This window comes from Salinibacterium sp. 10G20-15 (assembly GCF_057365065.1).
Window position 1 is genome coordinate 2,457,802 of sequence record NZ_CP195118.1, and the last position, 56,467, is coordinate 2,514,268.

Annotated in this window: 55 protein-coding genes and 1 tRNA gene (1 of these 56 cut by a window edge); 36 read left to right on the forward strand and 20 right to left on the reverse strand. The window is 60.5% G+C overall.

Going from position 1 to position 56,467, the window contains the following annotated elements; all coding sequences use genetic code 11:
* Positions 1–83: 83 nt before the first annotated feature.
* Both ACR3YK_RS11895 and ACR3YK_RS11900 read left to right on the forward strand, forming a co-directional pair.
* Positions 84–995, forward strand: coding sequence for an alpha/beta fold hydrolase (locus ACR3YK_RS11895; protein ID WP_486175064.1), 912 nt, complete (start codon positions 84–86; stop codon positions 993–995).
* Positions 992–2,077: a glycosyltransferase family 4 protein gene (locus ACR3YK_RS11900; protein ID WP_486175065.1), complete on the forward strand. Its 1,086-nt coding sequence runs from the start codon at positions 992–994 to the stop codon at positions 2,075–2,077. Before ACR3YK_RS11895 ends, ACR3YK_RS11900 begins: the two co-directional genes overlap by 4 nt.
* A 9-nt stretch (positions 2,078–2,086) precedes the next feature.
* Here ACR3YK_RS11900 and ACR3YK_RS11905 read toward each other — a convergent pair whose 3' ends face one another.
* Positions 2,087–2,719, reverse strand: coding sequence for a histidine phosphatase family protein (locus tag ACR3YK_RS11905; RefSeq protein WP_486175066.1), 633 nt, complete (start codon positions 2,717–2,719; stop codon positions 2,087–2,089).
* Between the two features lie 55 nt (positions 2,720–2,774).
* Positions 2,775–3,605 carry a Sir2 family NAD-dependent protein deacetylase gene (locus tag ACR3YK_RS11910; RefSeq protein WP_486175067.1) on the reverse strand — a complete coding sequence of 277 codons (831 nt, stop codon included), beginning with the start codon at positions 3,603–3,605 and terminating at the stop codon, positions 2,775–2,777.
* Positions 3,606–3,687: 82 nt separating this feature from the next.
* Between ACR3YK_RS11910 and ACR3YK_RS11915 the strand changes: the two genes are divergently transcribed.
* The 3 genes from ACR3YK_RS11915 (at position 3,688) to ACR3YK_RS11925 (ending at position 6,970) form a co-directional block, all read left to right on the forward strand.
* Positions 3,688–4,491 (forward strand): TrmH family RNA methyltransferase, encoded by an 804-nt coding sequence (locus tag ACR3YK_RS11915; protein WP_486175068.1) that lies wholly within the window; start codon positions 3,688–3,690, stop codon positions 4,489–4,491.
* Between the two features lie 34 nt (positions 4,492–4,525).
* Positions 4,526–5,752, forward strand: a complete 1,227-nt coding sequence (locus tag ACR3YK_RS11920) for a D-alanyl-D-alanine carboxypeptidase family protein (RefSeq protein WP_486175069.1) — start codon at positions 4,526–4,528, stop codon at positions 5,750–5,752.
* Positions 5,753–5,863: 111 nt separating this feature from the next.
* Positions 5,864–6,970, forward strand: coding sequence for a fatty acid desaturase family protein (locus tag ACR3YK_RS11925; RefSeq protein WP_486175070.1), 1,107 nt, complete (start codon positions 5,864–5,866; stop codon positions 6,968–6,970).
* A 124-nt stretch (positions 6,971–7,094) separates the two neighbouring features.
* On the opposite strand, the gene ACR3YK_RS11930 is transcribed toward ACR3YK_RS11925, so the two are convergent.
* Positions 7,095–7,856 carry an SGNH/GDSL hydrolase family protein gene (locus tag ACR3YK_RS11930; RefSeq protein WP_486175071.1) on the reverse strand — a complete coding sequence of 254 codons (762 nt, stop codon included), beginning with the start codon at positions 7,854–7,856 and terminating at the stop codon, positions 7,095–7,097.
* Positions 7,857–8,010: 154 nt separating this feature from the next.
* On the opposite strand from ACR3YK_RS11930, the gene ACR3YK_RS11935 reads away from it, so the two are divergent.
* The 3 genes from ACR3YK_RS11935 (at position 8,011) to ACR3YK_RS11945 (ending at position 11,526) form a co-directional block, all read left to right on the forward strand.
* Positions 8,011–8,274 carry a GlsB/YeaQ/YmgE family stress response membrane protein gene (locus tag ACR3YK_RS11935; protein ID WP_100389007.1) on the forward strand — a complete coding sequence of 88 codons (264 nt, stop codon included), beginning with the start codon at positions 8,011–8,013 and terminating at the stop codon, positions 8,272–8,274.
* 141 nt (positions 8,275–8,415) lie between these two features.
* A complete protein-coding gene (gene dinB, locus ACR3YK_RS11940; protein WP_486175072.1) occupies positions 8,416–9,663 on the forward strand; it encodes a DNA polymerase IV in 1,248 nt (415 codons plus the stop codon).
* 93 nt (positions 9,664–9,756) lie between these two features.
* Complete coding sequence (locus tag ACR3YK_RS11945) at positions 9,757–11,526, forward strand: DEAD/DEAH box helicase (protein ID WP_486175073.1); 1,770 nt, start codon at positions 9,757–9,759, stop codon at positions 11,524–11,526.
* A gap of 199 nt (positions 11,527–11,725) precedes the next feature.
* Here ACR3YK_RS11945 and ACR3YK_RS11950 read toward each other — a convergent pair whose 3' ends face one another.
* The 4 genes from ACR3YK_RS11950 to ACR3YK_RS11965 all read right to left on the reverse strand — a co-directional run bounded on the left by ACR3YK_RS11950 (position 11,726) and on the right by ACR3YK_RS11965 (position 17,964).
* On the reverse strand, positions 11,726–11,929 hold the full coding sequence (locus ACR3YK_RS11950; protein WP_100389010.1) for a cold-shock protein: 204 nt from the start codon (positions 11,927–11,929) through the stop codon (positions 11,726–11,728).
* Between the two features lie 155 nt (positions 11,930–12,084).
* Positions 12,085–15,528, reverse strand: coding sequence for an error-prone DNA polymerase (locus tag ACR3YK_RS11955; RefSeq protein ID WP_486175074.1), 3,444 nt, complete (start codon positions 15,526–15,528; stop codon positions 12,085–12,087).
* Complete coding sequence (locus ACR3YK_RS11960; RefSeq protein ID WP_486175075.1) at positions 15,528–17,114, reverse strand: DNA polymerase Y family protein; 1,587 nt, start codon at positions 17,112–17,114, stop codon at positions 15,528–15,530. Before ACR3YK_RS11960 ends, ACR3YK_RS11955 begins: the two co-directional genes overlap by 1 nt.
* 82 nt (positions 17,115–17,196) lie before the next feature.
* Complete coding sequence (locus ACR3YK_RS11965; protein ID WP_486175076.1) at positions 17,197–17,964, reverse strand: hypothetical protein; 768 nt, start codon at positions 17,962–17,964, stop codon at positions 17,197–17,199.
* 78 nt (positions 17,965–18,042) lie between these two features.
* Between ACR3YK_RS11965 and ACR3YK_RS11970 the strand changes: the two genes are divergently transcribed.
* From ACR3YK_RS11970 to ACR3YK_RS11980, 3 genes are all read left to right on the forward strand, one after another.
* Positions 18,043–19,062 carry an ATP-binding cassette domain-containing protein gene (locus ACR3YK_RS11970; protein WP_486175077.1) on the forward strand — a complete coding sequence of 340 codons (1,020 nt, stop codon included), beginning with the start codon at positions 18,043–18,045 and terminating at the stop codon, positions 19,060–19,062.
* Entirely contained in the window at positions 19,059–19,904 is an 846-nt protein-coding gene (locus ACR3YK_RS11975; RefSeq protein WP_486175078.1) for an ABC transporter permease, read from the forward strand. The genes ACR3YK_RS11970 and ACR3YK_RS11975 overlap by 4 nt, the downstream gene beginning before the upstream one ends.
* Positions 19,905–20,143: 239 nt before the next feature.
* Positions 20,144–20,836: a GDSL-type esterase/lipase family protein gene (locus tag ACR3YK_RS11980; RefSeq protein ID WP_486175079.1), complete on the forward strand. Its 693-nt coding sequence runs from the start codon at positions 20,144–20,146 to the stop codon at positions 20,834–20,836.
* Positions 20,837–20,876: 40 nt separating this feature from the next.
* On the opposite strand, the gene ACR3YK_RS11985 is transcribed toward ACR3YK_RS11980, so the two are convergent.
* The gene (locus tag ACR3YK_RS11985) at positions 20,877–21,587 is read right to left on the reverse strand and encodes a LysR family transcriptional regulator substrate-binding protein (protein WP_486175080.1); all 711 of its coding nucleotides are present in this window, start codon (positions 21,585–21,587) and stop codon (positions 20,877–20,879) included.
* 37 nt (positions 21,588–21,624) lie between these two features.
* On the opposite strand from ACR3YK_RS11985, the gene ACR3YK_RS11990 reads away from it, so the two are divergent.
* The 5 genes from ACR3YK_RS11990 to ACR3YK_RS12010 all read left to right on the forward strand — a co-directional run bounded on the left by ACR3YK_RS11990 (position 21,625) and on the right by ACR3YK_RS12010 (position 26,793).
* Complete coding sequence (locus ACR3YK_RS11990; RefSeq protein ID WP_486176414.1) at positions 21,625–21,987, forward strand: DUF5997 family protein; 363 nt, start codon at positions 21,625–21,627, stop codon at positions 21,985–21,987.
* Between the two features lie 374 nt (positions 21,988–22,361).
* Entirely contained in the window at positions 22,362–23,273 is a 912-nt protein-coding gene (locus tag ACR3YK_RS11995) for a GAF domain-containing protein (RefSeq protein ID WP_486175081.1), read from the forward strand.
* Between the two features lie 51 nt (positions 23,274–23,324).
* Positions 23,325–24,074, forward strand: coding sequence for a DarT ssDNA thymidine ADP-ribosyltransferase family protein (locus ACR3YK_RS12000; RefSeq protein WP_486175082.1), 750 nt, complete (start codon positions 23,325–23,327; stop codon positions 24,072–24,074).
* Between the two features lie 21 nt (positions 24,075–24,095).
* Positions 24,096–25,415 (forward strand): GNAT family N-acetyltransferase, encoded by a 1,320-nt coding sequence (locus ACR3YK_RS12005; protein ID WP_486175083.1) that lies wholly within the window; start codon positions 24,096–24,098, stop codon positions 25,413–25,415.
* A 79-nt stretch (positions 25,416–25,494) separates the two neighbouring features.
* Positions 25,495–26,793 carry a M18 family aminopeptidase gene (locus ACR3YK_RS12010; protein WP_486175084.1) on the forward strand — a complete coding sequence of 433 codons (1,299 nt, stop codon included), beginning with the start codon at positions 25,495–25,497 and terminating at the stop codon, positions 26,791–26,793.
* Positions 26,794–26,872: 79 nt separating this feature from the next.
* Here ACR3YK_RS12010 and ACR3YK_RS12015 read toward each other — a convergent pair whose 3' ends face one another.
* Positions 26,873–27,394, reverse strand: coding sequence for an RNase H family protein (locus tag ACR3YK_RS12015; protein ID WP_100389021.1), 522 nt, complete (start codon positions 27,392–27,394; stop codon positions 26,873–26,875).
* A 124-nt stretch (positions 27,395–27,518) separates the two neighbouring features.
* On the opposite strand from ACR3YK_RS12015, the gene ACR3YK_RS12020 reads away from it, so the two are divergent.
* Both ACR3YK_RS12020 and ACR3YK_RS12025 read left to right on the forward strand, forming a co-directional pair.
* Positions 27,519–28,292, forward strand: a complete 774-nt coding sequence (locus ACR3YK_RS12020) for an ABC transporter ATP-binding protein (protein ID WP_100389022.1) — start codon at positions 27,519–27,521, stop codon at positions 28,290–28,292.
* Entirely contained in the window at positions 28,274–29,845 is a 1,572-nt protein-coding gene (locus tag ACR3YK_RS12025; RefSeq protein ID WP_486175085.1) for a transporter, read from the forward strand. The genes ACR3YK_RS12020 and ACR3YK_RS12025 overlap by 19 nt, the downstream gene beginning before the upstream one ends.
* Positions 29,846–29,910: 65 nt before the next feature.
* Here ACR3YK_RS12025 and ACR3YK_RS12030 read toward each other — a convergent pair whose 3' ends face one another.
* Positions 29,911–30,195: a GNAT family N-acetyltransferase gene (locus ACR3YK_RS12030; protein WP_100389023.1), complete on the reverse strand. Its 285-nt coding sequence runs from the start codon at positions 30,193–30,195 to the stop codon at positions 29,911–29,913.
* A gap of 11 nt (positions 30,196–30,206) precedes the next feature.
* Entirely contained in the window at positions 30,207–30,692 is a 486-nt protein-coding gene (locus ACR3YK_RS12035) for a glutathione peroxidase (protein ID WP_100389024.1), read from the reverse strand.
* A 121-nt stretch (positions 30,693–30,813) separates the two neighbouring features.
* Here ACR3YK_RS12035 and ACR3YK_RS12040 point away from each other — a divergent pair, with 121 nt between their 5' ends.
* The 3 genes from ACR3YK_RS12040 (at position 30,814) to ACR3YK_RS12050 (ending at position 33,879) form a co-directional block, all read left to right on the forward strand.
* Complete coding sequence (locus ACR3YK_RS12040; protein ID WP_341619969.1) at positions 30,814–31,752, forward strand: J domain-containing protein; 939 nt, start codon at positions 30,814–30,816, stop codon at positions 31,750–31,752.
* 91 nt (positions 31,753–31,843) lie between these two features.
* On the forward strand, positions 31,844–33,121 hold the full coding sequence (locus tag ACR3YK_RS12045) for an APC family permease (protein WP_486175086.1): 1,278 nt from the start codon (positions 31,844–31,846) through the stop codon (positions 33,119–33,121).
* Between the two features lie 38 nt (positions 33,122–33,159).
* The gene (locus ACR3YK_RS12050; RefSeq protein WP_486176415.1) at positions 33,160–33,879 is read left to right on the forward strand and encodes an endonuclease/exonuclease/phosphatase family protein; all 720 of its coding nucleotides are present in this window, start codon (positions 33,160–33,162) and stop codon (positions 33,877–33,879) included.
* Between the two features lie 65 nt (positions 33,880–33,944).
* Here ACR3YK_RS12050 and ACR3YK_RS12055 read toward each other — a convergent pair whose 3' ends face one another.
* From ACR3YK_RS12055 to ACR3YK_RS12070, 4 genes are all read right to left on the reverse strand, one after another.
* Positions 33,945–35,462, reverse strand: coding sequence for a SulP family inorganic anion transporter (locus tag ACR3YK_RS12055; RefSeq protein ID WP_486175087.1), 1,518 nt, complete (start codon positions 35,460–35,462; stop codon positions 33,945–33,947).
* Positions 35,463–35,729: 267 nt separating this feature from the next.
* On the reverse strand, positions 35,730–37,430 hold the full coding sequence (locus tag ACR3YK_RS12060; RefSeq protein WP_486175088.1) for an ABC1 kinase family protein: 1,701 nt from the start codon (positions 37,428–37,430) through the stop codon (positions 35,730–35,732).
* A 36-nt stretch (positions 37,431–37,466) separates the two neighbouring features.
* A complete protein-coding gene (locus ACR3YK_RS12065; protein WP_100389028.1) occupies positions 37,467–38,033 on the reverse strand; it encodes a PadR family transcriptional regulator in 567 nt (188 codons plus the stop codon).
* Positions 38,034–38,265: 232 nt separating this feature from the next.
* A tRNA-Leu gene (locus ACR3YK_RS12070) sits at positions 38,266–38,349 on the reverse strand.
* Between the two features lie 152 nt (positions 38,350–38,501).
* On the opposite strand from ACR3YK_RS12070, the gene ACR3YK_RS12075 reads away from it, so the two are divergent.
* Entirely contained in the window at positions 38,502–39,833 is a 1,332-nt protein-coding gene (locus ACR3YK_RS12075; RefSeq protein ID WP_486175089.1) for a M20/M25/M40 family metallo-hydrolase, read from the forward strand.
* A gap of 24 nt (positions 39,834–39,857) precedes the next feature.
* Entirely contained in the window at positions 39,858–40,709 is an 852-nt protein-coding gene (locus ACR3YK_RS12080) for an undecaprenyl-diphosphate phosphatase (protein WP_486175090.1), read from the forward strand.
* 59 nt (positions 40,710–40,768) lie between these two features.
* On the opposite strand, the gene ACR3YK_RS12085 is transcribed toward ACR3YK_RS12080, so the two are convergent.
* Positions 40,769–41,704, reverse strand: coding sequence for a proteasome assembly chaperone family protein (locus ACR3YK_RS12085; protein WP_486175091.1), 936 nt, complete (start codon positions 41,702–41,704; stop codon positions 40,769–40,771).
* A 64-nt stretch (positions 41,705–41,768) separates the two neighbouring features.
* Between ACR3YK_RS12085 and ACR3YK_RS12090 the strand changes: the two genes are divergently transcribed.
* The 12 genes from ACR3YK_RS12090 (at position 41,769) to ACR3YK_RS12145 (ending at position 53,032) form a co-directional block, all read left to right on the forward strand.
* On the forward strand, positions 41,769–42,440 hold the full coding sequence (locus ACR3YK_RS12090; RefSeq protein WP_486175092.1) for an HAD family hydrolase: 672 nt from the start codon (positions 41,769–41,771) through the stop codon (positions 42,438–42,440).
* Positions 42,437–43,423: a tRNA (adenine-N1)-methyltransferase gene (locus ACR3YK_RS12095; protein ID WP_486175093.1), complete on the forward strand. Its 987-nt coding sequence runs from the start codon at positions 42,437–42,439 to the stop codon at positions 43,421–43,423. The genes ACR3YK_RS12090 and ACR3YK_RS12095 overlap by 4 nt, the downstream gene beginning before the upstream one ends.
* A gap of 10 nt (positions 43,424–43,433) precedes the next feature.
* The gene (locus ACR3YK_RS12100; RefSeq protein ID WP_486175094.1) at positions 43,434–44,435 is read left to right on the forward strand and encodes an FKBP-type peptidyl-prolyl cis-trans isomerase; all 1,002 of its coding nucleotides are present in this window, start codon (positions 43,434–43,436) and stop codon (positions 44,433–44,435) included.
* Positions 44,436–44,483: 48 nt separating this feature from the next.
* Complete coding sequence (locus ACR3YK_RS12105) at positions 44,484–45,467, forward strand: helix-turn-helix transcriptional regulator (RefSeq protein WP_486175095.1); 984 nt, start codon at positions 44,484–44,486, stop codon at positions 45,465–45,467.
* Positions 45,460–46,443, forward strand: a complete 984-nt coding sequence (locus ACR3YK_RS12110) for a helix-turn-helix transcriptional regulator (RefSeq protein ID WP_486175096.1) — start codon at positions 45,460–45,462, stop codon at positions 46,441–46,443. Before ACR3YK_RS12105 ends, ACR3YK_RS12110 begins: the two co-directional genes overlap by 8 nt.
* Before the next feature lie 8 nt (positions 46,444–46,451).
* Positions 46,452–46,799: a hypothetical protein gene (locus tag ACR3YK_RS12115; protein WP_486175097.1), complete on the forward strand. Its 348-nt coding sequence runs from the start codon at positions 46,452–46,454 to the stop codon at positions 46,797–46,799.
* Positions 46,800–47,171: a hypothetical protein gene (locus ACR3YK_RS12120; RefSeq protein WP_486175098.1), complete on the forward strand. Its 372-nt coding sequence runs from the start codon at positions 46,800–46,802 to the stop codon at positions 47,169–47,171.
* A gap of 79 nt (positions 47,172–47,250) precedes the next feature.
* Positions 47,251–47,469 (forward strand): Sec-independent protein translocase subunit TatA, encoded by a 219-nt coding sequence (gene tatA / locus ACR3YK_RS12125; RefSeq protein WP_486175099.1) that lies wholly within the window; start codon positions 47,251–47,253, stop codon positions 47,467–47,469.
* Between the two features lie 50 nt (positions 47,470–47,519).
* Positions 47,520–48,278 carry a twin-arginine translocase subunit TatC gene (gene tatC, locus ACR3YK_RS12130; RefSeq protein WP_486175100.1) on the forward strand — a complete coding sequence of 253 codons (759 nt, stop codon included), beginning with the start codon at positions 47,520–47,522 and terminating at the stop codon, positions 48,276–48,278.
* A gap of 25 nt (positions 48,279–48,303) precedes the next feature.
* Positions 48,304–50,736, forward strand: a complete 2,433-nt coding sequence (locus ACR3YK_RS12135; protein WP_486175101.1) for a DEAD/DEAH box helicase — start codon at positions 48,304–48,306, stop codon at positions 50,734–50,736.
* A gap of 12 nt (positions 50,737–50,748) precedes the next feature.
* A complete protein-coding gene (lnt, locus tag ACR3YK_RS12140) occupies positions 50,749–52,314 on the forward strand; it encodes an apolipoprotein N-acyltransferase (protein ID WP_486176416.1) in 1,566 nt (521 codons plus the stop codon).
* Positions 52,307–53,032 carry a polyprenol monophosphomannose synthase gene (locus tag ACR3YK_RS12145; RefSeq protein ID WP_486175102.1) on the forward strand — a complete coding sequence of 242 codons (726 nt, stop codon included), beginning with the start codon at positions 52,307–52,309 and terminating at the stop codon, positions 53,030–53,032. The genes lnt and ACR3YK_RS12145 overlap by 8 nt, the downstream gene beginning before the upstream one ends.
* Here ACR3YK_RS12145 and ACR3YK_RS12150 read toward each other — a convergent pair.
* The 4 genes from ACR3YK_RS12150 to ACR3YK_RS12165 form a co-directional block, all read right to left on the reverse strand.
* Positions 53,029–53,394 carry an RNA polymerase-binding protein RbpA gene (locus ACR3YK_RS12150; protein ID WP_486175103.1) on the reverse strand — a complete coding sequence of 122 codons (366 nt, stop codon included), beginning with the start codon at positions 53,392–53,394 and terminating at the stop codon, positions 53,029–53,031. The two genes, ACR3YK_RS12145 and ACR3YK_RS12150, sit on opposite strands and share 4 nt — an antisense overlap.
* A gap of 142 nt (positions 53,395–53,536) precedes the next feature.
* Positions 53,537–54,319 (reverse strand): glycerophosphodiester phosphodiesterase family protein, encoded by a 783-nt coding sequence (locus ACR3YK_RS12155; RefSeq protein WP_486175104.1) that lies wholly within the window; start codon positions 54,317–54,319, stop codon positions 53,537–53,539.
* Positions 54,294–55,208: an SPFH domain-containing protein gene (locus ACR3YK_RS12160; protein WP_486175105.1), complete on the reverse strand. Its 915-nt coding sequence runs from the start codon at positions 55,206–55,208 to the stop codon at positions 54,294–54,296. Before ACR3YK_RS12160 ends, ACR3YK_RS12155 begins: the two co-directional genes overlap by 26 nt.
* Before the next feature lie 20 nt (positions 55,209–55,228).
* On the reverse strand, positions 55,229–55,729 hold the full coding sequence (locus ACR3YK_RS12165) for an NfeD family protein (RefSeq protein ID WP_486175106.1): 501 nt from the start codon (positions 55,727–55,729) through the stop codon (positions 55,229–55,231).
* 101 nt (positions 55,730–55,830) lie between these two features.
* Here ACR3YK_RS12165 and ACR3YK_RS12170 point away from each other — a divergent pair, with 101 nt between their 5' ends.
* Positions 55,831–56,467, forward strand: partial view of an SDR family oxidoreductase gene (locus ACR3YK_RS12170; RefSeq protein WP_486175107.1) — the 5' portion only. 140 nt of this gene lie beyond the right edge of the window; the window shows 637 of its 777 coding nt (coding positions 1–637); it begins with the start codon at positions 55,831–55,833; its stop codon lies off the right edge, out of view.

A 56,467-nucleotide genomic window follows, 5' to 3' on the forward strand; every position in this document is an offset into this window, starting at 1 on the left:
AAGCCTTCGTCAAGTGCAGCCTGGCAGCACCCCGGCTGTTGTCAATGCCGCCAACTGTCGCCTCACTACATAGACTTGTCTGAATGAAACCCGCATCGCCGTATGGAGCACTGCTCGACGCCACACCGGCGAAGCACTCCGAGATGACCGTGCTGGGATCATCCACCCACTACTGGGAATACGGCCCCGCAGATGCCGACACCGTGCTGGTGCTGGTCCACGGGTTTCGGGGCGACCACCACGGTCTTGAGGCTGTCTGCGCCCACCTTCGCGGCATCCGCATCGTTAGCCCTGACCTTCCGGGTTTTGGCGAATCTGAACCGCTCACTAGGCACGTTCATGACATCGAGGGCTACGCGCTGTGGCTCGACGCGTTCGTCGGACAACTCGGTCTCAGCGGTCGCGCGAACATTCTGGGGCACTCTTTTGGGTCAATCGTCGTGTCTGCTGCACTGGCACGCGGGCTCACCACGCCCCAACTCATTTTGGTGAATCCCATTGCTGCGCCAGCGCTCTCGGGGCCCAATGGTGTGCTCAGCAAGATCACGCTGTGGTTTTATCAGGCTGCTCGCGCCCTCCCTCTCGCCATCGGTGCACCACTGCTCAGCAACTGGCTGGTAGTCCGCGTGATGAGTCTCGCCATGGTCAAGACTCACAACCCTGAGTTGCGCCGCTGGGTGCACCAACAGCACCATGCTCACTTCAGCAGCTACGCCAACCGCGACAGCCTGCTCGAAGCCTTCGAAGCCTCGATCGGTTCGGATGTCAGCATGTTTGCCGAGAGCATCACGGTGCCCACACTCCTGATTGGCGCGCGCAATGACCCGATCAGTCCCGTTCCCGCCCAAGAGCGACTGCACACACTTTTCGCCGACTCTCAGCTCGAAATTTTCGACAACGTCGGTCATCTCATCCACTATGAACGGCCGCGCGAAGCTGCCGAACTCATCGTCTCGTTCCTCGGCGCAGGAACAGTTGCGGAGCCCCACTCATGAAGATCGTTTTTGACTGCCGATACACGCGCATTGGCCGCCACGACGGGATCAGCCGCTACGGCTCACGCCTCGTCGAGGAGATCAGCAAGGTTCACCCGGTGACAATGCTTATCTCCGACAAGCGCCAGCTTGAGCTGCTGCCCGATCTGCCGTGGGAGATGGCATCGTCTCCCACCGGCATCCTCGAACCTTTCGTGGCGCTTCAGGTGAACAAACTCAAGCCGGATGTGGTTTTCACGCCGATGCAAACGATGGGGCCATTCGGTCGCAAGTATGCGCTCGTCACCACAGTGCACGATCTCATTTACTACAAGCACCCCACCCCACCCCACAATCTGCCCGCGGCGGTGCGCGTCATGTGGCGCCTCTACCACTTGAGCTGGGCGTTTCAACGCGCCCTCTTGAACACGGCAGATGGACACGTCTCCGACTCCCACACCACGCGCAATCAGATGCTCGAGCACAAGCTCACTCGCAATCCGATTTCGGTTGTGACGCTGGGCACGGATAGCCCGGGGGAGTACACCCCTCGCAGCGCTCCGACCACACGCGAGCTCGTCTACATGGGCTCGTACATGCCGTACAAGAATGTCGGTCTGATCGCTCGTGCGCTCCACGACCTGCCGGGTTATACCCTGCACTTGATGAGCCGGATCGACGACCGTAATAAAGCAGAGCTCACCGCCCTCGCACCCGCCGACAGCCTCGTATTCCACAACGGGGCGAGCGACGAGGTCTACGCCGAAACGCTGTCACGCGCCACCGCGTTGGTGACGGCATCTCGCGACGAAGGTTTTGGCCTGCCGCAGGTTGAGGCGATGGTTCTCGGAACTCCCGTACTGGTCAGCGACACAGAAATCTTCCGCGAAATCTCTGGCCCAGCCGGGGGATTCTTCAGCCCGGATGACCCTTCCGAACTCGTACGCGAAGTGAAAGCTCTCGAAGATCCCGCAACGTGGCAGGAACGTTCCGCTGCAGCACGAGAGCGCTCAACCGAGTTCACCTGGGAGAAAGGCGCTGCAACCCTCTACACAGCGCTAGAAGATGCAGTTACCGCTCGTCGCGCGAAGAAGAAGCGCTAGCGAGTTGAACTACTCAAGGGTACTTTCGCGCCGAGCGAGAGCGTTCTGAGCAGCAAAGTCTTCGCCGCCCTGGCGTTCCGACTCGTCTTCAATCGGGTCGTCAAAGTCCACCAACGTCAGAGATCCGTCGTCGTGACGGAAACTGTGCACTGAGCCGTTGGCGATCCGACCATGAGGGTGATCGGGAGCGACCGCGGCAAGAACGGCGGCAATGACGCCTCCGTGGGCAACCACGATGATCGACTCACCGGGGTGCTCTTCGGCGAGCGTCACGAGCGCGGGAAGAACTCTCTCGACAACAGACTCTCGCGATTCTCGACCCGGGACTTCGATATCCGCCGAATAAATGGCATCGATCTCCTCGGCGGTGCGCCCCTCCGCAACGCCGTAATTGCGTTCAACCACGGCGGGGATGGGCTGGGGTGCTGACAGCCCCACCTCAGCGGCGATGATCTCGGCAGTTTCCATGGCGCGCGATAAGGGGCTGGCGAAAATGCCGTCCCATCGGCGGCGAGCGAGGAGAGCACCGGTGGTTCGAGCTTGAGCACGACCTGTGTCGTTGAGCGGAATGTCGGTACTGCCCTGAATGCGACGTTGAAGATTCCAGTCGGTTTCACCGTGCCGCACGAGATAGATGAACACAACGCTCCATTCGAAAGTCAGGACTCAGCGCGGGCGAGCTGAGATGCGCCGGTTACTACGCGGCTAGCCGTTCCACGAGTTCGCCAAGAACCGCAGAAGCGCCACCGTCAATCTTAACGTCGGCTCGACGATCGGCCTTTGTCGTTCCGCGGTTGATGATCACGAGCGGAATCTTCTTGCGCATCGCGCGTTCGACCAAGCGGATACCGGAATTCACCACGAGAGAGGACCCGGCGACGATCATGGCCTCTGATTGGTCCACGAGCGCGGCACCAAGTTGGAACTTTCGCGTCGGCACGAACTCGCCAAAGAACACGACATCCGGCTTCAACAGCCCACCGCACACCGTGCAATCGGGAACGATGAAGTCATCGACGTTATGCACGTCGGCATCACCGTCGGGGTTAAGAGTGAGGGAGTCGGACTCTTCGAGCCAAGGATTCAGTTCGGAGATCCGTGCGGCTAGGGGAGTACGTGCAAAGTACTGACCGCAACGCAAGCATCGAGCTCGGTCAATGCTGCCATGGACGTCGACAACGCGCTTGGAGCCTGCCCGCAAATGCAGTCCGTCGACATTTTGGGTGACGATGCCGTTGCTGAGGCCCAAGCGCTCGAATGCGGCAAGCGCCTCATGGCCGTCGTTGGGCGTGGAGGCCGCGAAACGCTTCCAGCCGAGGTGACTGCCCGCCCAATATCGTTGACGGAATTCCGGCGAGCTCTGAAACTGCTGGAAGGTCATCGGATTGCGCACTGCGGCGCCTTCACCGCGATAATCGGGTATGCCCGAATCGGTGCTGATGCCAGCGCCAGTGAGTACGCTAATCAGCTTGCCCTGAAGAAACTCGGCAGCACGATCAATATCGTCGCTGAGCGGGAGTGTATTCACACTTCAAGCGTAAGCACTTCGAGCACGATAAGCGCCATGAGAGATTCACCTGATGGCGAAACCGCACAGTTGGGAACATACCGTGAACGTCATCCTAGTCACCGATCTCTCCGATCCTCGCCTCAGCGACTTCGCTAACCTCACGGACGTCGCGCTTCGTCGTCGCACCGAACCCGCCGGTGGTCTCTACATCGCCGAGTCGTCGAAGGTGATCGCTCGTGCGCTGCGTGCCGGCCATCAGCCGCGTGCGATCTTAGTTTTGGAGCAGTGGCTCGACGACGTCGCTGAACTGCTGGGAGACTCCGATACGCCGGTCTACGTGGGTGAATCAGACTTGCTCGAGCAGTTGACCGGCTTCAACCTGCACCGGGGTGCTTTGGCATCCATGCATCGCCCTGTTCTGCCCACGGTTGCCGATCTGGTCAAGGATGCCCGACGCGTCGTCATTCTCGAAGACATCGTTGACCACACCAACGTCGGTGCGATCTTTCGCTCGGCGGCTGCTCTGGGCGCCGACGCAGTGCTGATCACACCCCGCTGCGCAGACCCCCTGTACCGCCGCAGCGTTCGCGTGAGCATGGGCACGGTGCTGCAGGTGCCCTGGACACGCATCCCGAACTGGCCCGAAGACGCCGCCGAGCTCAAGGCTGCAGGGTTCCATCTCGCCGCGCTCGCCCTCAACGATGACTCGGTTGACCTCGATACTTTTGCCGCGACAGCAGCCGAGCGAGTAGCTCTCATTCTCGGCACAGAAGGCGACGGTCTCTCGCGCAGCACTATCGAAACTGCCGACACCGTCGTGAAGATTCCGATGATGCACGGAGTCGATTCGCTCAACGTTGCCGCGGCAAGTGCGGTGGGGATGTACACACTTCGGGTGCGCTAGGTTTCGACAGCCCCACACCTGTTAGCGTTATCCGGTGCCGCTGACTCAACGCCAAATCTTTCGACGTCGTCGAATCGTCGTTTTCTCCGCTGTAGCCGTTGCATTCTCGTTGACGTTCTATTTACCCCTGACGTTGCTAGCCCCTCTCGATGCAATCTCCGCGAACGTGGTTCCGGTAGCTGATCCCGAAGTAGCAGCACCTGAAATTACTCTTCCGGGATACGGCGCTTCGGCAATCGGGGCTCTCGGCCGCCCTGGCGTCTTAGCTCAAGCCGGTACCGCAGACGCTGTGCCGATTGCGTCTATCACGAAGATCATTACGTCGCTGGTCGTTCTCGATGCCAAACCACTCGCTCCGGATGAAGCGGGACCGACCATTACCTTTGATCAAACGGACGTCAACTACTATTACGACCAGCTCGCCCAGTACGGATCAGTCACCCCCGTCTATAACGGCCAACAGCTCTCGCAACGCGACGTCTTGACGGTCGTCTTGCTCCCGTCGGCCAATAACTACGCCCAATCCCTAGCCCGCTGGGCTTTCGGCTCCGAAGAAGCATTCGTTGCCGCAGCAGCGGCGTGGCTAGACAGCAAGGGCCTGGCAGACACAACGCTCACTGAAGCATCGGGCATCCAAGAAACCAATCGCAGCACGGCAGCTGATCTGACCGAGATCGCGCGGTTGGCCATCGAGAATCCCGTCATCGCACAGATCGTGTCGAGCTCGACTGCAGAGATCCCCGGTATCGGTACGGTCAGCAACAGCAACAAGCTCCTCGGCATCGACGGCGTAGATGGAATTAAGACGGGAACCCTTGACGAGGGTTGGTCGTGCCTTCTCTTCTCGGCTGATGTTTCCGTTGGTGACACCGTGATTACGCTGGTTGGCGCCGTCGTGGGCGGGCCAGACCATCCCACGATTAACGCCGCGATCCAGGAACTCATTGCGGATGCGACCGCCGGTTACTCCGAAGTGACGCTCGCCAGCGTTGACGAAGAGTTCGCCGAATATGACACGCCGTGGGGCGACGAAGCATCCGCCATCTCGGAGTCCACCGTCAAGGCAGTCGTGTGGGGCGAAGACGAGATTTCGATGAGCGTGAATGTGCCGGCTGTGCGCACCGCAGATGCCGGGGAGAGCGCAGGAACCGTGGAATTCCGGGTCGGAGACGAGGCGTTTAGCGTGCCGCTGGTTTTGAGCGGCGAGATTGACGATCCAGGGCCATGGTGGAGACTGACAAATCCGGCCGCAATGTTTTAGTTACCGAATAGACACGGCGCTCACAGGCTGCCGGGATATGGTGGAGTGTATCTGGAGCACCTGCTCGCTTGTCACATGACTGGGAAGTCATTCGAAAATATCTGAGGTCACGTGAGTAGTTCTCTCTCAGCCGATCCCGTACGTGTAATTAAAACTGGTCCCCGCGGCGTCGGTAGCCAGATGAGCGATTTCGCCGCTCTCTTGCGCACAGTGCGCGAGGCCGGCCTGCTGCGTCGCAGCAAACGCTTTTACATCACCACTTTTGCCGTCCTCACCCTCGCCATGGCTGGCGCCTGGGTCGGCTTCGCGATGCTCGCCGGCACGTGGTACGTCCTCCTCATCGCCGCAGCGATGGGAATCATCTTCACGCAATACGCTTTCTTGACCCACGAGTTGGCTCATCGCCAGGTCTTCCAGTCGAGCAAGCTCAACGACACGCTCGGCCGGTTGATGTCCGACCTCGTGGTCGGCATCAGCTACGCGTGGTGGATGAACAAGCATTCGCGTCACCACGCGAACCCCAACACTGTCGACAAAGATCCTGACATTGAGACTGACTTCATCATTTTCCAGAAGGAAAAGGCAGTCGGCCTCAAGGGACTCACTAAGTTCATGGCGAACCGCCAGGGCTACCTGTTCTTCCCTGCACTCCTGCTTGAGGGCTTCAACCTGCATTCGCACGCCTTCCAAGAAGTTTTCAACTTCAAGAAGAAGGTCGACAAGCGTTGGCTTGAGATCACGCTGTTGCTTGTTCGCAACATCGGTTACCTCGCGATCGTGTTCAGCTTCCTGCCCCTCGGAATGGCTTTCGCCTTCCTCGGCGTGCAAATGGGAATCTTCGGTCTCTACATGGGCGCATCATTCGCGCCCAACCACAAGGGAATGCCGATCCTGCCCAAGGGCTCCAAGGTCGACTTCCTGCGCCGTCAGGTACTCACGAGCCGCAACATCCGTAGCGGTCACTTCATGAACCACTTCATGGGCGGCCTCAACTACCAGATCGAGCATCACTTGTTCCCGACTATGCCGCGACCGCACCTGCGCCGCGCGCAAGAGATCGTCAAAGAATACTGCAAGACCAAGGACATCAAGTACACCGAGGTCGGTCTCTTTACGTCCTATGGCATCGTTATTCGCCACCTCAACGAGGTGGGTCTGGGCGCCGATGGCGATCCGTTCGACTGCCCTGCAGCCGGACGCACCGGCTATAGCGGCTAACTGCCGCTCGAGTTCACAGAAAAGGTCCTCACCACCAGGTGAGGGCCTTTTTTGCGTTCACACGGCGCACGGCAACTTCTAACGAGGTAGCAGGAGCCGGAGGACAGCACTGAGCTCGAACACACTAGAAGCCCGGGCGTTTAGGAGTGATGTTGTCGCCCGACGACTGATGGCGAACGCGACGCAGCACCCACGGCACGAGGTGCTCGCGAGCCCAACCGATATCGTCAACCCTCGCCTGACGCCACCGTCGCGGAGGAAGCGGCTCGGGCTGAAAAGGTTCGAGATCATTGTCGACATTAAGAGCATCCAGCACCATCCGGGCAACTGTGTGGTGCCCCACTGCGGAGAAGTGCAAACGATCGGGGGCCCACATGCGCGGATCGCTCAGCTCGCGCAGCGACCACATGTCCGCCACGATGGCGTCATGGCGCTGAGCGATGGCGCGAACGTTCTCGTTGTAAATGGCTACCTTGCCGCGCATGCGGTTCAAAATCGGGGTCATCCCGATATCGGGACCGGTAAAAAGTAGGACCGTGGCGCCATCACTGCGTAGCTGACGCACAAGGTCGTCGACACGGCCAGCAACCTCGTCGGGATCTGAACCGGGGCGGATGATGTCGTTGCCCCCCGCAGAAACGCTGATGAGGTCAGGCTTCAAGTCGAGCGCGGGCTGCAGTTGCTCAGTCGTGATCTGGTTGAGTAGGCGACCACGAATAGCCAAGTTGGCGTACGCGAAGTCCGCTTTACGCGAGCCAAGCACCTCGGCCACACGATCTGCCCAGCCTCGATTACCCCCGGGGGAATTGGGCTCGGGATCGCCGATTCCTTCTGTAAAGGAGTCGCCAATTGCGACATATCTACTCCACGGATGTTCCTCTTGCATACTTCTAGCCTGCCCCAAAATTACACTGTGCGCGACCCGAATGCTTCCTGTGAGCCCGCTGAATTACTTTGACCCTCGTACTGGGCACATGGTTGAGTCTTCGTTGTTGGTTCTCACACCGGGAACCACTTAACCACCGTTTGGAGAACACACAATGGGAATCATCGGTTGGATCGTACTGGGACTGATCGCCGGAGCAATCGCCAAGGCAATTCTGCCCGGACGCCAAGGCGGCGGTTGGCTCGCAACACTCCTGCTCGGTGTAGTAGGTGCTCTCGTCGGAGGATTCGTGGGAGGTGCCATTTTCGGTGTCGAGCTCGAAACATTCTTCTCGATCGAAACTTGGCTCGTCGCAATCGGCGGCTCGGTACTCGTGCTCTTCCTCTACGGACTGATCACGCGCGGCTCACGTCGCTAAACACTCTTAGCTAGACAGCTTCACAACTATGGCGGTGCACTTCGGTGCACCGCCCTAGTTGCGTTCGCACAACGACACCACGGGCGGGCGCTGAGTCGAGGGCGAAGCACCAACGTCAGCGGCACCTGAGACAATATGCACATGGGTAAGCAAGACGGTCGAACGCGGCACGTAACCGCGGTGGGCGTCGACGACAGCACTGCCACGATCCTCCACGTCGACATGGATGCGTTCTTCGCATCCGTGGAGCTTTTGGATCATCCGGAGCTCGTGGGCAAGCCCGTGATCGTCGGACACAACTCAGTTCGGTCCGTGGTCACGGCGGCAACATACGAGGCCCGCAAGTTCGGCGTGAACTCGGCGATGCCCATGGCGCTGGCACTGCGCCGTTGCCCTCACGCCATCGTGCTCGAGCCACACTTTGAGCGCTACCAGCACTTTTCGTCGGTCGTGTTCGATATCTGCGACCAACTCACCCCCAAAGTCGAGCGACTTGGAATCGATGAAGCCTTTTTGGATGTTGCGGGAGCTCGCGCGATCTATGGTTCGCCGATCGAGGTGGCCACTTTGCTACGCAAGCGCGTCTTCGAGGAAACTGGTCTGGTGTGCTCGGTCGGAGCCGCTGGTTCGAAGTATGTGGCAAAAGTGGCATCCGGGCTCTCTAAGCCCGATGGACTTCTGGTCATCCCTGCCGACAAGACCGTCGAATTTCTTCACCCCCTTCCTATCTCCGCGTTGTGGGGCGTTGGCGGCAAGACGGCCGAGGCCCTCCAGCAGCGCGGATTCACAACCATTGCCCATGTCGCCCACGCAGATCGCGAAACGCTCACTCGCGCCGTCGGCGAGGCGGGAGCAGTCAAGCTGCACAACCTCGCCTGGGGCAACGACCCGCGCCCGGTAGTCGAACGAGCCGCCGAGAAGAGTATCGGGCACGAGACCACGTTTGAATACAACGTGCTCGATACCGATGAGATTCGTCGAGAATTACTTCGACTTTCTGGCAAGGTCGCCGCTCGATTGCGGGCCGGGCGCGTCGAGGCGCGCACCGTCGTGCTCAAACTCCGTTTCGAAGACTTCAGCACGATCACTCGGTCGCGCAAGCTTCCCGACCCCACCGACCTCGGCCGCACGCTGTACGAGACCGTGCGCGACATCTACGCCGACTTCGCTCGCGAGGGTCGACCGGTGCGCCTCGTCGGCGTGCGCGGTGAGCAACTCGTCGAGCCCGGAGGCGGGCAGCTGAGCTTGTGGGACACGACCGACGGCTGGCGGGATGCCGAAGAAGCCATGGAGGCGGCATCCGCTCGGTTCGGTACCGGCGCTATCGGCCCAGCCCGCCTGCTCGGCACGCAACGCTCCGAGCGTCCTCGGCTTGGCCAACGCGACTAGCTCTCTTCCTCAACAGCTTGGAATTTGCAGCAGGCCAAAAAACGCAGCCGACACGAACGCGGTTGTCAGAAGTGAACGGTAAAGTCTTATCAAGTGAGTACTCCATCGCCAGCCCCCACCGTGGGCACCTTCGCGGCGGAACATCTCTCACCGTCGTACCCTGAACGCGCCGCCCGCGGCACCGCATCCAAATTGCGGGCCTGGCAAGCAGAAGCGCTTGACCTGTACTTCGAGAAAGAGCCCCGCGACTTTCTCGCCGCCGCAACACCGGGCGCAGGCAAGACCACTTTCGCGTTGCGCTTGGCCGTTGAACTCATCGCCCGTCGCGAGATCGACCGCGTCACCGTTGTTGCGCCGACTGATCACCTCAAACGCCAGTGGGCAGATGCTGCCAATCGCGTTGGTCTGCGCCTGAACCCGTCGTTCTCCAATGGCGATGCGTGGGGCGGCCGTCGTTTTCACGGCGTCGCCGTCACCTACGCACAGGTGGCAATGAAGGCATCGTTCCACCAGGAGATCACTGACTCCGCCCGCACCCTTGTCATCCTCGACGAGGTGCACCACGGTGGTGACGCTCTCAGCTGGGGCGACGCGATCCACACAGCCTTCGGTCGCGCCACGCGCCGACTCTCGCTTACCGGAACACCCTTCCGCAGTGACACTGCCCCCATTCCCTTCGTCACCTACGCGCCCAATCATGAGGGCATCCGCACCTCGGTTACCGACTACAGCTATGGCTACGGTCGCGCGCTCGAAGACGGCGTTGTTCGCCCCGTGATCTTTATGGCGTACGCCGGCAAGATGAAGTGGCGTACGCGCATGGGCGACGAGATGGAAGCGCGCCTCGGCGAAGGCGACACCAAAGACGTCACTGCGCAGGCCTGGCGCACAGCACTCGACCCCAAAGGCGAATGGATGCCAGCCGTACTGCGGGCGGCCGACCGTCGCCTCAGCGAGATCCGCCACTCTGTTCCGGATGCCGGAGGGCTCGTGATCGCGACAGACCAGCTCGCGGCGCGCGCCTACGCCAAACTCATCAAGGACATCACGGGGGAGTCCGCGACGATCGTTCTCTCTGACGAGAAGGAGTCGTCGTCGCGCATCGAGACCTTCGCCGAGGGCGATAGTCGCTGGATGGTCGCTGTGCGCATGGTGTCAGAGGGCGTCGACGTTCCTCGACTGGCGGTTGGCGTCTACGCGACGTCGGCATCCACCCCGCTCTATTTCGCCCAGGCGGTAGGACGCTTTGTGCGTACCCGACGCCGAGGCGAAACTGCGTCGATCTTCTTACCGAGTGTTCCGAACCTGATGAACCTGGCAGGAAAGCTCGAAAAGGAGCGCGACCATGCGCTCGACCGCAAAGAAACGGGCGACGAACTGCTCGACGACAGCCTGCTCGATGCGGAGAACCGCGAAGAGAAGACGAGCGACGAACTTGCGGACGAGTTCACGTGGGAAGCGCTGGAGTCAGAGGCGAACTTTGACCGGGTGCTATTCGACGGCGCCGAGTTCGGCTTTGCCGCCGAGCCGGGTAGCGACGAAGAGCTCGACTTCATTGGTCTTCCCGGCATTCTGGAGCCCGAGCAAGTGCGTGAGCTGCTCATGCAGCGCCAGAAGCGTCAGTCAAAGCGCGCTGAGAGCCGGCCGAAGGCTGAACAACCCGCTCCGCTGTATCGCACGCTCAAAGAGCAGCGAACCCTGCTGAACAACCTCGTGGGCCGCAGAGCGAAGCTTTCTAACGAACCGCACGGATTGATCCACGCCGAGCTTCGACGCGTCTGTGGCGGCCCTGCGGTCGCCCAGGCTACCGTGACGCAACTGCAGGCGCGCATCGACTACCTGCGTAAAGGTTTTCACTCCTAAGGCCGCTCTCGAACGTTCCCACAGCAGAATACGCACGTCGTGAATCAAGCCGTGGGGCGGCGCACGGCTAAACCTCGCCCGGTGCGGTCTGTGCGTGCGAGCTCTGTGCGTGCGAGCACGCACTCCGAGAATGCCGTCGTTAACAAGAAAACGCCCCCGGTATCGGACCGGGGGCGTTCTCGTTACTGAACTATCAAGATCAGAGGGGGCGGATGTTCTCCGCCTGGGGACCCTTGGGTCCCTGTGTGATGTCAAACTCAACCTTTTGGTTCTCGTCGAGCGACTTGTAGCCATTTGTTGCGATGGCCGAGTAGTGGGCGAACACGTCAGGACTTCCGTCCTCGGGGGCGATGAATCCAAAGCCCTTTTCTGCGTTGAACCACTTGACGGTACCTAGTGCCATTTAAAACTCCTCCAGGAGCGTTCTTCAGGCCCCGACAGTCGAGGCCGCATTCATGCCTTTGTCTAGAACATGAACGATTGCCTAAGGCTATAGCAGGAAAGCCCTGCATGTGTCATGTATTTCGAAAAAGTCACATAACGGTAATGAATTGGTCACTAATGAAAGTCACGAGAGTGAGTGCGGGGGAGTCCTGACAGTGGTTCACAACGGTCAGCAATCACATTGATCACGCCGTCAGCTGACCTTTCCAGTACCCCGCGGACGATAAGAGCGGCACTATCTCGAGCGACGCGCCGATAGCGCCCCCACACTCCGACGCTGCAGATCACATTGATCAGGCCCGTCTCATCCTCGATATTCATAAAAGTGATTCCGCTGGCAGTGGCGGGGCGTTGACGGTGGGTCACTACGCCCCCAATTTCAATGCGACGCCCCGATTCTGCAGTCAGGAGATCGCTCGCGCTCAGTACACCACGGCGCGCCAGAGCGGGCCTGATGTGGGCAACGGGGTGACTGGCGGGCGAAATTCCGGTCGACCAGAGATCAGCCATGAGGTCATCGACCGCGGTAGCCATCGAGAAGAGAGGCGGTTGTACCGCCACCATGCTGTGTGGCAAAAACTCTTCACGGTCTTGGGCTGCCGAGCCGGCATTCCACATCGCTTCGCGTCTCGTGAGTTCGAGACTTTCGAATGCTCCCGCTGCCGCCAATGCTTCCAATTGTTTCGTTGTGAGACCCACCCGGCGCACCACATCGTTCATCGAAGTAAATTCGCCGGCCTCGCGCGCCGCCACAATTTTCTCTGCGACCGGCGTGCCGATGCCCTTGACCTCGTCAAAACCGAGCCGTACGGCAAAAGATCCATCACGGCGGTGGTCGTCGGTGTCAAAGGGTGCAGAACGATCGAACGGGCCCACGGGAGGTTGCTCCGCAGCCAGGCACTGATCGCTGCCCGTTGCCCCCCTGCGACCTTCGTGTGGTTCGAGAGAAGCGAAAACCCCCGAGAGCTGGATGTCGGGACCATGCACGACCACACCATGGCGTCGAGCATCCGCCACCAATGACTGGGGCGAATAAAAGCCCATCGGTTGCGCCCGCAATAGCGCCGCCAGAAAAGCTGCCGGGTAGTGCAGTCGCACCCAGGCGCTGGCATAAACCAGCAGCCCAAAGCTCAGCGCGTGACTTTCGGCAAAACCGAAACCGGCAAACGCTTGGATGCTTTCGTAAATGCGGTCGGCATCCGCCCCGGTAATGCCATTGCTGGCCATTCCGGCATAGAGCTTGGTCCGGAGCTTGTCTATTCGCTCGATACCGCGCTTAGAACCCATCGCGCGCCGCAGCAGGTCGGCGTCATCGGCCGAACACCCGCCCACTGCCACAGCGATCTGCATGAGTTGCTCTTGAAAGATGGGCACCCCGAGGGTGCGCTCGAGCGGCTCCACAAGGTTGGGATGCAGATAAGTAATCGGTTCTGCGCCCATCTTGCGGCGAACATAGGGGTGCACGGCACCACCCTGGATCGGGCCGGGGCGCACAAGCGCGATCTCCACGACAAGGTGATAGAACTCGCGCGGCTGGAGGCGGGGCAACAGCCCCATTTGGGCACGGCTCTCGACCTGAAAGACACCGATGGCATCCGCTCGACAGAGTTGGTCGTAGACGCCCTGCTCTTCGGCCGGGATCGTGGCGAGATCCCAGCGTTCACCGAGAGCCTCATCGACCAAATCAAAGCTGTACTGCATGGCCGAGAGGATGCCAAGGCCGAGCAGATCGAACTTGACCAACCCCATCCAAGCGCAATCATCTTTATCCCACTGCACCACCGTGCGCTTCTCTTTGCGCGCGTGCTCGATCGGCACCACTTCGCCGACCGGACGCTGGGTCAACACCATGCCGCCCGAATGGATGCCCAAGTGCCGGGGAAACTTCATGACCTGCTGGGCAAGCTCCAACACCGAATCGGGGATGTCGTGGTCGATTCCCGAGACATCAGAGCCCCAGCGTTCCATTTGCTTCGACCACGCATCCTGCTGCCCGGGGCTATGACCGAGTGCTTTCGCCATATCCCGCACGGCGAAACGAGGACGGTACTGAATCACATTGGCCACTTGAGCGGCGTTCTCGCGCCCGTAGCGCTCAAAGACATACTGAATGACTTCTTCGCGGCGCTCGGAATCGAAGTCGACGTCGATGTCTGGCTCTTCTTCGCGCATCGCCGAAATGAAACGCTCGAAGGGGAGTTTGTAGCGAATGGGATCAACCGCAGTGATCTTGAGGAGGTAACAGACCACAGAACTCGCGGCTGAGCCGCGCCCCTGGCACAAGATTCCTCGCCCCCGAGCAAAGGCCACAATGTCGTGCACGATCAAGAAGTAGCCGGCAAAACTCTTTTCCTCGATCACATCGAGCTCACGCTGAATGCGGGCCCGATTCTCGTCAGACAGTTCAATGGAACGATCTTTCACTCCCGCCCATGTCAGTTCACGTAACCAACTCGCCGGAGTATGGCCCTCAGGAACCTCCTGATCGGGCAGGGCAGGTTTTGCCTGCCGCAACTCGAAAGCGGCCTCTTGTGCAATCTGCACCGTCTCGGCTACCACCCCGGGATAGTGAGCGAACCGCGCAGCCATCTCAGCCCCTGATCGCAAGTGCGCGGTTCCTGCTGCGGGGAGCCAGCCATCCATCTCGTCGAGACTGCGCCGGGCTCGCACCGCCGAAATCGCAGAGTGCAAGTGGTGTTGGCGGGGAGTGGCGTAGTGAGCGTTCGAGGTAGCGACAACCCGCAATCCACGCTCTGCAGCTAAGCCATAGAGGGCATCGTTGTATGCCGAATCGAGTGGATAGCCGTGATCGAAGAGCTCGACAACTATCGAGTCGTGCCCGAACAGCGTGCAGAGGGTGTCGAGCTCTCCTCCGGCTGCGAGCAGTGATTCCGCGGTGGGAGCGTTCGTGCCATCGGGGCCCGCTAGCGCTCGACGTACTGCTCCTTTGCGGCATCCGGTAAGAATGAACCAGTGGCCTGATGCCAACTCGGCCAACTCATCGAGGTCGTACCACGGCCGCCCCTTTTCTCCACCGGCAAGCTGGGCACGAGTAATCGCCAAAGCGAGACGGTGATAGCCCTCTTCTTTGCGCGCCAACACAAGAAGGTGGTCGCCCTCGGGATCGGCGATGCCGTTCTGCGGACCGCTAAGCCCCAGCGATAGCTCGGCCCCAAACATCGTTCGCAATCCCAGTTCGGCTGCCGCTTCTGCCATGCGCACGATGCCGTACAGCCCATCGTGGTCGGTAAGAGCAAGCGCGCTCAGCCCCAAGCGGGCCGCCTCTTCGGCAAGTTTTTCGGGCATGCTCGCGCCATCAAGAAAACTGAAACTGGAATGCGCGTGCAGTTCGGCATAGGGCACGACGTCGCCGGCGTTCGCGGGTGCCACGGTGGCGTCAGTCGGTGGTTCCACCGGCGCGATGTAAGGCGCTCGTTTGCTCGACACGAGAGACTGGGCACGCCCATCACCAGCTTCACCGATCGGCGTGACCGTGCCGAAGCCCGACAGCGTGCGCTCCAGCTTCTTCCACGAGATAGGCGGATTACTCCAGGCCATTAGTCATACCTCGCTTCAGCCCACCAGCCGCCGTTATCGAGTACGAGAAGCCAGGCACAGCCGGTGTCATCAACAGCTTGGAACCGCCAGGAGGGACCTGACGACCCCGCCTCCCACCAGCGTTCAGCAAGAGGCCACGGCCCCGCCCATGCTGTGAGACTGCGCGATCGCGAATCGCTTGTCGAGAACCGGGCGGGTGGCGCCAGAATCTGGCCCCGCTCATCCACAGCCACGGCAGTTCCGTCCGCCGCAAAAACATGAACGGCGTGACGACTGGAAAAAACCGTTCCTGGCAGGGGATCGGGCAATGCGCCAGGCCACGGTCGTTCGGGAGATCGCTCGGCAACGCTGCGGTCGCCCCACGCCGTGAGTCGCTGGCGGGAGCTGAGGGTGCGCCCGCCCTCAATCGACGGCACAAGAACACCTCCGTGGCCGAGCATGCTCTGCACTCGAGAAAGACCATGGTGAATGCGGGGCTCGAGCCCGGAACCCCACAGTCCGGTCTCGTGGTGACCAATCTCATCCACGGTTTCGGGAACAATGCGTACTCGACTTATGCCTGAACTGAGCCCTGCCTCGATGAGGTTAGAGCCTTGTACTTGCCACCGCACTCGATCAACAACATCGCTGGCACTGAAGGAACGGGGATGCAGCCACACCCGTTCGGCTACCTCGCCCGATTCGGAATCGAGTTCGACCCGGATCGCCGTCGCTACCAACTGGGCCCGCATCAGGGCATCAATAAAGTCGTCGGCACGGCTACGAACCGCAAATGCCACCTGATCGACGCGGTCGAGCGCTGGCTCAAAATCAAGAACGACATCAAGGTCGAGTGGGGGAGTGCGGGCCACAAACGCCTGCGGGTCGCGGCCGCTGGCAAGAGCGTGCAAGCGCGCTCCCGGCTCACCGAAACGAATGCGAACGTCGGTGTGATCGAGGCGTGCAAATTCGCCGAGCGTTGAAATCCCCAGCTTCGTCAACAGCGAAACGATCTGGGGCTCCTCAAGTACCGCCAAGGGAAGTGGAGCCAAGAACGCAGCAGAGTCACCGGCCGCGACCACGCGCACGTGGCTAGCCCGCGAACGCGGATCACGAGCGATGGTGCTGCGGGCAGCGTGAACCGCCGTGAAGAGCGCATCCGCTACCCCCACCCGAGCATCGGAGGCCGCGATCTCATTCACTCGAGCAATCACTGTCAATGCCGCAGCTTTTTCACCGCCGTAGTACTGGGCAGCTCCGCGTACCTTCACGGCACACATTCCCGGTCGCAACAACTGCACTCCGGGAATCAACTCTTCTACCGCCGCCAACACCGGCTCGAAGGCACGGCTATCGAGAGCCGGATCGTAGGGCCGGTCAATGATGCCGGGAAAACGCGACTGGGCCTCCCGCAGTCGCAACCCCCTCGTGACGCCCTCGGCGCGAGCGGATGCCGCCGCCGCGAACACGAGACCCTTCTCGACGAGAACCAGGGGAGCATCCGCCGACAGCTTCTCGTGCTGGCGGGCAGCAACAATCGGCCAGTCCGGAGCCCACACCACGAGAACTCGCGGCAGCGATTCTGGAACCGTCGATGCCGAACTCACGCTGCCACCGCCAGCGCTGTCGCGGCCGCCTTCATCGCGGCCGCCATTACAATCGCCGCCATTGCAATGGCCGCCAACATCATCACGCCGACACCCGGTGTGGAACTGGCCGCAGCTTCGGGGGAGCAGAATCAGACTCGGCAGGAGAATCCGCAGCGCTGTACGAGCGAACGGTCTGCGCAGCATCCGGCAACCAGACCCGGGCGCTGCGGGGGCGCCCCGCATTCTTGCTTGTCACCGTGATCGTGACCTCGCGCGCGGCCAAGTGCCCGTGACCCTCACCAATGCCATGCCACCGGCTTTCGCCGAGAGACAGCATCGCTTCGCTCTGCGGCCAGGAGCCGACCATGAGAAGCGTGGACTTGCGTTGCCGCAGGCGCGAAGCGAGCCTGGCAACCGCAGAGTCTGACGCACGACGCGGCGGCCTCGCCACCACGACATCGACCACGTCGGCGATCGCTGCCGTTACCGTCAACCACTGATCACCCGGATGCGGCACCAGCACGAGCCGTTCGAGGTCGACCCCGAAACGCTGGGCTGCTTCAATGCCAAACTCGGGCACTCCAACAACTGCGCACCACGATCCCGCTGCGGAGGGCGCAGCCAAAAGCGTCATGAGCAGCATCGCCGAACTATCGATCGAATAGACGCTGCCCTGCTGCAGGCCGCCACCGGGCAACAAAGAAGCGATAACGGGATGCGTGGGAATGAGTTTCGAACTGAGCGTGCGGGACTGCATGGCGCTGATGCGCGCCTGCAATTCAGCGACGCGTTCCGCAGCCGAAAGGTCTTCAGCGGTCGCTGAAGCGGCTGCGGCAGATACAGGGAGCACCTGTTCATATTCGAACATATGTTCGAGTGTGTCAATTGCGTACGACATCCACCGGCGTGTCTTTCGAATGTCGGTGCGATCGCTTACCGTTACCTCGTGAGTTATATCGAAGCAGTAGATCTCAAGAAGACGTACACGCCAAAAGGCGCTTCCCCCGTGCACGCTCTCGATGGCCTCAATCTCGAGGTTCCGCAGGGCACCGTGACGGCGCTTCTCGGCCCTAACGGTGCGGGCAAAACCACCACCGTCAAGGTTCTCACCACACTGACACGCCCCGATTCCGGTACAGCAACGATCAACGGCGTCGATGTGATCGCATCGCCGGAACGCATTCGCCCCATGATCGGGGTTTCCGGGCAATATGCGGCCGTTGACGAAAACCTCACTGGCTTCGAAAACCTCGATATGGTAGGCCGGCTTTACCACCTCGGCGCCAAGCAGTCGCGGGCACGAGCGCGAGAGCTTATCGAACTCTTCGACCTCACCGAAGCCCAAAACCGCCCCGTCAAAGGTTTCTCCGGCGGCATGCGTCGTCGCATCGACCTCGCGGGTGCCCTGGTAATGCGCCCGCCGGTGCTCTTTCTCGACGAGCCGACCACCGGGCTAGACCCCCGCAGCCGCATTGGTATGTGGGAGATCATCACCACACTCGTGGGGGAGGGCACCACGGTGCTCCTCACCACTCAATACCTCGAAGAGGCCGACCAGCTCGCCGACAGCATCTCTGTGATCGACGACGGCAAAGTCATTGCCAAGGGCACTTCAGACGAGCTCAAAGCGTCTATCGGGGGTCAACGCGTCGAACTCAGCCTGGTGTCTCAGGATGACGCGAGCGCAGCCCGCGAAATCCTCACCCGGTTCGGCAGCACCGAACCTGCCGTGAGTCTCGACGGTCGCGGGTTTACCGTCAACGCGGAAGATGCCCCTGCAGCACTGCAGCTCATCCTTACCGAGTTTGCCAGCCGCGGCATCCCGCTCTATGACGCCGGCATGCGTCGCCCCACCCTCGATGATGTTTTCTTGAAGCTCACCGGTCACGCCGCAAGCGCTGACAGTTCAGCGGCAAATGACGCAGAAAATACCGAAGCAGCATCAGCACAGAAAGCCCAGAAATGACCGCCACCATTCCGACAACGACACCGAGCCCCACCGCCGACTCGCCCGTGCTGAATTGGTTCAACGACGGCTGGATCACCACTCGACGCAACCTCATCAAGATCAAGCGTGTTCCCGATATCCTGGTCTTTACAACACTGCAGCCCATTATGTTTGTGCTGCTCTTCACCTATGTCTATGCCGGCGTCATCGACATCCCCGGCAGCACTTATACAGAATTCATCATGGCCGGCATCTTTGCCCAGACCGTTGTCTTCGGCTCGACCTACTCCGGATCGGCGATGGCGCAAGATCTTAAAGACGGAATCATCGACCGTTTTCGCACCCTACCCATGAGCCCCTCTGCAGTTCTCGTGGGCCGCACCAACGGTGATCTGCTTATCAACTCGATCTCAATGGTCGTGATGATGGCAACGGGATTAATTGTCGGGTGGCGCATCAAGTCGAGCCCCTTCGAAGCCCTTGCTGCCATTGCCCTGCTTTTGCTTTTTGCCTATGCACTTTCTTGGGTCATGGCCTTTATCGGCATGAGCGTTCGCAGCCCTGAAGTCATCAACAACGTTTCGTTCTTGGTTCTCTTTCCGTTGACCTTCATTTCAAATGCCTTCGTGCCTGCTGAGACCCTGCCTACACCACTCCGGGTGTTTGCTGAGTTCAATCCTGTTTCTGCTCTCGTGCAGGCGGCCCGCGAACTCTTTGGCAACACTCCCGCGGGGTCGGCACAATCCGACGTCTGGTCCCAGCAACATCCGGTACTCACTGTGCTGATCGGAATCGTGGTCATGCTTGCAATCTTCGTACCTCTAGCCGTGCGTAAGTTTGCGAGCATCAGCAGCCGCTGACAGCATCGAGGCACCACAGCGACCTCGCGAGCACGCCTGAAGAATCTCACGAGTGACGGCGGGGCACTACCGTGCGAGCTCAAGGCAGTGAGAGCGTGATCATTTCAACTTTTACTATAGGAACGATGTTTCTTCGGTGGTAATGTTCGCGTAATTGGAGCTGCCCGTCCCGCCGGCAGCTTACGCTGAACCTCACCCCCTCAGCGAGGCCCGGCGTTACCCGAAACGGAGTCTGCGAAATGTTCGCCACCCTCGAACACGTCGTCATGAAGGCGTTCCTGATCGTGTGGGTGCGTGTTTCACCGAATTCATGGCGTGGCTTTCCCCATCCCAAAGGAGATGCAGTCGTTCGCGCCGACGGCCCGCGCCCATATAAAGCAGTGCTGTGTGGTTCCGGAATTGTGGTCGGCTATGGCGTAGCCTCACATGAGCTCGCTCTGGGCGGCTCTCTGGCTCGTACGCTGACCGCCCATACCCAACGAGGCACCGAGATTACAGTCGTCACGGCGCCCGGAATCAACACTCGCAAGGCACGAACCCAACTTCCTCCCCATGTTCTTGCCGATACCGACCTCGTTGTGCTCTCATTGGGCACTTTCGAAATACTAACCTTCATGCCCGCCCACCAGTGGGGCGCTCAACTTCGGAATCTTGTTGTTGACGTGCTCGCAGCAGTCCCACCACACTGCCAAGTCTTTGTCGTCGACTGCACCACCCCGAAGATGTCCACTTTCGCCGCGTTCTATCGGAGACGCATCGCTCGCGCCACGGTGGAGTTCAATAGAGAGCTGCGCGCAATCACAGAGTCACATAACCGTGTCCATCGCGTCGAGTTCCAGCCCGAAGCGGAGGATGCAGAGAAAATCGAGGGTCGCTCGCGATATCAAGAGTGGGCAGGAGCCCTTGTGCCTGGAATCGTTTCACGTCTTTAACAATCGGACGACTCCGACGGCGCCGCGCCGGTCTAAGTCCCTACCTCTTACGGCGCTTGTGACGGCCAGAAGAAGGTCGATCGGAGCGGCTAACGCGCCCCTTGCCGCCAGCTTTCCTGCCAGCGGCGGACTGCGACGACGGTGTACCCGCCCGGGATGCTCGCGCAGTTGGTCGTGCGGACTCTGCCCCTACCGCGCCGGCAGTGCCACGCGAGCTTCTCGCCGTGCGTCCTCTCACAATTCCAACGAATTCTTCAACGAGAGGATCCACCGAGCCGTCTCGCCAAGCCACCGCTACTTGCCACTCAGGACCATCGCTGACAATACGAGAAACGACGTCCTTGCGCATCAGGGCCCGAGCTACAGCCTGCGGAATCAGCGCAACGCCGATGTTCGCCGCCACCAACTCCACCGCGTCGCGCCACTCACCCTCAACAACATGCACGGAATCAAGCTCAGCTAGGGTCACTTCATTGAGCTCCGCGAGTTCATGATCTTTCGGGATCACAGCGACAGCTCGTTCGGTGTAGAGCGGAATCGCCGCGAGAGGACGATCACTCTCCATGGCGAGGTCAATGGGCAAACGTACGAGGGCTACATCCGCGTCGCCCCGCGCGAGCAACGCCAAGGCTTCCTTTTGCTCGCAAGGAATGAGGTCAATGGGCACACCAGGGAGTCGCTCGCGCCAGACCCGCGACCATTTGCCAGGCGTCGCCCCAAGAACAAAAGCGACAGTGAATGATGTGGGCATGTCTTCAGGTTAGTCTTGGGGTGTGCCAGTCCAGACCATGAAGCCCGCAACCGTCGCCAAGAAGCTGGGAATATATCTCCCGGCAACTCCGGAAGAATTCCGTAGTTCCGAGATTAGCCGCGAAGACTTTGCTGAACTTCTCGCCACTCCACCCGAGTGGCTCACTCAGTTGCGCGCCGACGGGCCCCATCCTCGACTAGTGGTAGCCCAAAAGCTTGGGGTGTCCGCTTCCGGACTTGTTCGTGCGGGAGCCCCCGATGTTATGACGACTGCAGAGATCAAAGCGCTATTGGTCGAGATGCCAGAATGGCTTGCCGTCGAGCGCGCCACCCATGCTGCCGTCAATGAAGAGAATGCTCGCATCAAGACTGAACGCGCGGCGAAAGCTGCTCGTAGCTAGTCCCACTTTTTGCACATCCTCACTGGTATTGACAAGTATTCAGCTCTATACTGAACAGCCTAGGTCGCTCGTGTCTGGGCGTTCAGGTGGGGACGTGATTGTTTCGTAGCGTTGCCGCGCTACTGGCGTGGCCAATAATTTCTCTGTGGCTCGCGGTCTATCCGCAGCGTTGGCGCGCGCTCGTTGCACCGAGAGATGATCCGCGCGCCGAAGCAGTCGGCCCAGACCCTGACAGGATTTTGCTGGTGGGCCCAGGCAAGTCCTCCGGACTAGGCGTTCACACTCATCAACTAGGTCTTGGAGGCCACCTCGCGCGCGCGTTATCGGCGCTCACCCGCCGAGGCTGCAGCGTTGATATTGTGTCGGACCCGACGATGTCCGCCGCTGATGTCGGCGTTGTGATCAACTGGGCAAGCTTGGACCGATTCGACGCGCTTGTACTCACCCTCGGTGGGGGAGAAGTCCTGCGATTACGTTCACTCTTCAGTTGGCGGCGTGACCTCGCGGCGCTTTTCGAGACCATTCACGAGGCTGACGCTGGCGCTCTGCACACCTTTATCCTCGGAATCGCTCCGATCGACGAGTTTGTCTCGCTCCCAGCTCCGCTGCTTTCCATCGTCAACGGCAACATCAACAACCTGAATGCAATCAGCGAACAGCTGTGTTCTTCGCACAGCAGCGCAACGTTTGTGCCCGCCACAGCGCGGGCGGGAACGAAGGAGATCTCCCTCGACAGCCCGATGTATGCCCATTGGGCTCACGAGCTTGCGCCAGTTGTAGCTGCTCACCTCGCTCGCGTCGCGGTGCCTCCGTCCTCAACGCCCTCCATCACGGGCGCACGCGGAGGGCTCGACGGCACTATTCTCACAAAGCCGTCAGTTGCTACGACTCTGGCCGAAATAATGAACTCTGCTCGCGTGCTTTTCGATACAACGGGTGCGGCCGTCACGTTTCACGATCACGAAGCCCATTGGTTTACGTCCACCTCCGGGGTGGGCGATATGCGGCGGGCAGAAGCCGGAGCATTTTGCAGCCGTGCATTCACGACTCGGGGCCTCGTGGTGCTTGAAGACACCCTGAAAGATGAGCGGTTCGCTGCCCATCCGTGGGTTGTGCGCGGGCCGCGCATCCGTTTTTACGCTGGCTTTCCCATTACTGCGCCCAACGGCGAGATAGTCGGGGCAGTGTGCGTCTTCGACACCGGCCCACGCCGGTTCGATTTGAGTCACGAAACGCTCCTGCGCGAACTCGCGCGCCGAGCCGAAGCGGCAATACAGCGCCGATAATTGCCGTACCTTGGATACGGAGGTCATTTCTGAACTCCGAGAGAGGACCCTATGTCTGGCACCGAGTGCATCCACGGCTTTGAACACGGATTGTGCGATTCGTGCTTTCCCCAAGCAGTTCCCGCCAAGCCCGCATCCCGTGCCAGCAGCTCGCCCCGTACCAAAAGGGTCGCCGGAGCGCCTCGCACCTCTAGCGCTAAGATTCCTTCCCTCTCGGACCAACGCGTTTATCACGTTACGCATATCAGTAACCTCGACAGCATTCTTCGCGCGGGTCAACTCGTTGCCGCGGCATCACTCGACGATTCAGTCTTCGATGTGAGCTCGCCGCTCACCCGCGAACTTCGAAACACTGCAGCACTCGGCACCGGTGAGTCTGTCGACAGTTATGTGCCTTTCAGTTTGGTGCCAGAATCCGTTTCATGGCGAGAGCTTCGTGCGGGTGCTACTGAACCACGCTGGTCGGATGCTGCTCGCAACGCCAGCGCCACCGACTTCGTTTTCTTGGTCAGCACTGTGCGTGCTCTCGGAGACAGTGCCGTACTCGCGGATGGCGATGCAGCGGCAAGCCTTACTCGTTTCGCAACGGACGAAGCATCCATCACACGTATGCTCGGCGCTGTGCGCGCCGAGGAGCTCACCGCTGATGCCGAAGTTCTCATTCACGGTTCCTTCGCGTTTGACGATGTTCAACTCGTCGGTGTCGCCAGCGACAAAGCCCGCGAGCGTGTAAAGGCACTGCTCAACGGCGCTTCATTCAAGACAAAAGTCGCCGTTTATCCGCCATGGTTCATTCAGTAGGGTTCACGATAGCGTTGATGCATGACCAACGACTTTGCTCACCACCCCGTTGATGCGACATCGGCTGCTTCTCTCGCTGCGAACGGTCTCAAGTACGATCTCGTAGATACGTCTAACCGTGCTGCCTTCGAGGCATGGTTTCAGGCTGACTCCCGCGGTTTTCACGGCCCCGCGATGTCGAAAGAGCAGATCGACTCGGGCTTCGCCGGCATCACGTACCGCCGCACTATCGGCGTCTGGGATGACCGTCTCGTTGCCCCAGAGGTTCCGGTCGCCACGGTGAGTTCCTGGACCGAACAGGTCACTGTTCCGGGAAACCGCAGTATCGATGCGTGGGCCATTAGTTCGGTAACGGTGTCGCCCACTCACCGGCGTCGCGGTATCGCCCGAGCCCTGCTGGAGGGCGAGCTGCGTTCCGCTGTGGATATGGGACTACCGATGGCCACCCTCACGGTCTCGGAATCCACAATTTACGGCCGCTTCGGTTTCGGTCAAGCGGTGTTCGCTGCCGACCTCACCATCGACACCACACGGGCGACGATTCCCGTACGCGAACGTCGCGGTGTGCTCCAGCATGTTGCACCATCGGTATTTGTCGCCGAAGCTCCCACGGTGTTCGAACGCATCCGACTCTCCACTCCCGGCCAGATCAATGTCTGGCCGTTGCGTTGGGAGCAAATTGCAGGAACTGCGCCCGGTGACGAGGAGTACACCAAAAACACTCGAGTGGTTCGCTTCGATGACGAAGACGGCACTGCGCGCGGGTTCGTCGTATATCGGGTCGCCGGTGGAGGTCTCGATTTCACCAACCACACACTCACGGTTGACTACTTGCTCGCCGAAACTCCCGAAGCCTATGAGGCACTCTGGCGTTACGTCCTCGAGGTCGACCTCGTTCGTGAGGTCAAAGCAGAACTGCGTTCGGTCGGCGAACCCTTGCTGTGGTTGCTTTCTGACATGCGGGCGGCACGCGTGTCGCCCATCGATCACCTGTGGTTGCGCATCCTCGATGTACCGGCTTCGCTGAACGCTCGATCGTATTCCGGCGCGGGCATGATCGCTTTCGAGGTCAGCGACGCGCTCGGCTTCGCGAACGGTCGCTTCGTGCTGCAGACCGACGATCAGGGGATGCCAACGGCGAGCCGCGTCGAAAATCTTCCCGAAGGCGTGCCAGCAGTGTCACTCTCGGTGAATGAACTCAGCTCGCTGTACCTCGGGGGAGTGTCCGCGTCATCCCTGATTGCTGCCGGTCGCATTGGTGAACTCAATCCGGGCGCGGGAGCCGCTATCGAGCGTATTTTCCACTCGCCGACCACTCCCTGGTTGAGCGTCTGGTTTTAGTCAGTCGCCGCCCGTGCAGGCGCGCTGACGACACGCACCGCGGGAGGAAAGGCTCGGCGAGGGGTGCGAGAATAGGCGCATGACTGCTGCCCTGAATCACGTCCATGATCTTGCTTCTTTTGTCGCCGCTTCGCCGTCGTCGTTTCATGCGGTAGCCGAAGCCGCACGCCGCTTGCGGGAGGCTGGTTTCACTCAGCTTCATGAAGCCGATGACTGGAACGGCTCGCGCACACGCAAGGCGGCTAAGTACTTCGTCATTCGTGATGGTGCGATCGCAGCGTGGGTTCAGCCGACTAAGGCTGTCAGCACGACCCCGTTCCGCATCCTTGGGGCTCACACTGACTCGCCGAGTTTCAAGCTGAAGCCGAAGCCCACGACCGGCTCGGAAGGCGTATTGCAGGCTGGCGTCGAGATCTACGGCGGCCCGCTGCTCAACTCGTGGCTTGACCGAGAGCTCGAATTTGCGGGACGAGTCACCTTCCGCGACGGCAGCACTGAACTGGTGCGTACCGGACCGCTCTTGAGGTTCCCGCAGTTGGCTATTCACTTGGATCGCGGCGTCAACGACAAGCTCACGCTCAAGCGTCAAGCGCACATGAACCCGATGTTTGGTCTCGGCGAACGCGACGACGCCGACGTGCTCGGCCACCTCGCATCCATCCTCTCGTCTAAAGCCACGAACCGCTCGGCGGATGACATCGACGGCTATGACATCGTCGTCGCCGATACCGCGGCTCCCGCCGTCTTCGGTCTCGATGACGCCCTCTTTGCCTCCGGACGCCTCGACAATCTGTCGTCAGTGCACGCGGGTCTCGTCGCACTTCTGGGGCTCGACACGAAGCTCGACCAGATTCCGCTGTTCGTTGCCTTCGACCACGAAGAGATTGGCTCGGCCTCACGATCGGGTGCCGGTGGGCCGTTCCTTGCCGACCTCATCGCTCGCATTAGCGCCGGTCTTGGCGGTTCTGAAACGGACCGGATGCGCGCTGTCGCCGAGTCATGGTGCCTCTCGTCTGATGCCGGTCACGCTGCACACCCCAACTACCCGGAGCGCCACGATCCCGCTAACCGTCCGCGCCTAGGCGGAGGACCACTTCTCAAGATCAACGCTAACCAGCGCTACGCCACTGATGGCCCCGGCGCCGCAGAGTGGGCTCGCGCTTGCCGCCAAGCGGGCGTCGAGTACCAAGAGTTCGTCTCCAATAACGACATGCCCTGTGGATCCACGATCGGCCCGATCACCGCTACGCGTCTCGGCATTCGCACCATCGATGTAGGTTTGCCGCTGCTCTCCATGCACTCAGCGCGTGAAATGTGTGGCGTCGCCGACCCAATCGCGCTCAGCAACGCAATCGCCGCGTTCTTCGCGCCGGAGTAAGCCCTCACGCAGTTACGCAGTCGCACAGTGCGACTGCGTTGGTGCTGTCGCGCGGAACACCCCGCGACAGCACCGCGCTCTAGAACAGGGGAGCGATCTCGTCCGCTGCGCCAGGCAGGCTTGCATCCGTGGCCGAGGCACCGGGGTAACCAGGTCCGACGGGGCATACCGTTCCGCGTTGGAACGCTTCGGCTGCGCCTCGAGCCCTCACATCGGCGGCTTCGTTGAGCGGATGCCCCACGTGCCCGCGCACCCATTCGAAGCGGTAGCGACGACCAGTAATGGCTTCATCGATCTGTTTGATGAGATCAACGTTCATGACGGGCTTACCGTCGCCTTTGCGCCAGCCCTTCTTCTTCCAGCCGGGCATCCACTTGGTTACGGAGTTGATCACGTATTGGCTGTCGCACAGGATGAGAAGGTCATCATCGACGTGCGCCGTTGCGCGAAACAGTTGCAGCACGGCCATGAGCTCGCCCTGATTGTTGGTGGCATGATCCCAGCCACCGGCAGCCCACGTGTTGTCGTCGACGTACCACGCCCATCCAGCCGGGCCGGGGTTGCCGAGCGCGGAGCCATCAGCAGCAGCAGTAATCGTCATGTCACCCTTTCGTGGAGCTCGCGAAGTCAGAAAAATCGCGTCCCCTCGACTCTAGTAGCTGGTTATCGTCACAGATTCTGCGGCGTTCCATGCTCTGAGCGCAGATCGGTTTTAGGGTAGACCTGTGCCCGAAAACCCGCCTCTTGCCCCCGCGCTCGAAATCACTGGACTGACGAAGCGCTTTGGCGAGAAACTTGCGGTTGATTCCGTAAACCTCACCGTGCCTCGCGGCTCGTTCTTTGGCCTCGTCGGCCCTAACGGGGCTGGCAAAACGACCACCCTCTCCATGGCCACTGGCTTGCTGCGCCCAGACGCCGGCTCGGTCTCCGTGCACGGTCTCGATGTCTGGAGCAATCTGGTTGACGCCAAACGACGGATCGGCGTATTGAGCGACGGTGTTCGACTCTTTGATCGTCTCACGGGACTCCAACTGGTCACTTACGCTGGCCTCTTGAGCGGGATGGAGCGTACCGTCGTGGCCGAACGCGCTGCCGATCTGCTTGACCTCTTCGACCTCGACTCCGTGAGCGGAACGCTCGTCGTCGACTATTCCGCCGGCATGACTAAGAAGATTGCCTTGGCCTGTGCGCTGATTCACGCACCCCAGTTGCTCGTACTCGACGAACCGTTCGAATCAGTCGATCCGGTTTCTGGAGCCAATATCCGCGACATTTTGCATGGCTTCGTGGAATCCGGCGGCACTGTCATCGTGTCGAGCCACGCCATGGACCTCGTGCAACGGATGTGCGACCATGTCGCCGTCATCGCCGATGGCCGAGTGCTGGCATCCGGAACAACTGATGAAGTGCGCGGGTCGTCCACGCTCGAAGACCGATTCGTCGAGCTCGTCGGTGGCCGCCGTCACGGAAAGGGCCCGGAATGGTTGCGCATCTCATAAGGCTGCGCTTTCGGCTGCTCGCCAATTCTCTGACCCGCAGCCCGTGGCAAGCGGTCGCTGTAGGGCTGGGCACCATGTACGGCCTCGCCATGCTGTTCCTCGCCGTCGTCGGCCTGCTCTTTTTGAGCGCTGCCCCCGAGGAATTGGGCCGCACCGTAACGGTCTTAGGTGGCGCTGTACTGGTTCTGGGGTGGACCTTCTTGCCCCTCCTGAGTTCAGGTATCGACGAGACCGTCGAACCCGCGAAGCTAGCGACCTTCCCTATCCCGATTCGTACGTTACTGCTCGCCCTCGCTATCAGCGGCGTGCTTGGCGTTCCCGGCATCATCACGACGTTGGCCGCGCTGGCGACGAGCCTCGTCTGGTGGCACACGCCTGCAATCGCCGTCGTTGCGGTAATTTGCGCGATTATCGGTGCGCTCACGTGCGTTGTGGGCTCTCGGATGCTCGCAGCGCTCACGGTGCGCATCTCGTCGGGGCGCCGCGCTCGAGAAGCAAAGACGGTTCTCGTACTCATCCCGTTGCTGCTGCTCGGCCCAGCGATCCTGGCGGTGTCGACTCTCTTTCGCGAATTCCGTTCCCTCCTGCCGATCATTTCGGATGTCGTGTCCTGGACTCCGTTCGGCGCGATCTGGGCGGTCCCCGGCGATCTTGCTACGGGGCGCCCCGGACTCGCTGCGCTCCACGCCCTCGTCGGTATCGCGACTCTGGTGGCATCCACCGCTGTCTGGCGCTGGGCTCTCGACCGCGCGCTCGAACGTCCAGCCGTCTCAACGGCCACCGGGGGAGCCCGACGGGGATTGGGCTGGTTTGCGGTGTTCTCGGGAACTCCGACAGGCGCCGTTGCGGCCCGGTCGCTGACGTACTGGGCACGCGACCCTCGCTACGCCCAGTCGCTCATCAGCGTTCCGCTCGTGCCAGCGATTGTCTTCTTCTATACCGGAGCCAGTGGCGATCTCAGCGGACTGCTCTTCGTTGGTCCCATCGTCGCGGTGTTACTCGGGATGTCTATCTACACCGATGTCTCCTACGACAACACAGCCTTCAGTTTGCACTTACAGACGGCTGTGAGCGGGCGCGCCGACCGCTGGGGACGAGTGATCGCGGTGAGCGTGTTCGCAGTACCCACGACCATCATCCTGACGGTGGCAAGCGTGTGGATCAGCGATAGCGGAGACCGCCTGGTGGGGATGCTCGGCATCTCGCTCGGTCTGCTCGTCACCGGACTCGCACTGTCGTCGCTCGTGTCGGGGCGTTTCGCGTTCTCGGTTCCGGCTCCGGGCGAGAACCCGTTCAAGGCCCGGCCAGGCGGGGGATTCACCCTGATGCTGTCGATGTTCGCGTCATGGACGGCTCTCGCCGTGCTCGCGCTGCCCGAAATGGTGATCGCGCTGGTGGGGTTCGCCACTTTCAACGAGGCCCTCGGATGGGTAGCGCTAGCCGTCGCGCTCGTACTGAGCAGTGTCTTTCTCGTCATCGGGGTGCGCGTCGGCGGAACGATGCTCGACAATCGCGGTCCCGAGCTTTTGGTGCAGTTGCAACGTCAGAAATAGCGGATGCTGCCCTCGCGGCCTGACAGAGCGCTTCGGCACAAAGGCGGCACCGAGGCGGGGCGGCGTTAGCGAGACAGCAGTTCAGCCCGCTCGGGGTTGCGGTCAAACCATTCAGCGACGTACCAGCACATCGGCAACACACGCAGCGACGAATTCGCTTCGACGTCGTCGACCGCGAACTTCACGAGGTCAGCGGCATAACCTTTTCCCCGATGGGCCGGCTGGGTGTACGTGTGATTGAACGAGATGGAGCTTCCGTTGGTGCGGTAATCCGCCACAGCGACAAGCGCACCGTCGACGTTCATGACGTAACGGGCAGCATCCTTCTCATGAATAAAGTCTGTAGCCATAACTCTCTAGCCTAGGCGGGAAGGGCGGCTTCAATTGCACCGACGATGGCCGGATCATCCGGAACAACAGTCGGACGGAAGCGCTTAACTTCGTTGCCGGGCGTCACCAAGAATTTTTCAAAGTTCCACGCGACCCGCCCCGCCTTACCGGCACCGTCAGCAGTCTTCTTCAACTCGGCGTACAGCGGGTGAGCTGACTTGCCATTGAGCTTGACCTTCTCAAACATGGGGAAGGTCACACCCCACGTCATCGTGCAGTATTCCTTGATGGCATCTTCGCTGCCCAGTTCCTGCAAGAACTGGTTGCTGGGAAATCCGAGAACCGTGAAACCACGGTCCCCGTAGGTCTTCTGCAGCTGCTCGAGCTGCTCGTACTGCGGCGACAGGCCACAACGCGACGCCACGTTGACGATGAGCACCACTTTGTCTTGATAATCGGCCAGCGTCGTTTCGCTGCCATCAATAGTGGTGAGGGGAATATTTCGGAGTTCGGTCACGCTATAAAACTACGCCCGCAGTCTGAACGCCCGCCCACGACATCCCGAAAGTTGCCAGCGACGTTCGCTAAAGTGGGAGTTTCTGCACTCGCGCTTCGCGCGGTACACCGAGAGTGAGTTCATGCCCGATAGCCCCATGTCAGCGAGTGCGTACGACGTACTTGGTGTTCAGGCATCGGCGACCGAAGTCGAGCTCAAGAAGGCGTTCCGTCGAGCACTTCGAGAAACGCATCCCGACACCGGGGGAGACCCGACCAAGTTCGCTGCAGTACAGGATGCGTGGGATCGGGTGGGCACCCCAGAGAAGCGTCGTCGCTACGATGCCGGTTCACGCACGAACACCCACAGCACCCCGGCAGGTTCCTCGCCCTTCTCTTCACGACCGTCGACAGCAGCGCGCGAAGACTCCCGCCCACGCGCCCGCACTCACGGGCATCCGGGGGGTTGGCGTCGCGAACGTTTTCTCGACAGCATGCGCGAGTGGGTCGGTCGTGGCGTCACGCTCGACGACCCCTACGACCCCGCCCTCGTTCGCAGCGCTCCGCGTGAAATTCGACGCACGCTCGCGGATGCCCTGGCTGAAGAAGCTACTGCTCGAACGGTGAGCAATCTGGGCATTGGGTACACGATCTGGCACGACGTTTCGACCGGGCCGCCGGAGCGCAAACTCGACCACATCGTGCTGGGCCCCACTGGCCTCTTCGCGATGCTCTCTGAAGACTTCGGTGGCGAAGTAAAGGTTCGCCGCGGCGAACTCATCGGCCCTGCCGTCGCACCAGAGAAGCCCATGCACGAGCTAGCTGCGCGGGCCAAGTCGATCAGCCGCCAACTGAAGGTCAACTTCACCTGTTTCGTGATCGTGGTGCCCGATGACGCGCTAGCTCAACCCCAGATCTCGCTCGGAACGGTCAAAGGGCAACCCGCCGTTGTCGTGCGGCAAAGCGTGCTGGCGCACTTACTTCGCACTGGCCCCGAGCTCGGCCGCGGGCGCGACATTGGCGGCAACGAACTCTTCGACGTGCGCACTCGACTCACTAGCGGCATCCGTTTCGTCGAATAGCGGTTCGCGGTTCACCCCCTTTTTATCAATCGTTCATCGCAATCTCTCCGTGCTTAACGCTTACGATTCTTCGTGGGAGTAGGGTGTGCACGTGAAGACCACTGCCCCGCTGGCACGACGGCTCAGCGTCTTCGACGCCACCGTGATCGGACTGGGTTCGATGATTGGTGCTGGCATCTTCGCCGCCTTCGCCCCGGCTGCTCTCGCTGCGGGCTCTGGGTTACTCATCGGGCTGGGGATCGCGGCTCTCGTGGCGTGGCTCAACGCTTCGGCGAGTGCGCAGCTCGCGGCGGTCTATCCGGTGGCCGGTGGCACATATGTCTACGGGCGCGAACGACTTGGCCCATGGTGGGGATTCTTCGCGGGCTGGTCCTTCGTGGTCGGCAAGACGGCAAGCTGTGCAGCGATGGCGTTGATCTGTGCCGCGTATGTTGCGCCCGCAGGCTCTGAGAAGCTCGTCGCCGTGCTGGCCGTCGTTATCGTGACCACGGTCAATCTGCGCGGAATAACCCGCACCGCATCAGCGACCAAGCTCATCGTCGTGTTCCTCGTCGCCGTGCTGGTCGGCGTCATAGCGTTGGTCCTGATCTCCGGCGATACCTCGACGAGCCCGTCGGCCGTGCAGACAGCGTCAGGGGCGCCCCAGACCTACGGAGTTCTGCAGTCGGCGGGCATCCTCTTCTTTGCTTTCGCGGGCTACGCTCGCATCGCCACGCTGGGGGAGGAAGTACGCGATCCACAACGCGCCATCCCTCGCGCCATCATGGGAGCCCTCGGCGTTGCCGCGGTTCTCTACGCGGCGGTCGGGGCAACCCTCCTGACGGTTCTCGGCCCCGACAAGCTCGCGAGCTCTCGGGCACCGATCAACGATTTGCTGTCAGTTACGGGATGGGGCGACGCATCGGCCCTCGTGGCAATAACGGCCGCTCTCGCCTCGCTGGGAGCATTACTCGCGCTCATGGCGGGGATTGGGCGCACCACGCTAGCCATGGCGCGCACACGCGATCTGCCGCGGTGGCTGGATGCCGTGCATCCGACATTCTCAGTTCCTCACCGCGCAGAACTCGTTGTCGCTGCGCTGGTGATCGTCATCGTTCTGATCGCCGACGTGCGCGGGGCGATCGCCTTCTCCTCGTTCGGAGTGCTGCTGTACTACTTCGTCGCGAACGTTGCGGCGTACACGCAGCCGCCATCACAGCGTCGTGTCCCGCGTGCAGTAAACATCCTCGGCGCGATCGCGTGCTTACTGCTGGTCGCTACGGTCCCGTTCATCGGCATCGCCGTTGGTGTCGTTGTTCTGGCAGTCGGGATTCCTGTACGTTTGCTTTCTAATCGCCAGTCTCGGCCAGTTTTCACCCATGGAACATAGGCTAGTTTTCTCTTAAGAAAGAGGGTTATCGGTTCGTGATTCGCGCAATTAGCTACAACCTCCGCAAGCACAAGGCGGCGTCGGAGCTCGAAGCTCTCTCGCAGACCCCCGACCTCGACGTGCTGTGCCTCCAAGAAGCGATCTCCACCCAGCTGCCCGAAGAAATCGGCAACTTGCATCTCGCTGACTCCACAAAAAATAATCGTCTAGGGCTCGCGGTGTACTACCGTCGCGACCGCTATGAGCATCGCAAGAGCCAGGCATTCGAACTCAAGAAGTCGCTTCACGACCGGGTTTTCACGCCCACGACGGAACGCCTCGTCGGCTCCCAACTCGTGGATCGCGAGACGGGGCATGAGCTTGTTGTCGCGTCATTCCATGCGGCACCGCTCACGGCACTCAATTCGCTGCGCCGCAACCAGATCAAGGCCGCCCACGGAATGCTCGCCGAGCTTGGCGCGGGTGCGCCCATGCTGATGCTCGGCGACTACAACTATCCGCTCTTCAAAGATGGGCTTACTCAGCGCGTCAACAAAACCGGCTATGACCTGTCTCTGAGCGACCGCACCACTTATACCAACTACAAGTTCTTTCGCGGCCATTTCGATTTCGTCACCTCTCAAGGGTTCACCATCGAAGGCGTAGAAACGATGCCGCGCGGTTCCTCGGACCACTTGCCGATCTTGGTAACCGCGTCTTACGGCTCCACCAATACGCATAAGTCCACGGTGTCGCCCGCCGAGACATTCTCTAACTAACGACGAAGAGGGGCGCAGCTTTCGCTGCGCCCCTCTTCGTTATTGTGAGCCTGTGGTGTGGCTAGCTAGCCTTCGCCGCCTAGGTTGCCCGCGAGACGCTCGTGCATGTACTGGCTGGCTTCGTTCATGCCGATCAGGATCACGCGCTTCTCGAGGCGCTCGTACTTTGTCGTAATCGCGTCGAGCGCGGCCACCGTCGAGGCATCCCAGATGTGCGAGTTCGACATGTCGATAATCACGCGGTCGGGGTCATCCGTGTACTCGAACTGGGTGGTGAGGTCGTTGCTCGAAGCGAAGAAAAGTTCGCCATTGACGCGGTAGTACGCGGTCGGCACTGCTTCGTCTTCGGGGAGCGTGCGCTCGACAGTGGCGAAGTGAGCCACTCGACGTGCGAAGGCGACCATGGCAACGACGACGCCGACAAGAACGCCGATCGCGAGGTTTTCGGTGGCGACCACGACGATCACGGTCGCGACCATGACGGTCGTCTCGCTCTTCGGCATGCGCTTGAGCGTGGGCCAGCTCACACTGTGCCAGTTGAAGGTCGAGACAGCCACGATGATCATGACGGCGACGAGGGCCGCCATGGGGATGATCGCAACGACATCGCCTAGAACGACGACAAGGATGAGCAGGAAGACACCCGCGAGGAACGTCGAGATACGCGTGCGAGCACCCGAAGCCTTCACGTTGATCATCGTCTGGCCGATCATTGCGCAACCGCCCATTCCGCCGAACAGGCCGGAGAGTACGTTGGCAACACCTTGGCCCCAGGCTTCGCGGGTTTTGCGCGAGTGGGTGTCGGTGATGTCATCCACGAGCTTGGCGGTCAACAGCGATTCCAGAAGACCAACGAGTGCCATCGCGATAGCGAACGGGCCAATGATCTGCAGCGTCTCCCACGTCAATGGAACGTTAGGGATGAACAGCTCGGGCAGGCTGCGGGGGAGTTCGCCCTGATCGCCGACGGTCGGGACCGCGATGGCGAAGGTGACGGTAACAATCGTCAACAGCACGATAGCTACGAGAGGCGCGGGGATCACTTTGGTGAAGCGTGGCATCAGCACCATGATTACGAGCCCGACTGCTACGAGCGGGTACACCATCCACGGCACGTGGAAGAGGTGCTCGAGCTGAGCCATGAAAATGAGGATGGCGAGCGAATTGACGAAGCCGAGCATCACGCTGCGCGGAATGAAGCGCATGAGCTTTGCGACACCCAATACGCCAAGCAAGACTTGAAGCAGCCCACCCAGGATGACGGTGGCGATCAGGTAGTCCATGCCGAACTCACGAGCGACCGGGGCTACGACAAGAGCGATGGCTCCCGTGGCGGCGGTGATCATGGCCGGACGTCCACCAAGGAATGCGATGGAGATGGCCATCACGAACGAGGAGAACAAGCCAACCCGGGGGTCGACTCCGGCGATGATCGAGAACGAGATTGCCTCGGGGATCAGCGCGAGTGCCACCACAAGCCCGGCAAGTACTTCACGAGTGAGGATGCGGGGAGTGCGGAGGGCCGTCATGACGGACGGCTCCGCACGATAACGATCGGCGCGATTTGCTTGCGTGATGGCCATGAGGTTCTCCTACTAAAGGAGCCGCGAGAATGCGCGACTGACGATGTGATGTGAGCCGAGCACCTGGTTATCCGGCACGGCTATACGCCAGCAACACTGCCGACTACGAGTCGGCTGTTCTCCGACTAGACAAGGGTGGTTGGCAGCACAAGAGCGCGAACCTTTTTCCACGATAGCCGATCACGCAGATTCATGGGTGACTCCCAGCCAGTGCAGTACACGCCCAGCACACGCCCAATACACGTGCGGGGCGATCTGGCTGATCGGCTAGAAGAGGCGGTTTCGAGCGAAGACTCCGGCGAAGAGTGCGTGAGCCAGCGGCAACACGGAGGCGATCATGAGAACGAGCCCCACCGTGGGGTCGGTAGGGCGCAACAAGATACCGCCAATGAGGAGTGCGGTGAAGAGGATGGCAGACAGCACCCGACGCACGAGCTGTTCGATTGCCCGAAGTCGCTTATCGGCACTGGGCGTCTCGACCGCCAGCTGGCCGCGCTGCATGAGCGTTGCGACACTCTCGAGTTGTTGCGGTAAGCGAAGAATGAGGCCGGCGGAGGCAAGCGCCTGTGTGGCGAACTCCCGTACGGTGCCGCCGCCTTCGTCTCGCGCTAGTCGTGCCGCAAACGGTTCGATCGCGGTCCACACGTTGTAAGCGGGGTTGAGGTCGCTCGCGACACCCGACGTGACTGAGACCGCCCGGATGATCAGCAGAAAGTTTTCGGGTAGCTGGAACGGCATCGTGCGCACGACTTCACTGAATTCGTTACCGAACGCACGGAACTCTTGAGGGTCAACCTGCTGCAGTTCGGTGAAGCCCATGCCACCGAAACGATCGAAGAGCTCGCCCATGGCTCGTTCGAGCGGCGCCGTCTCCGCTGTGCGCAGCAGGATGCCCATGTCGCGCACGCTGGCGACAAGTCCCGGGGCGTCGCGCGCTGCCGCAGCAATGATGAGGCGCTGAAGGCCGCGGCTGAGGTTCTCGGGAACCTCGCCCATCATCCCAAAGTCGATGAACGTGAGCGTCCACTCGGGCGTCGAGGAATCGGCGCGCTGCGGATCGGCCGGTGTCACAAAGATATTGCCCGGATGCGGGTCAGCGTGAAAGAACCGGTGCATGAAGAGCTGTTCGAACATTGCCCGCGACAGTTCATCAGCAACTTCTGCGGGATCAATTCCCGCTGCACGCAGTCGCTCATGATCGTTGATCTTGATAGCGGTGGCATCAGCGAGGGTCAGGATGCGTCGAGTCGAGCGCTCCCACACCACCTCGGGTGCCTGCACTCGCGCATCATCAGCGAAGTTTTCGGCGAAACGTTCGGCGTTGCTGCCCTCATTGAGATAGTCAATTTCGCGCAGACTGATGATCGCGAACTCTTCCAGCAGCGCGGGGAGATCTACTCTGCTCGACACGAAGCGCACACGGCTCAGCCAGGCTGCAACGCGGCGCAGCGCGGCGAGGTCGACGTCGATGATGTCGGCGATCCCTGGTCGCTGCACTTTCACGACGACATCCGCAAAACCGACGTCACTGGCCTCGGCATCCGTCAAGCGGGCACGGTGCACTTGACCGAAGGATGCCGCAGCAACCGGCGTGGGATCAAACCGCGCGAAGGCGCGCTCCAGCGGCAAGCCCAGCTCGCGCTCGGCGCTCTCTCTGATCAGCGCGAAGTCGACAGCCGGCACTTCGTCCTGCAGTCCCTCAAGTTCGCGCGTGATTTCACCCGGCAGTACGTCGAGGCGCGATGACATGAACTGGCCGACCTTGATCATGAGACCGCCGAGATCAACGGCTAGCCCGTGAAAGTTGCGCGCGATGTGAGCCGCACGAGCAAGACGACGCCGAGCGGCGATCCGCTCCAGCCCGAAGCGCGGCAGGACAAGCTCGAACCACCACTCCAGAACCATGTACCGGGCAGCGAAGCGCAGAATCCGCCGGTAGCGGGCGCGCAGCTGTCGGGTGTCGGTCATTACATCTCCCTTGAGCCGACGGTGCGGCGGGTCCGATCAGTCCTGAGCGAGAATTGCGTACAGCTTACGTCGCGCATCATCAATGATCGTGATGGCGTCATCGATCTGCTCTGGGGTGCCGGTGCGCATAATCGGCACGACTGCTTCCGCGAGTTTGGCTGCGGAACGGGGGAGAGCTGTGGGCCGGGTCGTTCCCTGCGTGTCCGCGTCTTTCCACGGAGCGGGCCGAGCAGCCTGGGCCTCGTCATGACCCTTCTCGGTGAGCGTGTAGGTCTTCTTACCTTCAGCCTCGTGAGCTTCGATCAGTCCCTCGTCGGCGAGCAACTGCAGTGTGGGGTAAACCGAGCCGGGGCTGGGCTTCCACGCACCGTTGCTGCGCTTGTCGATCTCGCGAATGATCTGGTAGCCGTGCATCGACTCTTCGGCGAGCAGCGACAGGATGGCGACGCGAACGTCTCCACGGCCCATGCGCGGTGCTACGCGACGTTCGAATTCTGAGCGCACGTTATCGAGCGCGTCCCACAGGCCCTGACCGGCCGTGTCAAAAGCGTCAGAGAAGGAGCGGCGCGAGTTGTGGCCACTGGTTCCGAATGAGTTATTCATGCTGATCCTCCAATCGGTGGATGCGGGGCACAAGCGGCCCTGCCGATAGCTAACGATACATCGCTAACTTTCACGATCGTGAGGATCCCAGCCAACTAGCAGCCAAGCAAAAGAGGCTTGATTGCGAAAAAACTCGCACGAACGGCTTAAGCAAGTAAAGGCCGGCAACCAGATAAATCTGATTGTCGGCCTCTACTTTTTTTTACTGATTCGGTGTCCGAATCATTCGCTGTGCGCGAAGGGGGACTTGAACCCCCACGCCCTTTCGGGCACTAGCACCTCAAGCTAGCGCGTCTACCAATTCCGCCATCCGCGCGCATCTGCGGCGCTCAAGGAGCACCGCCGAGATAAGAGAATAGCACCCTTTTTGAGTACCAAAACACACATCGCTTTCATGACCCCAGCGAAGCCCTTTTTCGCCTGCCGTGGCGTGCAGATTTTTGCTGACGAGACGGCTAGCGTGGCCTTATGACTTCTGAGCCAGAACTTGAGCGCACCGCGCGCATCGCGCAAGATCTCATCCGATTTGATACTTCCAACTACGGGGAGGGTCGTTCGAACGGCGAGACGGTAGCCGCCGAATACTTGGGCGCGCTGCTCGAAGACATGGGTCTCACCACCCAGTACTTCAACGCCGCTGAGGGTCGCACCACGGTGATCGCCAAGGTCGAGGGCAGCTACGACACCGAGTCATCAGCCCCTCATGCCGCCGAGCGCCCCGGACTGATTCTGCACGGCCACACCGACGTGGTGCCTGCAGATCCCAAGAACTGGTCCGTCGATCCGTTCGGGGGAGTCATTCAAGACGGCCTTCTGTGGGGCCGTGGCGCGGTCGACATGAAAAACATGGATTCCATGATCGTCACCGCTCTCGGCGACATTCTGGGCGCCGGCAAGCGCCCCGCTCGCGACCTCACGATCGCGTTCTTCGCTGACGAAGAAAATGGCGGCGAATACGGGTCACACTTCATGGTTCAGAAGCACCCCGAAATTTTTGCGGGTGCAACAGAAGCCATCAGCGAAGTGGGCGGCTACTCGGTCGATCTTCACGGCCAGCGCGCTTATCTCTTGCAAACGGGAGAGAAGGCGCTCATGTGGATCAAGCTGACCGCCCGCGGCATGGCTGCCCATGGTTCGCGCGTCATCAGCGACAACGCGGTCACTAAACTCGCCGAAGCAATCGCGATCATTGGCCGTCAGGAATGGCCGGTTCGCCTCACTGACACCACGACGCTTCTCATCGCTGAGCTCTCACGCATTCTCAAGATTGATCCCGAAGAGGTCGGCCCCGACCAGCTGATTCTCGCTACGGGCACCGCTTCCGGCTTCCTGCAAGCCACTTTGCGCACGACCAGCAACCCCACACTGCTGAATGCTGGCTACAAGCACAACGTGATTCCCGACGTCGCTGAAGCGCTCGTTGATATCCGCACGCTTCCTGGCGAAGAGGATGAGGTGCTCGCCCAAGTGCGTGCGCTGCTGCCGGATGAGATCGAGATCGAGATGATGCACCGCGACATCGGGCTCGAAACCAGTTTTGACGGCCCTCTGGTCGACGCGATGGTCAACAGCTTGGGAGTCTTCGACCCCGGAGCTCCCGTGCTGCCGTACTTGATGTCGGGTGGCACCGACAACAAAGCCCTCAAGCTGCTCGACATCACGGGCTACGGTTTTGCGCCTCTCCAGCTGCCGCCGGAAATCGACTTTCCGGGGATGTTCCACGGCGTTGATGAGCGGGTGCCGCTCGACGCACTAGTCTTTGGCAGGCAGGTCTTGGGAGACCTGCTTCTCAAGTACTAGTTCTTAGCTGATCGGGAGCGCTCCATGGGTTTTATCGAGGCCATTATTCTCGGGCTTGTTCAGGGCCTCACGGAGTTTCTTCCCATCTCCTCGAGCGCCCATCTGCGCATTATGGGCGAGTTTTTGCCCTCTGCGAGCGACCCCGGCGCGACATTCACGGCAATCACCCAGTTGGGCACCGAGCTCGCCGTCATCCTCTACTTCCGCAAGGACATTGCACGCATTCTGAGCCGCTGGTTTCAGCAGTTCCGCAGTAGCGGCGGCGCTCACGGCGAAGTAATCGACAAGAACCATCCGGATGTTCGCCTCGGCTGGCTCGTGATTCTCGGAACCATCCCCATCGTTCTCGTGGGCTATTTCGCTCAGGAATACATCCGTTCGACGTTCCGTTCGCTGTGGCTCGTCGCAACCGTGCTGATTGTCTTCGGCATCATCTTGGGAATCGCTGACTACCTCGGAAAGCGCACTCGTGCACTCGAAGAGATGACGTACGGCCACGGCATCACGATTGGCCTCGCACAGATGCTCGCGCTGGTTCCTGGCGTATCGCGCTCGGGATCGACGATGACGGCAGGTCTCGCGCTCGGCTACACGCGGCCCGCGGCAGCTAGGTTCGGATTCTTGCTCGCAATCCCCGCGGTATTCGGCAGCGGGCTCTACGAACTCGTGCACAGCTTCGGTGAACCAGCTCAGGTTTTCACTTACGCCGAAACCGCCGTCGCCACAGTGATTGCGTTCGTCGTCGGCTATGTCGTGATTGCAGCCCTCATGCGCTATATCGAGAAGCGGTCGTTCTTGCCGTTCGTAATTTATCGCGTTGTTCTAGGCGTCGCGCTCTTCGTGCTGTTGTCGCTCGGCGTCATCCAGCCCGTCTAGTCGCCACGATCGTTGCTCAGAGACTGAGGGCTCAGCAACGAACGATCGTCAGGGTGGCGTTAGTCCTTGCCCCGCCACGGTTCGTCACCAGCGGCACCCTGGTCGGGCTTGTCGTCGCCACGACGGAGGTACTTTTCAAACTCGTGAGCGATCGCTTCGCCACTGGCTTCCGGCGAATCGACGGTGTCGCGGGCTTTCTCTAACTGCTCGATATACGACGACATGTCTTCGTCTTCACCGGCAAGAGCATCGATGCCGGTTTCCCAATCCGCGGCGTCGGTGACGAGCTCGCCGCGCGGGATCACGACATCCACGATCTCTTCAAGCTTGTCGATGAGCGCGAGCGTGGCCTTGGGTGACGGAGCGTTGTGCACGTAGTGCGGCACGGATGCCCAGATCGACATCGTGGTGATGCCGCTGGCTTCTGCCGCCTGCCCCAATACCGACAGGATGCCGACGGGCCCTTCATACGTACTGCGCTCAATACCGAGAGCCGTGCGAACGCCAGCGTTCTCGCTCGAGGTGAAGACCGAAATCGGCCGTGTGTGAGGCACGTCCGCGAGCATTGCGCCGAGAAAGACGATCGAGGTAATTCCGTTATCCACGACGGTTTCGAGGATGTCGCGCGCAAATGCCTTCCAGGAACGCGACGGTTCAGTGCCGAGTAGCAAGTAAATGTTCGACTGGTTGTTCCCGCTCAGCTGCAGTTCCGCATCCGCCGCAATGCTCTGGGGACGAGCGGAATTGGGTCGCGACGGACCGTACATGGTTACCGAGGGCCACGTGAGAACCCGATTACCATCGTCATCGTGCGAAAGCACAGGGCGATTGAACTGGTAATCGAAGTACTCTTCAGGGTCGACCTCAGAGACGGGATAAACGTCGAGCTGCTCCTTGAGCAATCGCACGGCGCCACTGGCCGCTTCGCCGGCGTCATTCCACCCCTCGAAGGCAACGACGAGGAGCCGTCCGTTCGCAAATGGGGTGTTAGTCACAGGTCTCCTTCGGGTGAGTGCCACGAATGTCGCTTAGTCAAGGATAGAACTACGATGGTGCGTTGTGACTCACTCCACTCCAGCGGCCGTCCTGTGGGACATGGACGGCACGCTCATCGATTCAGAACCGTATTGGGTTTCGGCCGAGAAAGAGGTCGTTCTGTCTTTTGGCGGTGAATGGACCCACGACGACGCAATGTCGTGCGTGGGAAAGGGCCTCTTGGACTCTGCACGCTTTATGCAAACGAAGAGTGTGACCCTCGACGCACAGGTGATCGTTGATCGACTCACCGACACTGTGATGGCTCAGCTCAAAGAATTTGGTATCCCCTGGCGCCCGGGTGCGCGCGAGCTGCTCACGGAGCTGCGTGAATCGGGAGTCCCGACCGCTCTCGTCACGATGTCGATCGGTCGCATGGCCCACCATGTCGTCGAGAATCTCGGCTTCGACGGCTTTGATGCCGTAATTTCTGGCGATGATGTGCAACACGCTAAGCCTCATCCGCAGCCGTACTACCGGGGCGCGGATGCTCTGGGGGTTGACATCACGGATTGCGTAGCGATCGAAGATTCTCCCCCCGGCGCAACATCAGCATTCGCCTCCGGTGCCACCGTCGTCGGCGTTCCGTTCATGGTGGACATTCCCGAAGAGAAGACCCACGTTCTGTGGCCAACTCTCGAAGGGCGGACTCTCAAGCATCTCTCCGAACTTCACGCAAAGGTATCCACGCAATGAGCGACGTAGTCCGACGACAGAGCGGCCCCTTTCGCGAGGGAGACCGCGTTCAACTTACTGGTCCGAAGGGCCGGCTCAATACCGTGACGTTGGAAGCTGGGGGAGCATTCCATACGCACCGCGGCGTGCTGAGCCACGATCTGATTATCGGACAGCCGGATGCCAGTGTCGTCGTCAGCACGAACGATATCGAATATTTGGCGATGCGGCCGCTGCTCACCGATTTCGTGATGTCGATGCCGCGCGGTGCTGCGATCATCTACCCGAAGGACGCAGCGCAGATCATCGGCCAAGCCGACATCTTCCCCGGTGCTCATGTCGTCGAGGCCGGCGTGGGTTCCGGTGCGTTATCGCTGTGGCTGCTGCGCGCCATCGGACCAAGCGGCACGCTCAACTCGTTCGAACGTCGCGAAGAGTTTTCTGAAATCGCTCAGTCCAACGTTCAGGCGTTCTTGGGCGCGAAACCCGACAACTGGTCAGTCACCGTCGGTGACCTTCAAGAGCAGCTGCCAGCATCCGTTGAGCCGGGTTCGGTCGACCGCGTTGTGCTCGACATGCTCGCCCCGTGGGAATGCATCGAAGAATGCGCTGAAGCGCTCACTCCTGGTGGGGTGCTGCTCTGCTATATCGCGACCGTGACCCAACTGTCGCGCGTGGCGGAAGCGATTCGTGCGACGGGGCTGTTCACCGAGCCTGATTCCAACGAAACCATGGTGCGGGGCTGGCACGTCGAAGGCTTGGCTGTTCGCCCCGATCACCGCATGGTGGCGCACACCGGTTTCTTGATGACGGCCCGCCGTCTCGCGCCCGGTTCCGTGCTTCCCGAGCTCAAGCGGCGCGCTTCGAAGTCGGACTTCAAGGACGAGGATGTTGAGGCGTGGACTCCCGGGGCACTAGGCGAACGCAACTCCAGCGCCAAACGCCTGCGAAAGACCGCACGCGAAGCGAAAAAGGCGGCCGATGCCGCGACGACTGACCGGTAGAGTGTTGACGATGTCTGTGTCGATGAAAAGAGTGTTTGTGCGCAAGCTTGCAGTAGTGGCCGTGAGTGCCGGAGTTGTTGTTTCATTGGCCGGGTGCGCCAATGGTCCGTTGAGTTTCGCGGACTGCACTCCGATCTACAGCGGTGGAGGCAACACCGCGTTGGTCACCACCACGGGTGAGTTCAGCGCGGACCCCGAAGCAGACTTCCCGACGCCTCTCGTTGCCTCTGAGCTCGAGAGTTCCATCGTCACCGCTGGCGACGGCGAAGAAGTCAGCGCCGGGGACGTCGCCACACTTCAGATCACGATTTACGACGCAGCAACCGGTGCTCAGCTCATCTCCACAGGGCATGACACAGCGGGACTTCGTGTGCCGGTAACGGAACGTGAGCCGATTTTTGGCGAGATCGCGCAATGCTCCACTGTTGGCTCGCGAATCGTAACAGTGGGGGCAGCCGGCGATATTCTGGGCGCTGAGAACATCACGCAGAACCAGCTCCCTCTCTCCGACGATGACGCGATCGTCATGGTGAGCGATGTTGAGTCGCGCCTGCCAGGCAAAGCGGAGGGAGTTAGCTCGCCCGCGCCCGCTGGACTTCCAGCCATTGTGCTGGCGCCCAACGGCCAGCCTGGCTTCACGTTTCCCACTGGGGATGCGCCGAGCGAGCTTCAGTTTGCCGCGCTAAAGGTTGGGTCGGGCGAAGAGATTGAAGAAGGTGATGCCGCAATTATGCACGTCAGCGGCATCGAATGGGGTGCCGACGCTACCTTCACGAACAGCTGGGAGGACTCGGGGGTTCCCGGCACCTTTGTGGTTGAAAGCACGGCCACGACAGACACGGGCCTGCCGCCCGGGCTCGCTGAAGCCTTGATCGGGCAGACGGTCGGCTCCCAGGTTCTCGTAGTACTACCTCCGGATGTGGGCTTCGCCCCAGGGACAGAGCCCAACGGCGTCACGAGCGGGTCCACTTTGGTCTTTGTGTTCGACATCCTCGGAATTCAAACGCAGTAACTGTTACCTACGACACGGCCGGGTGTCAGAGACAAAAGGATTTGACTCGTGCCAGCACCGAAAGTTCCCAACGAAGAACGGCTCTTCAGCCTCGTTTTGGCGTTGCTCTCGACCGAAAATGGACTCACCAAGAGCGAGATACTGTCGACCGTGCAGGGCTACCGCCAACGGTTCGTACACTCCGGTGACAACGCCAATCTTGAGCGACAGTTCGAACGCGACAAAGACGACATTCGTGAGCTCGGGGTGCCGCTCGAAACGATCGAGCCACCCGAGCAAGCGGGTAACAACCAGAACCTTCGCTACCGCATCCCGCGCGTAGATTACGAGCTTCCCGACGACATCGCCTTCTCAGCAGAAGAGTCGACACTTCTTAGTCTCGCGGCAATGGTGTGGCGTGAAGGATCGCTCTCTGAGGGCTCCCGTCGGGCCATCGTGAAACTGCGGTCGCTTGGCATCGAGACCGCGGAGCCTGTTCTGAGCTACGCACCCCACGTACGCGTCCGTGACGAGGCGTTCGAGCCACTGCGCGAAGCTATGGACCGCCGCGTTCTCGTGAACTTCGAGTATCTGAAGCCGGGAGAGCAGACCTCGACGACGCGTCTAGTGGCACCACTCGCGCTGGTGCAACATCAAGGGCGGTGGCACCTGTACGCGAAAGATCCCGCAACGGACACCTTCAAGACATTCTTGCTTCGACGCATGGTGAGCGGCATCCAGCGCACCAAAAAAACTTTCGATTACGCCACCGATGATGCAACGGCGCAAGCCCTCGCCGGGCTGGAAAAGGTGTGGCAGTCGAACGTTGCGCTTCTGCGTGTCGAGCCGGGTACTGACGCGGCCACTCGACTAGGCAAACGTCGCGGCGCTGTGATGCACCCGGATTGCCACCTCGAAGTGAACTTCACCGATCTCAATATCTTCGCGGATGAACTTGCTAGCTTCGGTCCCGAGGTCGCCGCGATCTCTCCGCCCGAATTGCGTTCCGCAGTAATCGACCGCCTCACGAGAACGGTGGCAGACCATGGCTAATAAACCTCCGCCGCTGCGCGCGCAAGACAAATTGGTCTTTCTGCTCGCTCTCGTGCCGTACCTGATGGATCGCGACCGGGTCAGCGTTGCAGATGCCGCTAAACACTTCGGCGTTCCCGCGCAACACATTCGCGATGCTGTTCGGTTGATCGCAGTCTCCGGGATTCCCGGGGATACCGCGACCTATCAAGCGGGGGACCTCTTCGACATCGCGTGGGATGACTTTGAAGACAACGATCAGATCGTGTTGACGCACATGGTTGCGATCGATGATTCCCCGCGTTTTTCCGCGCGCGAAGCATCCGCTCTCATTGCCGGCTTGCAGTACCTTTCGAGCCTGCCCGAACATGCGGATCGCGAAGCCATCGCCACGCTCACCGCCAAGTTGTCCCGGGGCGCCTCGGCGGCACCGACAGCGGTAGCGGTGGAATCGAGCGCGCTCGACGAAACGCTGGCCCTCATCCGCGAATCTGTTGCCGCGGGCACCCAGATCGAATTCGATTACCGCAATTCGCGCGGCGAGTCTGAACGTCGACGCATCGACCCGCTCCGCGTTGAATCTGTGGATGCCGACTGGTACGTACGCGGGTGGTGTCATTCCCGCGAAGACGTGCGCACCTTCCGGCTTGACCGCATCTCGCAACCCGCGATGACCTCCGAACCCATCACGCGCACTGCAGGGGATGTGAATCTTCCCGAGACGCTCTTTGACACGTCAGAGGAAGATATCGAGGTCGGCATCGAGGTTGTACCCAGCGCCATTGGGCTGCTGGGGGACTATGTCACCGATGATGCGCCACGCGTTGCTGTCGGAGATCGCGTGCGCACTACCGTTCGCGTTCCTCATTTTCACGGGCTCAAGCGTCTCATCGCTGGCCTTCCGGGTGTCGTGACGGTTGTCTCACCTCCGGAAGCTCGCGAAGCAGTGGCACGGTGGGCACAGGCTGGCGCCGAGCAGTATGCAGAAGAGCAGTAGGTGACGGCGTGATTGCGTGGTGGGGATGGCTGTTGATCTGGGCGGGTCTTGTGCTCGCTCTTCTGATCATGCTCGTGGTCATGGCGTGGGTGCTGTTCCGCAAAGCAATGACGTTGATGAGCGACCTCTCGGATGTCGTAGACAAGACCGCAATTCTCCACGTGGAATCAGAGAAGCTTTCGAAGCCTCAGATCGCGATCCTCACTGAGATGGCAGAGATTCGCGACCGACACGAGACCCAGCGACGCCGGCGTCTCGAGCTCAAGGAAGCTCGGCGAGCACGGCGCCTCGCGCGCGGAAAAACGATCACACGACGCGATGCGTCGATCATGCAGTGGCCTCAGGGCTGGTCGTAGGTGGGCTGGGTTTTCGCCGCCGGCTTCATCCTGATCGCGCTGTTGTGGTTTGCGACCTGGATGCGGCGGCGCGCCATTCGTGCGCTCCTTTTGACCACCGGAGCGCAAACTGTGGGAGAGAGCAACCTCCAGCACCGTGGTCGACGGCTACCCCGAATAACGGTGCGCTATACCGACAATGGAGGCACTGAGCGCGTCATCGTGAAATCGATCGTGAGCGCGGGGGATGCCCAGCTACTGCAGAAAACTGCGATCGTTCTGTATCACCCGAAGTACCGCGCCCGGTCCGACTATGTCTTGATTGGCTTCGGCCCCCAGCCCCGACGGTGGTTTCATGGTGAGTTCAGTCGCGAGAAAAGACCCTCCCGCTAACTCTCCACTGTGCCTCCCAAACTCAATCAACCTAGGTATGATTGGCCTACGCAGCCTTCGATCTTTAAGGAAGTTCTCCATGTTCGGCAACGCTCTCAGCGGTTGGCACCTTGTCATACTCTTGGTCGTCATCCTCCTGCTCTTCGGTGCACCGAAGCTTCCCGGGCTTGCTCGTAGTCTCGGCCAGTCGATGCGGATTTTCCGCAGCGAGGTCAAGACCATGAAGGATGAGAACAGCTCTGACGCTCCGGCCGAGTCGCCGTCGGACTCGAGCAACGACACTCCTCCTAAGCCTTAGTTCCTATGGCAGTTCGCACCGGGAGGTGGCGTTCACGGAGTGAAGAGCGGATGTCACTCGGTGCGCATCTCGTAGAGCTCAAGAAGCGGCTATTTATCTCTGCAATTGCCATTGTGGTGACTGCTATCGCCGGATTTGTCTTCGCTGACTTCTTCATTGACGCCCTGCGCGCACCCATTACGAATATCGCGGAGTCTTCGGGGCGCGGCGCAGCGCTCAATTACGACGCCGTGACCCAGGCATTCGACATTCGAATGCAAATTGCTTTCACCGTGGCAATAGTCGCCGCTAGCCCTGTCTGGCTCTATCAAGTGTGGGCGTTTCTGGTTCCGGGCCTCGTGCGTAAAGAGAAGCAATACGCCATCGGTTTCTTGGCCACCGCAATACCTCTGTTTCTCGCTGGTTGCGCTGCCGGGTGGTATGTCATGCCCAACATCATCACCCTGATGCTGGGTTTCGCTGGCGAGCAAGACTTGTCCAACCTGAACGCAAAGTACTACTACGACTTCATCGTTAAGCTGCTTCTCTCGGTAGGGATCGCTTTCGTGTTGCCCGTGTTCGTAGTACTGCTGAACCTCGTCGGTGTGCTCTCGGCAGCTGCGATTCTCAAGGGGTGGCGCATCGCTGTGCTCACGATCACTGTCTTCACAGCAATTGCCACTCCCGCTGCCGACGTCATCTCGATGTTCCTGCTCGCGATCCCCATGATCATGCTGTACTTCATTGCAGCCTTCATTGCGTGGATCCACGATCGCCGGGCAGCTAAGCGCGCCGCGCTGATTGACCCTGACGTGAGCAGCGAACTCTAGACTCTGAGCGCTTAGGCTGTAGTCAATGAGTGAACTGTCTCCCGCCGAACGGTACGCCGCGGCGAAGAAGCGTCGGGGGTACCCAGTACTCGAAGCCTTTCGCGCTAGTCAGCGCTTTGACCTCGATGCTTTTCAGATCTCGGCCTGCGAGGTCGTCGAGTCTGACAAGAGCGTGCTCGTTGCCGCCCCCACGGGGGCAGGAAAGACGATCATTGCCGAGTTCGCCATCTACCGCGCGATGCAGCTGGATGGCCCCAAGGTCTTCTACACCGCACCGATGAAGGCTCTCAGCAACCAGAAGTTCCAAGAGCTCGTTGGTGAATACGGTCCCGAGGCAGTCGGCCTTCTTACGGGCGATACCAATGTGAATGCGGGCGCCCGCATTGTGGTGATGACTACCGAAGTTCTTCGCAACATGCTCTATGCGAAGTCGGACCTCTTGACGAACCTCAGCACCGTCGTGATGGATGAGGTTCACTTTCTGGGTGACCGCTTCCGTGGCGCTGTCTGGGAGGAAGTGATCATCCACCTTCCCGAGGATGTCCGGATGGTGTCGCTGAGCGCGACAGTATCGAACGCCGAAGAGTTCGGCGACTGGCTCCAAGCTGTGCGCGGCGACACTGAAGTTATTGTCTCCGAGGATCGCCCTGTTCCTCTGGAACAGCACGTACTCGTGGGCGCCAAGCTCATCGACCTCTTCGATTCGTCTGGGCTCGCCGCGACCAACCGTGTCAATCCTGAACTCGTCCAGATGGCCCGCTTCGGCGGCCGCAGTCAATCGATCGGAAATCGCCGCAAGAGCAATCGCCAGAACTCCTATGGTGGTCGCCCACAGCGGTCTCGAATGGACCGCGCGGATGTCGTGGCCATGCTCTCCTCGAAAAACCTTGTTCCCGCCATCTTTTTTATTTTCAGTCGCGTGGGGTGTGACCAGGCTGTGAATCAGGTCTTGCGCGCTGGCGTTCGCCTGACGACAGCCGAGGAACGCGATGAGATCCGCGAAATCGTGGAAGCACGCTGTCGGACTTTGCTTGACGAAGACCTGGCGGTGCTCGGATATTGGGACTGGCTCAGCGGTCTTGAACGTGGCGTTGCCGCCCACCATGCCGGCCTTCTCCCCGCTTTCAAAGAGGTAGTCGAGGAACTGTTTCAAAGAAAGCTTGTGAAAGCAGTCTTCGCTACGGAAACGCTGGCGCTCGGCATCAACATGCCAGCCCGCACCGTGGTGCTTGAGAAACTCGAGAAGTTCAATGGCGAAGCGCGGGTACCGATCACACCGGGGGAATACACGCAACTCACCGGGCGCGCCGGTCGACGGGGCATCGACATTGAAGGCCACTCCGTCATCCAATGGGTCGACGGTCTCGATCCGCAAGCCGTCGCGTCGCTCGCCTCGCGCCGCACCTACCCGCTTAACTCAAGCTTCAAACCGACCTATAACATGGCGGTCAACCTCATTGAGCTCTTCGGCCGCGAACATACTCGCGAGATCCTAGAATCGAGCTTCGCGCAATTCCAAGCCGACCGTGCCGTCGTCGACCTCGCGCGCAAGGTTCGTTCGCAAAAGAACTCGCTCGAGGGCTACGCGAAGTCGATGGAATGCCACGTGGGCGATTTCGCAGAGTACTCACGAATCCGCCGCGAACTCACTGATCTAGAGAAAAAAGCTCAGCCTCGAGGCGACGCCGGTCACCGCGGCGAACGCGAACGACGTCAACGCAAGCTGAGCAGTCTGCGCAACCAGCTGCGCAAGCACGATTGTCACGCGTGCCCAGAGCGAGAAGCCCACGCGCGGTGGGCCGAACGCTGGTGGCGCCTCAAGCGCGAAACCGATCAACTGAGCCGCCAGATTCAGAATCGTACGGGCGCTGTCGCGAAGATTTTTGACCGCGTCACCGACGTTCTCACTCAGCTGGAATACATTGAGCCGGGCAAGAACGGCGAGATGACCCTCAACGAACACGGACGCGTCTTGCGTCGCATCTACGGCGAACGCGATCTTCTCGTCGCTGAATCGCTGCGCCAAGGCTTCTGGAACACACTGGATGCTGCCTCGCTCGCGGCGATGGCTACCACCCTGGTGTACGAGCCTCGTCGCGATGAGGGTGACCTCGGCGACCGTTACCTACCTCGAGGTGCGTTCCGAGAGGCCTTCGACAAAACTTCCACTCTGTGGGCTCAGCTTGACGATCTCGAACAAGATAACCGCCTTCCCGGCAGTCAACCGCTCGCCACCGGTCTCGCTCTCGCAATGTATCGCTGGGCGAATGGTGCGAGCCTCGATTCCGTTCTCGACCTCGCTGACATGGCGGCAGGGGACTTTGTGCGCGTCACGAAACAAGCAATCGATTTGCTCGACCAGTTGTCCGTGGTTGCTGATGGGGAAGTCGGACGCACTGCCCGTAAAGCGCTAGACGGCATCCGTCGTGGAATCGTCGCCTACAGCTCTGTCGCTTAGGCTCGACTCGTGATGCCCGATAAATCCGTTGCTGTGCTGCCCTTATGGGCTGCAATCGTTACAGCACTGGCCTCCGGCCCGATCATGGATGCCGGATTCCCCGACATCAGCGTCTGGCCGATGACGTTTGTGGGCATCGCCCTCATGCTGCTGGCTCTTCGTGGTCGACGCTCATGGTCGGCATTCCTTGTCGGCTTTCTCGGCGGCTTTGCGTTCTACCTCACGCACATCTCGTGGGCGTCGCTATTCTTAGGCCCCGTTCCCATGCTCGCGCTGTCGTTCTTGGAGTCGCTCTTCGTCGCCCTCGGGGCGCTGGCGATCACGCTGGCGTATCGCTGGGTGCCTCGGGCGTTCGGGGCAGGCTGGGGCACAACGCTAGGGCTAGCCATCGTCGTAGCGGGCCTCTGGACAGCCCGCGAAGCCTGGATGAGCGTGTGGCCCTACGGCGGCTTTTCTTGGGGCCGCGTCGCGCTCTCTCAGGCCGAGAGCCCGCTTGCACCACTTTTTCCGTGGATCGGCGTCTCCGGCGTGAGCTTCACCATTGTTCTCGTCGTCGCGCTGGCTCTCGCCGCCGCCGAATACTCGTGGCGCCACTACGGCGAGCTACCTCTGGATGCCCGCGCTCAACATGTGTCGCGCGCGCTTCGCACAGCGTTCGTGCCGGTCGCTGTCTTCGCGCTCATGCTCAACGTGCCGACATGGCAGGCGACGCTCGACGGCACGCTGCGTGTTGGTGCCGTTCAGGGTAATGGCAAGGCTGCCTATTTTGACGAACGCGAGCGAGGCGACCTCCTCGCGGCCCAGCTTGCCGCGACCGAGCCTCTCTATGGCGACGAGCTCGACCTCGTCGTGTGGCCCGAGGGTGGTACCGACGTTTCACCACTCAGCAACAGTTATGCGGCATCCGCTTTCGACTACGTGGTCGAGCAGGCCGGCGCACCCCTTATCTCCGGTGACATCACCGAGCGGGATGGCGAAGTCTTCAACAGTCAATTGTTGTGGATGCCGGGAGAGGGCGTCGTGGATATTTACGACAAGCGCCATCCAATTCCCTTCGGCGAATACGTGCCGAATCGCGAGTTCTGGGCGCAGTTCGCTCCCGACCTCATTGGACTCATCGCGCGCGATTACTCCATCGGTACGACTGACATGGTCTTTGACGTCAACGGCGTCACGGTCGGTGTGAACATTTGCTTCGATATTGTCGATGATCAAATCTTGACCGAGTCGGTCGAGCAGGGCGCGCAAGTAATCATCGCATCGTCGAACAACGCCGACTTCGGCATGACGGACGAGAGCGCTCAGCAGCTGGCCATGGCTCGCATCCGCGCACTCGAGCTGGGCCGTAGTGTTGTCAATATTTCTACCGTAGGACTCAGCGCGATCATCGCTCCGGATGGAACCACAATCGCCGAGGTTCCGTGGTACACGGCCGCCACGATGGTGGAGGATGTGCCGCTATCGACGAGCATCACGCCTGCGGTCGTGTGGGGTAGAGAGATTGAATGGCTCGTGTCGGGACTCGGACTCGGTGCCCTTATCGTTGCAGGATTGGCCGGTCGGAGAAAGAATGCCTAACGTGGTCGTGGTGGTTCCCACCTACAACGAAATCGAGAACATCGCCTCGATCGTAGGTCGCTTGCGCCAAGCGGTGCCGCGTGCCCATGTGCTTGTCGTGGATGACTCGAGCCCCGACGGAACGGGGGAGCGCGCTGAAGAACTTGCCGCTGCTGATCCCGGAGTATCGGTGCTCCACCGGCCCGCCAAGGAAGGGCTAGGAAAGGCGTACCTCGCGGGCTTCGCGCTCGCTCTGGAGCGTGGGTACACCTACATTGTCGAAATCGACGCAGACGGCTCTCACGACCCCGCCGAGTTACCTGCGATGATCGCCCTCGCTCAAGCCGGCAACGATCTCGTCATCGGATCACGCTGGGTACCGGGCGGTTCAGTAAAGAATTGGCCGTGGTACCGGCACAGTGTGTCGCAGGCCGGAAACACTTATGCCCGCCGAGTTTTGCATTCAGACATTCGCGATCTCACCGCAGGCTTTCGGGTGTTTCGCGCGAGTGCTCTGCGAGAGCTTGGCCTTGATGGCGTTTCGTCGCAGGGATATTGCTTTCAAGTGGAACTGGCCTGGAACTTAGAACGTGCCGGCTACCGGGTGGCGGAACATCCGATCACCTTCGTCGAACGCTCAACGGGGCGCTCTAAGATGCACGTAGGGATCGTTGCCGAAGCACTGCTCAGGGTTACCGGATGGGGTGTCTCGGCAACCCTGAGCTCAGTACGTCGTTAGGCGCCGATCTTCTGCTGACCGCGACGGGCGCGCAAGAAGTCGAGACGCTCTTGGAGTAGCTCTTCGAGCTCAGGACGAGTGCGCCGTTCCAGCAGCATGTCCCAGTGGCTACGTGGAGTCTTGACGTCGACCTCATCGAGTTCGACCAATTCGCCCGCATCATCAAGAAGCGTTCCCTCTTGACCAGTCTTGGCATCTTGCCACTGCTGGGGAACTTCGGCATCTGCCGCGAACATCACTTCAAAAGTGCTGCCATCGGCCGCCTTGTACACGCTCTTTTTCCGCGGGGAAAACTCCACACCCTCTTCGCTCTGTAAGCTCTGGGTGCCAAGTCTCATGCCGCGCAAGCTGCGATCTGCCATCGTGTGGCCTCCTTCAATTCGCGGTTTCTACAAGTAATAAACCCTCTTGCTGAACGAATGCTTCCAAGCGCGCAGTCTTAACAGCGAGTTGTCAGCATTCGCCAACATGTCTCGCTGTCGTGAAGTGGGGATCGTGCGACTATCAGGCGCGGGTGTTCACAACTTCGAGGGCGAGGTCTGCTCGATCGGTGACGATCCCATCGACACCGAGGTCAAGCAGGTGACGCATTCGCTGCGGGTCGTTGATCGTCCAGACATGCATCTCTAGTCCGAGATCGTGCACGCGAGAGATCATCCGCTGAGTGGTCACCCGCAACCCTAGCGCTTTCTCAGGTACTTGGATGGCCACTAACCCAGAAAGTGAACGTCGCACGGCGGGGGAGAGGCCGACTTTCGCGCTCAGAAGAGCCATCACGAAGCGCCGAGCGGATGCGGAACTTGCGATGCCAGGCAATTGTTCGACGGTCGCGGCCCGGCGGTTCTCGTCGAATGACGTCACGAGAACGCGATCGACGGCTTTCATCTCGCGAATCGCGCGCACGCTCGGAAGCACGGCGCCCTTGATTTTTACGTCCACGTTGAAGCGCGTCTCTGGAAATGCGTCGAGCGCCTCGGCGAGAGAGCAGAAACCTTGACCATCGCCCAAGTCGATACGACGCAGTTCTGCCATCGTGAGTTGCTCCACCTTGATGGCGCGACCCGCGACGCGAGCGAGGCTGGGGTCGTGAGCGACAACCGCAACCCCATCGAAGCTGACGTGAACGTCCGTTTCTACAAACTGCGCACCAGCGGCGACGGCTTTCGCGAAAGCAAGCAAAGTGTTTTCGGGTGCGTCAAGCGCAAGCCCCCGATGCGCGAACACGCGGGGGCTTGCGGGGGAGAGATATGACGACGTGGCGCTAGCGCGCGACTGGTCCCTTGCCACTGAAGAATCCTTCACCAATGCCTTTGAGTGCTTCCGTCAATTCTGACGGGATGATCCACATCTTGTTGGAATCACCGTCTGCAATCTTAGGCAGCGTCTGCAGGTATTCGTACGCCAAGAGCTTGGGGTCGGGATCACCTTCGTGAATCGCGGCGAAGACAGTCTTAATGGCGGCGGCTTCACCATCGGCCCGAAGCACTGCTGCCTTCGCTTCGCCCTCAGCTTCGAGGATTGCTGCCTGGCGCGAACCTTCTGCCTCGAGAATGGCAGCTTGCTTGGTTCCCTCAGCGGTCAGAATCTGCGCACGGCGGTCACGCTCGGCACGCATCTGCTTTTCCATCGAGTCTTGAATGGAGAGGGGCGGGTCGATGGCCTTGAGCTCGACTCGTCCAACGCGGATGCCCCACTTGCCGGTCGCTTCGTCAAGAACTACCCGCAGTTGGGAGTTGATGTTGTCGCGACTCGTGAGCGCTTCCTCAAGGTTGAGTCCACCCACGACGTTGCGCAGCGTGGTGGTCGTGAGTTGCTCGACGGCTCCGAGATAGTTACCGATCTCATAAGTGGCTGCACGCGCATCCGTTACTTGAAAGAACACCACGGTGTCGATCGAGACAACGAGGTTGTCCTCGGTGATGACCGGCTGCGGTGGGAATGAGACAACCTGTTCGCGCAGATCGATGAGGGGCAGCATCCGATCGATGAAGGGTACGAGGATGTTGAGGCCCGGGAGCAGGGTTTTGCGATACTTTCCGAGGCGTTCAACAACGCCGGCGCGTGCTTGCGGAACAATGCGAATCGCACGGAACAGCGTCACAAGCACGAAAATGGCGAGGATGACGAGCAGAATCACCACAAATACCTGGCCTACAAAGCCAGCGGGATCGGTCACTTTTCTTCCTTTCTCGGCGGCTATGTTGTCGCTCGAGGTTGAGTGTTGCCAGATTGAGGTGTTTCGAGAATGACGACCACTATCGCGCCTTCAATTCCCGTCACAGAAATTCTTTTGCCGACCGGCATCGCTGAGGGAGCGGTGCCATCGCCAATGCGCGCGGTCCACGTTTCGCCGTTGTCGAGTTTCACCTCGCCCACGCCCTTCCGGAAGGAACCGGTGACGTAGCCGCCAAGGGCATACAGCGCTTCCACGTTGCTCTTAGCTGGATCAGCACCCTTTTCGAGATTCATCAAGAGAACGGGCCTGATCGTAAAAATGAGGAGGCCAGAGATTGCCGCTGCGAGGGCAATTTGTACGTACCAGGGCCAGCCGAGAAGGTTCGCACCAAGACCACCAATGAGTGACCCTCCCGCAATCATGAGGAAAGTGAACTCGAGAGTGAGCACTTCGACAACGATGAAGAGCACAACGAGGGCCAGCCACAGAATCCACAAGTATTGGGTGAGGTCTACGAGCATTAGCTGGCGCCCTTCATCGTTGCGCTGTTCGACAAATCTTCAATCACGACGCTAGCACTTAGATCACTGCGGAGCGCCGCTTCGACCGGTAAAGTCGTAGCGTGAATAGCGAAAATTCGAATCCTCTGGCCGCTCACTCGCTCGAAGGCGCTCGCGCGCTCATCACCGGATCGTCCCGGGGGATTGGCGCGGACACCGCCGCCTACTTCGCGCAGGCGGGTGCTCGCGTTGCCGTGAACTACCGCAATAAGGAGGCTCGCGCGCTCAAGTTGGTGGCGCAGCTCAACGAGACCGATGGTTCCGCTATCGCTATCGGTGCCGACCTTACCGATCCCGAAACTGTCTCGGCGCTCTTTGAGACCGTCAAGGAAGAGTTCGGTGGCCTTGAGATTCTGGTGCTCAACGCATCCGGCGGCATGGAAGGGGGCATGGCTGAGGATTACGCCATGCAACTGAACCGCGACGCGCAGGTCAACTTCTTGAAGACCATGATGCCTCTGTTGCACGAAGGTTCACGCGTCGTATTTGTGACGAGCCACCAGGCACACTTCATTCGCACGGTTGAAACCATGCCCGAGTATGTTCCTGTCGCGCTCAGCAAGCGTGCCGGCGAGGATGCACTGCGCGAACTGATTCCCGAGCTCGAAGCCAAGGGCATCAGCTTTGTTGTCGTCTCCGGAGACATGATCGAGGGCACCATCACGGCAACGCTGTTGCAGCGCGCCAACCCCGGTGCGA

What these genes read in the sequence shown, in the direction of transcription:
- ACR3YK_RS12110 (WP_486175096.1), top strand. Translation starts at nt 45,460, where the DNA reads ATGGCTAATAAACCTCCGCCGCTGCGCGCGCAAGACAAATTGGTCTTT.
- ACR3YK_RS12065 (WP_100389028.1), bottom strand. Translation starts at nt 38,033, where the DNA reads ATGAATAACTCATTCGGAACCAGTGGCCACAACTCGCGCCGCTCCTTC.
- ACR3YK_RS12080 (WP_486175090.1), top strand. Translation starts at nt 39,858, where the DNA reads ATGGGTTTTATCGAGGCCATTATTCTCGGGCTTGTTCAGGGCCTCACG.
- ACR3YK_RS11950 (WP_100389010.1), bottom strand. Translation starts at nt 11,929, where the DNA reads ATGGCACTAGGTACCGTCAAGTGGTTCAACGCAGAAAAGGGCTTTGGA.
- ACR3YK_RS12040 (WP_341619969.1), top strand. Translation starts at nt 30,814, where the DNA reads ATGCCCGATAGCCCCATGTCAGCGAGTGCGTACGACGTACTTGGTGTT.
- ACR3YK_RS12060 (WP_486175088.1), bottom strand. Translation starts at nt 37,430, where the DNA reads ATGACCGACACCCGACAGCTGCGCGCCCGCTACCGGCGGATTCTGCGC.
- ACR3YK_RS11990 (WP_486176414.1), top strand. Translation starts at nt 21,625, where the DNA reads ATGAAGCCCGCAACCGTCGCCAAGAAGCTGGGAATATATCTCCCGGCA.
- ACR3YK_RS12165 (WP_486175106.1), bottom strand. Translation starts at nt 55,729, where the DNA reads ATGCTCGTAGACCTCACCCAATACTTGTGGATTCTGTGGCTGGCCCTC.
- ACR3YK_RS12030 (WP_100389023.1), bottom strand. Translation starts at nt 30,195, where the DNA reads ATGGCTACAGACTTTATTCATGAGAAGGATGCTGCCCGTTACGTCATG.
- ACR3YK_RS12135 (WP_486175101.1), top strand. Translation starts at nt 48,304, where the DNA reads ATGAGTGAACTGTCTCCCGCCGAACGGTACGCCGCGGCGAAGAAGCGT.
- tatA (WP_486175099.1), top strand. Translation starts at nt 47,251, where the DNA reads ATGTTCGGCAACGCTCTCAGCGGTTGGCACCTTGTCATACTCTTGGTC.
- ACR3YK_RS11975 (WP_486175078.1), top strand. Translation starts at nt 19,059, where the DNA reads ATGACCGCCACCATTCCGACAACGACACCGAGCCCCACCGCCGACTCG.
- ACR3YK_RS12055 (WP_486175087.1), bottom strand. Translation starts at nt 35,462, where the DNA reads ATGGCCATCACGCAAGCAAATCGCGCCGATCGTTATCGTGCGGAGCCG.
- ACR3YK_RS11965 (WP_486175076.1), bottom strand. Translation starts at nt 17,964, where the DNA reads ATGTTCGAATATGAACAGGTGCTCCCTGTATCTGCCGCAGCCGCTTCA.
- ACR3YK_RS12015 (WP_100389021.1), bottom strand. Translation starts at nt 27,394, where the DNA reads ATGACGATTACTGCTGCTGCTGATGGCTCCGCGCTCGGCAACCCCGGC.
- ACR3YK_RS12010 (WP_486175084.1), top strand. Translation starts at nt 25,495, where the DNA reads ATGACTGCTGCCCTGAATCACGTCCATGATCTTGCTTCTTTTGTCGCC.
- ACR3YK_RS11985 (WP_486175080.1), bottom strand. Translation starts at nt 21,587, where the DNA reads ATGCCCACATCATTCACTGTCGCTTTTGTTCTTGGGGCGACGCCTGGC.
- ACR3YK_RS12100 (WP_486175094.1), top strand. Translation starts at nt 43,434, where the DNA reads ATGTCTGTGTCGATGAAAAGAGTGTTTGTGCGCAAGCTTGCAGTAGTG.
- ACR3YK_RS12000 (WP_486175082.1), top strand. Translation starts at nt 23,325, where the DNA reads ATGTCTGGCACCGAGTGCATCCACGGCTTTGAACACGGATTGTGCGAT.
- ACR3YK_RS12075 (WP_486175089.1), top strand. Translation starts at nt 38,502, where the DNA reads ATGACTTCTGAGCCAGAACTTGAGCGCACCGCGCGCATCGCGCAAGAT.
- tatC (WP_486175100.1), top strand. Translation starts at nt 47,520, where the DNA reads ATGTCACTCGGTGCGCATCTCGTAGAGCTCAAGAAGCGGCTATTTATC.
- ACR3YK_RS12150 (WP_486175103.1), bottom strand. Translation starts at nt 53,394, where the DNA reads ATGGCAGATCGCAGCTTGCGCGGCATGAGACTTGGCACCCAGAGCTTA.
- lnt (WP_486176416.1), top strand. Translation starts at nt 50,749, where the DNA reads ATGCCCGATAAATCCGTTGCTGTGCTGCCCTTATGGGCTGCAATCGTT.
- ACR3YK_RS11995 (WP_486175081.1), top strand. Translation starts at nt 22,362, where the DNA reads ATGTCCGCCGCTGATGTCGGCGTTGTGATCAACTGGGCAAGCTTGGAC.
- ACR3YK_RS11895 (WP_486175064.1), top strand. Translation starts at nt 84, where the DNA reads ATGAAACCCGCATCGCCGTATGGAGCACTGCTCGACGCCACACCGGCG.
- ACR3YK_RS11955 (WP_486175074.1), bottom strand. Translation starts at nt 15,528, where the DNA reads ATGGCCTGGAGTAATCCGCCTATCTCGTGGAAGAAGCTGGAGCGCACG.
- dinB (WP_486175072.1), top strand. Translation starts at nt 8,416, where the DNA reads ATGGGTAAGCAAGACGGTCGAACGCGGCACGTAACCGCGGTGGGCGTC.
- ACR3YK_RS12145 (WP_486175102.1), top strand. Translation starts at nt 52,307, where the DNA reads ATGCCTAACGTGGTCGTGGTGGTTCCCACCTACAACGAAATCGAGAAC.
- ACR3YK_RS12005 (WP_486175083.1), top strand. Translation starts at nt 24,096, where the DNA reads ATGACCAACGACTTTGCTCACCACCCCGTTGATGCGACATCGGCTGCT.
- ACR3YK_RS11930 (WP_486175071.1), bottom strand. Translation starts at nt 7,856, where the DNA reads ATGCAAGAGGAACATCCGTGGAGTAGATATGTCGCAATTGGCGACTCC.
- ACR3YK_RS12025 (WP_486175085.1), top strand. Translation starts at nt 28,274, where the DNA reads ATGGTTGCGCATCTCATAAGGCTGCGCTTTCGGCTGCTCGCCAATTCT.
- ACR3YK_RS12095 (WP_486175093.1), top strand. Translation starts at nt 42,437, where the DNA reads ATGAGCGACGTAGTCCGACGACAGAGCGGCCCCTTTCGCGAGGGAGAC.
- ACR3YK_RS11900 (WP_486175065.1), top strand. Translation starts at nt 992, where the DNA reads ATGAAGATCGTTTTTGACTGCCGATACACGCGCATTGGCCGCCACGAC.
- ACR3YK_RS11935 (WP_100389007.1), top strand. Translation starts at nt 8,011, where the DNA reads ATGGGAATCATCGGTTGGATCGTACTGGGACTGATCGCCGGAGCAATC.
- ACR3YK_RS11980 (WP_486175079.1), top strand. Translation starts at nt 20,144, where the DNA reads ATGTTCGCCACCCTCGAACACGTCGTCATGAAGGCGTTCCTGATCGTG.